The organism is Achromobacter sp. Marseille-Q4954, assembly GCF_943737025.1.
Classification (GTDB): domain Bacteria; phylum Pseudomonadota; class Gammaproteobacteria; order Burkholderiales; family Burkholderiaceae_B; genus Achromobacter; species Achromobacter bronchisepticus_A.
In genome coordinates, this window is the sequence record NZ_CALSFQ010000001.1 from 2,205,766 (window position 1) to 2,262,498 (window position 56,733).

54 protein-coding genes (2 of these 54 cut by a window edge) are annotated in these 56,733 nt (G+C 62.5%); 18 read left to right on the plus strand and 36 right to left on the minus strand.

The window, feature by feature from the left end; all coding sequences use genetic code 11:
- Both NGK62_RS10355 and NGK62_RS10360 read right to left on the minus strand, forming a co-directional pair.
- Positions 1-840, minus strand: partial view of a metal ABC transporter permease gene (locus tag NGK62_RS10355; protein ID WP_118933500.1) — the 5' portion only. 27 nt of this gene lie to the left of the window's left edge; only the first 840 of its 867 coding nucleotides appear in the window; it begins with the start codon at positions 838-840; its stop codon lies beyond the left edge, outside the window.
- Entirely contained in the window at positions 837-1,556 is a 720-nt protein-coding gene (locus tag NGK62_RS10360) for a metal ABC transporter ATP-binding protein (RefSeq protein ID WP_118933501.1), read from the minus strand. Before NGK62_RS10360 ends, NGK62_RS10355 begins: the two co-directional genes overlap by 4 nt.
- Positions 1,557-1,886: 330 nt before the next feature.
- On the opposite strand from NGK62_RS10360, the gene NGK62_RS10365 reads away from it, so the two are divergent.
- The 5 genes from NGK62_RS10365 to hslU all read left to right on the plus strand — a co-directional run bounded on the left by NGK62_RS10365 (position 1,887) and on the right by hslU (position 6,586).
- Positions 1,887-2,393: a Fur family transcriptional regulator gene (locus tag NGK62_RS10365; protein WP_118933502.1), complete on the plus strand. Its 507-nt coding sequence runs from the start codon at positions 1,887-1,889 to the stop codon at positions 2,391-2,393.
- Positions 2,394-2,780: 387 nt separating this feature from the next.
- On the plus strand, positions 2,781-3,899 hold the full coding sequence (locus tag NGK62_RS10370; protein ID WP_054457043.1) for a CobW family GTP-binding protein: 1,119 nt from the start codon (positions 2,781-2,783) through the stop codon (positions 3,897-3,899).
- Positions 3,900-4,025: 126 nt separating this feature from the next.
- Positions 4,026-4,490 (plus strand): RNA polymerase-binding protein DksA, encoded by a 465-nt coding sequence (gene dksA, locus NGK62_RS10375; RefSeq protein ID WP_006389752.1) that lies wholly within the window; start codon positions 4,026-4,028, stop codon positions 4,488-4,490.
- A 148-nt stretch (positions 4,491-4,638) separates the two neighbouring features.
- Positions 4,639-5,178: an ATP-dependent protease subunit HslV gene (hslV, locus tag NGK62_RS10380; RefSeq protein ID WP_013396837.1), complete on the plus strand. Its 540-nt coding sequence runs from the start codon at positions 4,639-4,641 to the stop codon at positions 5,176-5,178.
- Positions 5,179-5,251: 73 nt separating this feature from the next.
- A complete protein-coding gene (gene hslU / locus NGK62_RS10385; protein ID WP_059374110.1) occupies positions 5,252-6,586 on the plus strand; it encodes an ATP-dependent protease ATPase subunit HslU in 1,335 nt (444 codons plus the stop codon).
- Positions 6,587-6,705: 119 nt separating this feature from the next.
- Here the strand turns inward: hslU and NGK62_RS10390 are convergent, their stop codons facing one another.
- Entirely contained in the window at positions 6,706-7,011 is a 306-nt protein-coding gene (locus NGK62_RS10390; protein WP_059374168.1) for a copper-binding protein, read from the minus strand.
- A 201-nt stretch (positions 7,012-7,212) separates the two neighbouring features.
- Between NGK62_RS10390 and NGK62_RS10395 the strand changes: the two genes are divergently transcribed.
- Genes NGK62_RS10395 through rfbC form a run of 5 tightly spaced genes read left to right on the plus strand, consistent with a single transcriptional unit; the run spans position 7,213 to position 11,200 of the window.
- A complete protein-coding gene (locus NGK62_RS10395; protein ID WP_251878258.1) occupies positions 7,213-7,767 on the plus strand; it encodes a cob(I)yrinic acid a,c-diamide adenosyltransferase in 555 nt (184 codons plus the stop codon).
- Between the two features lie 44 nt (positions 7,768-7,811).
- Positions 7,812-8,873 (plus strand): dTDP-glucose 4,6-dehydratase, encoded by a 1,062-nt coding sequence (rfbB, locus tag NGK62_RS10400; RefSeq protein WP_251878259.1) that lies wholly within the window; start codon positions 7,812-7,814, stop codon positions 8,871-8,873.
- Positions 8,874-8,883: 10 nt separating this feature from the next.
- On the plus strand, positions 8,884-9,795 hold the full coding sequence (gene rfbD / locus NGK62_RS10405; protein ID WP_251878261.1) for a dTDP-4-dehydrorhamnose reductase: 912 nt from the start codon (positions 8,884-8,886) through the stop codon (positions 9,793-9,795).
- The gene (gene rfbA, locus NGK62_RS10410) at positions 9,777-10,658 is read left to right on the plus strand and encodes a glucose-1-phosphate thymidylyltransferase RfbA (RefSeq protein ID WP_251878263.1); all 882 of its coding nucleotides are present in this window, start codon (positions 9,777-9,779) and stop codon (positions 10,656-10,658) included. The genes rfbD and rfbA overlap by 19 nt, the downstream gene beginning before the upstream one ends.
- Positions 10,658-11,200: a dTDP-4-dehydrorhamnose 3,5-epimerase gene (gene rfbC / locus NGK62_RS10415; protein ID WP_251878266.1), complete on the plus strand. Its 543-nt coding sequence runs from the start codon at positions 10,658-10,660 to the stop codon at positions 11,198-11,200. The genes rfbA and rfbC overlap by 1 nt, the downstream gene beginning before the upstream one ends.
- Before the next feature lies 1 nt (position 11,201).
- On the opposite strand, the gene lipA is transcribed toward rfbC, so the two are convergent.
- On the minus strand, positions 11,202-12,206 hold the full coding sequence (lipA, locus tag NGK62_RS10420) for a lipoyl synthase (RefSeq protein WP_118933508.1): 1,005 nt from the start codon (positions 12,204-12,206) through the stop codon (positions 11,202-11,204).
- A gap of 171 nt (positions 12,207-12,377) precedes the next feature.
- Between lipA and NGK62_RS10425 the strand changes: the two genes are divergently transcribed.
- Positions 12,378-13,184 carry a LacI family DNA-binding transcriptional regulator gene (locus tag NGK62_RS10425; protein WP_118933509.1) on the plus strand — a complete coding sequence of 269 codons (807 nt, stop codon included), beginning with the start codon at positions 12,378-12,380 and terminating at the stop codon, positions 13,182-13,184.
- A gap of 61 nt (positions 13,185-13,245) precedes the next feature.
- Here NGK62_RS10425 and NGK62_RS10430 read toward each other — a convergent pair whose 3' ends face one another.
- The 10 genes from NGK62_RS10430 to NGK62_RS10475 form a co-directional block, all read right to left on the minus strand.
- On the minus strand, positions 13,246-13,965 hold the full coding sequence (locus NGK62_RS10430) for a tetratricopeptide repeat protein (RefSeq protein WP_251878268.1): 720 nt from the start codon (positions 13,963-13,965) through the stop codon (positions 13,246-13,248).
- Positions 13,962-14,600 (minus strand): lipoyl(octanoyl) transferase LipB, encoded by a 639-nt coding sequence (gene lipB / locus NGK62_RS10435; RefSeq protein WP_059374092.1) that lies wholly within the window; start codon positions 14,598-14,600, stop codon positions 13,962-13,964. Before lipB ends, NGK62_RS10430 begins: the two co-directional genes overlap by 4 nt.
- Before the next feature lie 18 nt (positions 14,601-14,618).
- The gene (locus NGK62_RS10440) at positions 14,619-14,894 is read right to left on the minus strand and encodes a YbeD family protein (protein WP_054457066.1); all 276 of its coding nucleotides are present in this window, start codon (positions 14,892-14,894) and stop codon (positions 14,619-14,621) included.
- Positions 14,895-15,056: 162 nt separating this feature from the next.
- Entirely contained in the window at positions 15,057-15,923 is an 867-nt protein-coding gene (locus NGK62_RS10445; protein ID WP_059374090.1) for a D-amino acid aminotransferase, read from the minus strand.
- A 129-nt stretch (positions 15,924-16,052) separates the two neighbouring features.
- Positions 16,053-17,318, minus strand: a complete 1,266-nt coding sequence (locus tag NGK62_RS10450; protein ID WP_118933510.1) for a D-alanyl-D-alanine carboxypeptidase family protein — start codon at positions 17,316-17,318, stop codon at positions 16,053-16,055.
- A gap of 164 nt (positions 17,319-17,482) precedes the next feature.
- Positions 17,483-18,136 carry an alpha/beta hydrolase gene (locus NGK62_RS10455; protein ID WP_251878271.1) on the minus strand — a complete coding sequence of 218 codons (654 nt, stop codon included), beginning with the start codon at positions 18,134-18,136 and terminating at the stop codon, positions 17,483-17,485.
- A 33-nt stretch (positions 18,137-18,169) separates the two neighbouring features.
- Positions 18,170-18,769 carry an ABC-type transport auxiliary lipoprotein family protein gene (locus tag NGK62_RS10460; RefSeq protein ID WP_251879558.1) on the minus strand — a complete coding sequence of 200 codons (600 nt, stop codon included), beginning with the start codon at positions 18,767-18,769 and terminating at the stop codon, positions 18,170-18,172.
- Positions 18,769-19,725 carry an MlaD family protein gene (locus tag NGK62_RS10465; RefSeq protein WP_059374086.1) on the minus strand — a complete coding sequence of 319 codons (957 nt, stop codon included), beginning with the start codon at positions 19,723-19,725 and terminating at the stop codon, positions 18,769-18,771. Before NGK62_RS10465 ends, NGK62_RS10460 begins: the two co-directional genes overlap by 1 nt.
- Positions 19,712-20,551 carry an ABC transporter ATP-binding protein gene (locus NGK62_RS10470; RefSeq protein ID WP_088154656.1) on the minus strand — a complete coding sequence of 280 codons (840 nt, stop codon included), beginning with the start codon at positions 20,549-20,551 and terminating at the stop codon, positions 19,712-19,714. The genes NGK62_RS10465 and NGK62_RS10470 overlap by 14 nt, the downstream gene beginning before the upstream one ends.
- On the minus strand, positions 20,551-21,684 hold the full coding sequence (locus NGK62_RS10475; protein ID WP_059374082.1) for an MlaE family ABC transporter permease: 1,134 nt from the start codon (positions 21,682-21,684) through the stop codon (positions 20,551-20,553). The genes NGK62_RS10470 and NGK62_RS10475 overlap by 1 nt, the downstream gene beginning before the upstream one ends.
- A 93-nt stretch (positions 21,685-21,777) precedes the next feature.
- Here NGK62_RS10475 and NGK62_RS10480 point away from each other — a divergent pair, with 93 nt between their 5' ends.
- From NGK62_RS10480 to NGK62_RS10490, 3 genes are read left to right on the plus strand one after another with little or no spacing between them, the layout of a single operon-like run.
- On the plus strand, positions 21,778-22,626 hold the full coding sequence (locus NGK62_RS10480; protein ID WP_118933513.1) for a biotin--[acetyl-CoA-carboxylase] ligase: 849 nt from the start codon (positions 21,778-21,780) through the stop codon (positions 22,624-22,626).
- The gene (locus NGK62_RS10485; protein WP_118933514.1) at positions 22,623-23,429 is read left to right on the plus strand and encodes a type III pantothenate kinase; all 807 of its coding nucleotides are present in this window, start codon (positions 22,623-22,625) and stop codon (positions 23,427-23,429) included. Before NGK62_RS10480 ends, NGK62_RS10485 begins: the two co-directional genes overlap by 4 nt.
- A gap of 16 nt (positions 23,430-23,445) precedes the next feature.
- A complete protein-coding gene (locus NGK62_RS10490; RefSeq protein WP_165867898.1) occupies positions 23,446-23,619 on the plus strand; it encodes a hypothetical protein in 174 nt (57 codons plus the stop codon).
- Positions 23,620-23,654: 35 nt separating this feature from the next.
- On the opposite strand, the gene NGK62_RS10495 is transcribed toward NGK62_RS10490, so the two are convergent.
- The 19 genes from NGK62_RS10495 to NGK62_RS10585 all read right to left on the minus strand — a co-directional run bounded on the left by NGK62_RS10495 (position 23,655) and on the right by NGK62_RS10585 (position 48,917).
- Entirely contained in the window at positions 23,655-24,944 is a 1,290-nt protein-coding gene (locus NGK62_RS10495) for a 3-deoxy-D-manno-octulosonic acid transferase (protein ID WP_251878273.1), read from the minus strand.
- Position 24,945: 1 nt separating this feature from the next.
- Positions 24,946-25,986, minus strand: coding sequence for a lipopolysaccharide heptosyltransferase I (waaC, locus tag NGK62_RS10500; RefSeq protein WP_118933516.1), 1,041 nt, complete (start codon positions 25,984-25,986; stop codon positions 24,946-24,948).
- A 45-nt stretch (positions 25,987-26,031) separates the two neighbouring features.
- On the minus strand, positions 26,032-27,069 hold the full coding sequence (galE, locus tag NGK62_RS10505; protein ID WP_118933517.1) for a UDP-glucose 4-epimerase GalE: 1,038 nt from the start codon (positions 27,067-27,069) through the stop codon (positions 26,032-26,034).
- Positions 27,070-27,085: 16 nt separating this feature from the next.
- Complete coding sequence (locus tag NGK62_RS10510) at positions 27,086-27,940, minus strand: glycosyltransferase (protein ID WP_118933518.1); 855 nt, start codon at positions 27,938-27,940, stop codon at positions 27,086-27,088.
- A complete protein-coding gene (locus NGK62_RS10515; RefSeq protein WP_251878275.1) occupies positions 27,940-30,660 on the minus strand; it encodes a glycosyltransferase in 2,721 nt (906 codons plus the stop codon). Before NGK62_RS10515 ends, NGK62_RS10510 begins: the two co-directional genes overlap by 1 nt.
- A gap of 54 nt (positions 30,661-30,714) precedes the next feature.
- The gene (locus NGK62_RS10520) at positions 30,715-32,754 is read right to left on the minus strand and encodes a glycosyltransferase (protein ID WP_124260379.1); all 2,040 of its coding nucleotides are present in this window, start codon (positions 32,752-32,754) and stop codon (positions 30,715-30,717) included.
- Positions 32,744-34,132 (minus strand): class I SAM-dependent methyltransferase, encoded by a 1,389-nt coding sequence (locus NGK62_RS10525; protein ID WP_251878277.1) that lies wholly within the window; start codon positions 34,130-34,132, stop codon positions 32,744-32,746. Before NGK62_RS10525 ends, NGK62_RS10520 begins: the two co-directional genes overlap by 11 nt.
- 31 nt (positions 34,133-34,163) lie before the next feature.
- The gene (locus tag NGK62_RS10530; RefSeq protein WP_251878279.1) at positions 34,164-35,585 is read right to left on the minus strand and encodes an ABC transporter ATP-binding protein; all 1,422 of its coding nucleotides are present in this window, start codon (positions 35,583-35,585) and stop codon (positions 34,164-34,166) included.
- Positions 35,575-36,393: an ABC transporter permease gene (locus NGK62_RS10535; RefSeq protein WP_118933523.1), complete on the minus strand. Its 819-nt coding sequence runs from the start codon at positions 36,391-36,393 to the stop codon at positions 35,575-35,577. The genes NGK62_RS10530 and NGK62_RS10535 overlap by 11 nt, the downstream gene beginning before the upstream one ends.
- Before the next feature lie 33 nt (positions 36,394-36,426).
- Positions 36,427-38,517 (minus strand): glycosyltransferase family 4 protein, encoded by a 2,091-nt coding sequence (locus NGK62_RS10540; RefSeq protein ID WP_251878281.1) that lies wholly within the window; start codon positions 38,515-38,517, stop codon positions 36,427-36,429.
- Positions 38,517-39,743, minus strand: a complete 1,227-nt coding sequence (locus NGK62_RS10545) for a glycosyltransferase family protein (RefSeq protein WP_251878283.1) — start codon at positions 39,741-39,743, stop codon at positions 38,517-38,519. Before NGK62_RS10545 ends, NGK62_RS10540 begins: the two co-directional genes overlap by 1 nt.
- Before the next feature lie 372 nt (positions 39,744-40,115).
- Complete coding sequence (locus NGK62_RS10550; RefSeq protein WP_251878285.1) at positions 40,116-40,493, minus strand: GtrA family protein; 378 nt, start codon at positions 40,491-40,493, stop codon at positions 40,116-40,118.
- Positions 40,472-43,354: a hypothetical protein gene (locus tag NGK62_RS10555; RefSeq protein WP_251878287.1), complete on the minus strand. Its 2,883-nt coding sequence runs from the start codon at positions 43,352-43,354 to the stop codon at positions 40,472-40,474. Before NGK62_RS10555 ends, NGK62_RS10550 begins: the two co-directional genes overlap by 22 nt.
- A gap of 22 nt (positions 43,355-43,376) precedes the next feature.
- Entirely contained in the window at positions 43,377-44,111 is a 735-nt protein-coding gene (locus NGK62_RS10560; protein WP_251878289.1) for a glycosyltransferase family 2 protein, read from the minus strand.
- Positions 44,108-44,506: an HAD family hydrolase gene (locus NGK62_RS10565; RefSeq protein WP_118933529.1), complete on the minus strand. Its 399-nt coding sequence runs from the start codon at positions 44,504-44,506 to the stop codon at positions 44,108-44,110. Before NGK62_RS10565 ends, NGK62_RS10560 begins: the two co-directional genes overlap by 4 nt.
- Positions 44,507-44,510: 4 nt before the next feature.
- Positions 44,511-45,992, minus strand: a complete 1,482-nt coding sequence (locus NGK62_RS10570; RefSeq protein WP_251878291.1) for a capsular biosynthesis protein — start codon at positions 45,990-45,992, stop codon at positions 44,511-44,513.
- Positions 45,967-46,776 carry a lysylphosphatidylglycerol synthase domain-containing protein gene (locus NGK62_RS10575; RefSeq protein ID WP_223124324.1) on the minus strand — a complete coding sequence of 270 codons (810 nt, stop codon included), beginning with the start codon at positions 46,774-46,776 and terminating at the stop codon, positions 45,967-45,969. The genes NGK62_RS10570 and NGK62_RS10575 overlap by 26 nt, the downstream gene beginning before the upstream one ends.
- Positions 46,777-46,882: 106 nt before the next feature.
- Positions 46,883-47,710: a glycosyltransferase family 2 protein gene (locus NGK62_RS10580; protein ID WP_251878293.1), complete on the minus strand. Its 828-nt coding sequence runs from the start codon at positions 47,708-47,710 to the stop codon at positions 46,883-46,885.
- Between the two features lie 61 nt (positions 47,711-47,771).
- Positions 47,772-48,917, minus strand: a complete 1,146-nt coding sequence (locus NGK62_RS10585) for an MraY family glycosyltransferase (RefSeq protein ID WP_118933533.1) — start codon at positions 48,915-48,917, stop codon at positions 47,772-47,774.
- An 804-nt stretch (positions 48,918-49,721) separates the two neighbouring features.
- On the opposite strand from NGK62_RS10585, the gene NGK62_RS10590 reads away from it, so the two are divergent.
- From NGK62_RS10590 to NGK62_RS10605, 4 genes are all read left to right on the plus strand, one after another.
- A complete protein-coding gene (locus NGK62_RS10590) occupies positions 49,722-51,053 on the plus strand; it encodes an O-antigen ligase family protein (protein WP_251878295.1) in 1,332 nt (443 codons plus the stop codon).
- A 57-nt stretch (positions 51,054-51,110) separates the two neighbouring features.
- Positions 51,111-51,680 carry an SRPBCC family protein gene (locus tag NGK62_RS10595; protein ID WP_059374061.1) on the plus strand — a complete coding sequence of 190 codons (570 nt, stop codon included), beginning with the start codon at positions 51,111-51,113 and terminating at the stop codon, positions 51,678-51,680.
- Between the two features lie 96 nt (positions 51,681-51,776).
- Entirely contained in the window at positions 51,777-53,129 is a 1,353-nt protein-coding gene (locus tag NGK62_RS10600) for an MFS transporter (protein WP_059374165.1), read from the plus strand.
- 19 nt (positions 53,130-53,148) lie between these two features.
- Positions 53,149-54,018, plus strand: coding sequence for a DMT family transporter (locus tag NGK62_RS10605; RefSeq protein ID WP_059374060.1), 870 nt, complete (start codon positions 53,149-53,151; stop codon positions 54,016-54,018).
- A gap of 10 nt (positions 54,019-54,028) precedes the next feature.
- On the opposite strand, the gene clsB is transcribed toward NGK62_RS10605, so the two are convergent.
- The 3 genes from clsB to aspS form a co-directional block, all read right to left on the minus strand.
- Entirely contained in the window at positions 54,029-55,240 is a 1,212-nt protein-coding gene (gene clsB / locus NGK62_RS10610; RefSeq protein ID WP_059374059.1) for a cardiolipin synthase ClsB, read from the minus strand.
- Positions 55,237-56,103: an endonuclease/exonuclease/phosphatase family protein gene (locus NGK62_RS10615; protein WP_059374058.1), complete on the minus strand. Its 867-nt coding sequence runs from the start codon at positions 56,101-56,103 to the stop codon at positions 55,237-55,239. The genes clsB and NGK62_RS10615 overlap by 4 nt, the downstream gene beginning before the upstream one ends.
- 280 nt (positions 56,104-56,383) lie before the next feature.
- A protein-coding gene (aspS, locus tag NGK62_RS10620) for an aspartate--tRNA ligase (protein WP_059374057.1) crosses the window boundary here: on the minus strand, positions 56,384-56,733 show its 3' end. The gene runs 1,438 nt beyond the window's last position; 350 of the gene's 1,788 nt are visible here — the last part of the coding sequence; its start codon lies beyond the right edge, outside the window; it ends in the stop codon at positions 56,384-56,386.

Consider the following 56,733-nt stretch of genomic DNA (forward strand, 5'->3'; position numbering starts at 1 on the left):
CGGCAGCAGCCCGCCTTGCGGGCCGCCTACGATGGAAAACAGATAGCAGGCGCCGGCCGCCAGGATGATGGCGGGCGAGGCCGGCACGTTGAAGTGGTACGAAATGAGCAGACCGGCCGTGGACGCCGCCACGCCCAGGCCCGCGGCCAGCGGAACCTGGCGGGCGGCGGAGCGGACCCAGAAGCGCGCGGCGGCGGCCGGCAACATCATGATGCCGACCACCATCAACGTGCCCAGCACCTGAAAGCCCGCCACCAGGTTCACCACCACCAGCACCAGGAAAGCCATGTGGACCCAGCCCCCACCGCCGCCGCTGGCGCGCAGGAAACCCGGATCCAGGCATTCGGCCACCAGCAGCCGGTAGATCGCCGCCAGCGCCAAGAGAGTCACGCTGGCCGTCGCCGTCACCAGCAGCAATGCCGCGTCGTCCAGCCCCAGCACCGTGCCGAACAGCACATGCAGCAGATCCATATTGGAGCCGCGCAGTGACACCAGCAGCACGCCCAGCCCCAGCGATATCAGATAGAAGGCGGCAAAACTGGCGTCCTCGCGCAGCGGCGTCATGCGTGCCACCAGTCCTGCCAGCAGCGCCACGGCCAGCCCGGTGACGATGCCGCCCAGCATCATCGCGCCCAGCGACAGACCGGCCAGCAGAAAGCCCGCCGCCACGCCGGGCAGGATGGCGTGCGACATGGCATCGCCCATCAGGCTCATGCGCCGCAGCACCAGGAACACACCCAGCGGCGCGGCGCCCAACGACAGGGCGCAGGCGCCGGCCAGCGCGCGCCGCATGAAGCCATAGTCCAGGAAGGGCGACACGACCCATTGCGCCAGGCTCATGCGCGGGCCTCCGCCAACCACTGCCGCGCCCGCTTCAGATGCGCGTCGTTCAGCGTGTGTTCGGTGTCCCCCCACGCCACCACCGAACCGGACAGGAGCAGGCATTCGGGGAAATGGTCGCGCACCAGATCCAGGTCATGCAGCACCGCGATCACGGTGCGGCCCTGGCCGTGCAGGCCGCAAAGCAGGGCCATCAGGTCGTCGGCCGTGTGGCTGTCCACGGCGGCAAAGGGTTCGTCCAGCAACAGTACGGGCGCATCCTGCACCAGCATCCGCGCGAACAGCGCGCGCTGCATCTGCCCGCCCGACAGCGCGTCCACGCCGCGTCCGGCCGCGTCGGCCATGCCCACGGTCTCCAGCGCGTCCATGCAGCGCTCGAGCTCCTGGTTCGCATACCGGCGCCATCCCCCCACTCGGCGCCAGGCGCCCATGGCCACCAGATCCAGCACCGACACCGGGAACGAACGGTCGAGTTCGGCGGCCTGGGGCAGCCAGGCCAACTCCGAACGGCCCGCGCCGCCGATGCGCACGCTGCCGGCCATGGGACGCAGCACGCCCATGATGCCCTTGATCAGGGTGGACTTGCCCGCGCCGTTGGGACCGACCACGGCGGTCATGCCGCCCGCGGCGAAACACCCCGATACCGACTTGAGCGCGGCGTGCCCATGCCAGCCAAAGGACGCGTCGGCCAGTTCGATGGTGACCGGCGCGTTCATCGCGCCCACCAATCCAGCGCCCACCCGGTCAAGGCCCACAAGGCGGCCGCGGCAGCTAGGGCGGCGGCCATGCGGCGCCAGGCGGAGACCAGGAAGGCGGAACGCGGCGGGGGAGCTTGCCGCGGCGCGGCTTCGGGCCGCCGGGGCAAAAGCGTGAAATGGGACATGGAAAGAATGCGGAGGCGAATAGCGGCTACAGTCAGTTTTATTATGTTATATCATAACCAAACGGCTTGATTCCACGGCGTTCGCCCGCATCTGGATGTTTTCTGCTACCTTCCAGGCATCTCGCGCGCATCGCGCGCGTTTTCCATAGAGATAAAGCCAGCCATGTCCGCACCGTCCCGCCCCCCTCGCAGCGATACCGTCGGCGCCCAGCTCAGCGTCGCCGAAGCGCTGTGCGAGCAGCGCGGGCGCCGCCTTACCCCCATCCGCCGCAAGGTGCTGGAACTGCTGCTGCGCCACGGCCGCAGCCTGAAGGCCTATGAATTGCTTGATGCGATGCGCGCCGTGCATCCGGGCGCCGCGCCCCCCACCGTGTACCGCGCCCTGGACTTCCTGATGGACGAGGGCCTGATCCACCGCCTGGACGCCGTCAATGCCTGGAGCGCCTGCCACGACGCGGGCGGCGCGCCCCACGACCTGCTGGTCGTCTGTACGGGCTGCGGCGCGGTCGCGGAAGTGTCCGACCCCGCCATGAGCCGCCAACTGGCCGAACGAGTCGCCCAGACCGGCTATGCCCTGGCCACGCACGAAACCGAAATCCGCGCGCTGTGCCCTCAGTGCCAGCAGAAGCAGCCCGCCGCGGACGCCGGCCACGGCCACCACCATCATTAAGAACTAGTGCCGGCAGGCAGCCCGCCCGCCGCTCTCCGCCATCGGATGCAAGCCCGCGCAGAACGTTTCATCCGGATGCGCGCATCGTGCTCTTGAAATCGGGCAAACCGCCCCCAAATAGTGGTATCGCCCGATACTTGACGGCGTACGGACGCCATCTGGATGGCTACGGCCCCAGGGTTGACCCTGGGTTTGCCCCCTGCCCCCGACTGTGCTGTAATCCTGCGTCCGGCCGCTGCAGGCGGCCCACGCAGCCTGCGGCAAACATCCTCCGGCAAAGACTGGGAAACCCCGTCCAAACGTCGCAAGACGGCGTTGCAAGACAGGGTTGCGATCCCCGCCGAGAGTTCCTGTTTAACGCCTTGACTTCACGCTAGCAGCTTCGCCATGAACACCCCGCGCAGTTTGGACAAAATGGTTCCCGTCACCATCCTCACCGGCTTTCTCGGTGCGGGCAAGACCACCCTGCTCAAACGCATCCTGACCGAATACCATGGCCGCCGCGTGGCGGTCATCGAAAACGAGTTCGGGCCGGAAAGCATCGACAACGACCTGCTGGTGCAGGACCGCGACGAAGAAATCATCGAGCTGTCCAACGGTTGCGTCTGCTGCACGGTGCGCGGCGACCTGATGCGCACGCTGGGCGAACTGCGCGCCAAGCGCGAAGCCGGCGAACTGTCTTTCGAACGCGTCATCATCGAAACGACCGGCATGGCCAACCCCGGCCCCGTGTGCCAGACGTTCTTCATGGATGACGACATTGCCGAGTACTACCGCCTGGACGCGGTGGTTACGGTGGTCGACGCCAAGCACGGCATGGCCACCCTCGACGCCCAACCCGAAGCCCAGAAGCAGGTCGGTTTCGCCGACCGCATCCTGATCTCCAAGCGCGACCTGGTCAACGAAGTCGACTACGAAGCGCTGCGCCACCGCCTGGTTCACATGAACCCGCGCGCGCCGATCACCCCGGTCAACTTCGGCGAAGTCGACCTGAAGTCCATCATCGACATCAGCGGCTTCAACCTGAATTCCATTCTGGACATCGACCCGGATTTCCTGGCCGATGAGCACCCCGACGCCGCCCATGACCACGGCCACGATCACGACCATGGACATGACCATGGCCACGATCATGACCATGATCACGAAGGCGACTGCGGGGCGCATTGCAATCATGCCCACCATCATCACCACCACCAGCACGACGACGAAATCGGCGCGTTCGTGTTCCGTTCCAACAAGCCGTTCGATCCCGCGCGCCTTGAGGAATTCCTGGGCGGCGTGGTGCAGGTCTATGGCCCCGACCTGATGCGCTACAAGGGCATCCTGTACATGAAGGGCATCAACCGCCGCATGTTGTTCCAGGGTGTGCACATGATGATGGGCGCCGAACCCGGCAAGCCGTGGACCGCAGCCGAAAAACCGTCCACCAAGATGGTTTTCATCGGCCGTAAGCTGCCCCAGGAGATTTTCACCCGGGGCTTGGAGCAGTGCCTGGCGGGGTAATCCCCCTTCCTGACGTGACGTGATGCGACGAAGGCAGTACTGTGAGGTACGAATAGCGTAGGCAACAAGTAATACGGACCGGGAATGAACGCCCGCGCCAGGATCGATTCATAGTGGAGTGTTTTCATGGCTACCAAGGCAGCAACCAAGAAATCAAGCAAGTCGACGAGCGATACGGCGATTGATCTGCCCAGCGAGAAGGAATTGCTGGCCATGCCCGAGTCCGACTATATGAACGAACGCCAGCTGGCGTTCTTCAAGGAACGGCTCAAACAACTCGAGCAGGACATCCTGGCCAACGCCGGCGAAACCACCGAGCACCTGCGCGAAACGCAGTTCGTGCCCGATCCCGCCGACCGCGCCACGATCGAGGAAGAACACGCCCTGGAGCTGCGCACCCGCGACCGCGAGCGCAAGCTGCTGAAGAAGGTGCAACAGTCCATCGCCCGCATCGACAGCGGCGAATACGGCTGGTGTGAGGAAACCGGCGAACCCATCGGCATCCCGCGCCTCTTGGCCCGCCCCACGGCCACCCTGTCGCTCGAAGCGCAGGAACGCCGCGAGATGCGCCAGAAGCTCTACGGCGACTGATCCGTCCCGTATTCAGGCCCTACGCTGAAAGGCTATGCTGGTTTCCAGCATGGCCTTTTTCTTTGGCCGGCACGCAAAGGGGACGCAAGCGTCCTGCCTTGATTTCCCCGCAACCGCCCCCAGCTAATCCCTTCATAGGAAGGAACGCATGGAACAATTTCACGCCACCACCATCGTGTGCGTGCGCCGCGGCAACCGCGTCGCACTGGGCGGCGATGGCCAGGTCACCCTGGGCAACATCGTCATCAAGGGCACCGCCCGCAAGATCCGCCGCCTGTACCACGACAAGATTCTGGCCGGCTTTGCCGGCGCCACCGCCGACGCGTTCACCCTGCAGGAACGCTTCGAGGCCAAGCTGGAAAAACACCAGGGCAACCTGATGCGCGCCGCGGTCGAACTGACCCGCGACTGGCGCACCGACCGCGTCCTGCGCCGCCTGGAAGCCATGCTGATCGTGGCCGACGCCGAGCACACGCTGGTGCTGACCGGCAACGGCGACGTGCTCGAACCGGAACACGGCCTGGCCGCCATCGGCTCCGGCGGCGCCTACGCCCAGTCGGCCGCCCTGGCGCTGCTGCGCAACACCGAGCTTTCGCCAGAAGCCGTCGTCAAGCAATCGCTGGAAATCGCCGGCGACCTCTGCATCTACACCAACCAGAACCACGTCATCGAAACGCTGGGCGACTGACGCCCGCCACGCGGCGCGCCCGTCGCGCCGCGGCCGCCACCCCAGCCTGCCCTAGCTTCAAGGATCCGCCCTCATGTCCGCATCCAACATGACGCCCGGAGAGATCGTCTCCGAACTCGACAAGTACATCGTCGGCCAGAACCGCGCCAAGCGCGCCGTGGCCGTGGCGCTGCGTAACCGCTGGCGCCGCCAGCAGGTCGCCGAACCCCTGCGCCACGAGATCCACCCCAAGAACATCCTCATGATCGGCCCCACCGGCGTGGGCAAGACCGAAATCGCGCGCCGCCTGGCCAAGCTGGCCAACGCGCCCTTCATCAAGATCGAAGCCACCAAGTTCACCGAAGTGGGCTACGTGGGCCGCGACGTCGACACCATCATCCGCGACCTGACCGAATACTCCATCAAGCAGACCCGCGAACTGGAAATGCGCCGCGTGCGCACGCAAGCGGAAGACGCCGCCGAAGACCGCATCCTGGACGCCCTGGTGCCGCCCCCGCGCGGCGCCTCCGGCGAACCGGAACGCGGCGAGGACAACAGTGCCCGCCAGACCTTCCGCAAGCGCCTGCGCGAAGGCAAGATCGACGACCTCGAAATCGAGATCGAAGTTGCCCAGGCCGTGCCGCAGATGGACGTCATGACGCCTCCCGGCATGGAAGAAATGGCCGAACAGCTGCGCGGCATGTTCGCCGGCATGGCGCGCGACAAGAAGAAGCCCAAGAAGATGAAGGTGCGCGAAGCCTTCAAGCTGATCGTCGACGAAGAAGCCGCCAAGCGCGTCAACGAAGAAGACCTGCGCACCGTGGCGATCAACAACGTCGAGCAGAACGGCATCGTCTTCCTGGACGAAATCGACAAGATCGCGGCCCGCCAGGAATCTGGCGGCGCGGACGTCTCGCGCCAGGGCGTGCAGCGCGACCTGCTGCCGCTGGTCGAAGGCACCACCGTCAACACGCGCTACGGCATGGTCCGCACCGACCACATCCTGTTCATCGCGTCCGGCGCCTTCCACCTGTCGCGCCCCTCGGACCTGATCCCTGAACTGCAGGGCCGTTTCCCGATCCGCGTCGAACTGGAATCGCTGACCGCCGAGGACTTCGTGCGCATCCTGTCCGACACGGATGCCTCGCTGACCAAGCAGTACACGGCGCTGATGGCGACCGAGGACCTGCAGCTGGAGTTCACCGAAGAAGGCGTGCGCCGCCTGGCGGAGCTGGCCTTCGAAGTCAACGAAACCACCGAGAACATCGGCGCGCGCCGCCTGTACACGGTGATGGAGAAACTGCTGGACGAGCTGTCCTTCGACGCCACCGCCAGCAGCGACAAGAACGTCAAGATCGACGCCGCCTACGTCAACGCGCAACTGGCAGAAGCCGCCAGCAGCCAGGACCTGGCGCGCTACGTGCTGTAGTCCCCGCGGCCGCGCCTTGCGCGCCGCCAGCAAAACGCCGTCCGCAGCCTGGCGCTGCGGACGGCGTTTTCTTTTGCCGGGCGGCAGGCCCGGCCTGGACGCGGCGCCTACCCGGAACGCTAGTTGCTGATCGCGGTCACGATGTACTTGCCGTCCTTGCGGACCGCCGTGAAGCGCACCTTGTCACCCGCCTTGATCTTGGCCAGCAGCGCCGGATCGGCTTCATAGACCAGCGTCATCGCGGGCAGGTCCAGCGCCTTGATGGCGTCATGCTTGATCGTGACCTTGCCGCCGGCCGGATCCACCCGCCGCACTTCCCCGCTGGCCTCGGCCTGCTGCGCGAACGCCAGCGGCGCGGCCAGCGTGACGACGGCCACCGCCGCCGCGGCGGCCATGGGCATTGCATACTTGCGGTCAAAAATCATGCAGATATCCTCCGATTGCAGGGAAAGCGCGGAACCGGCGTCCCCGCTTTCCATAGTGCTAGGATACCGCCCTCGTGCAACAGTTCCCCCGCCCTGACGCAACAATTCTGACAGTTGATTGCGGAATACGCGGGCCGCGCCACCCCGATACATGGCTGGACGCAAAACCCCTACCTTTCGTCACTCATTTCAGGAGCTCCCATGGCCAACCGCTTATCCGTCATCGCCACCCGCACGGGAGACGACGGCACCACGGGTCTGGGGGACGGATCCCGCACGCCCAAGGACGCCCCGCGCATCGCGGCCATCGGCGACGTCGACGAACTGAACAGCGTAATCGGCGTATTGCTGACCGAGGATCTGCCCGCCGAGATATCCGCGGATCTGCTGGCCATCCAGCATGACCTTTTCGACATGGGCGCGGAACTTTGCATCCCCGGTCACACCGCCCTGACGGACGAGCACATCGCCCGCCTGGACGCGCGCCTGGCCCACTACAACGCGGCCTTGCCGCCTCTGCGCGAATTCATCCTGCCCGGCGGTTCGCGCGGTTCGGCGCAGGCGCATGTGGCGCGCACGGTCTGCCGCCGGGCCGAAAGGGCCGTGGTGGCACTGGCGCGGGTCGACCAGGTGAACCCGCCCGTACGGCAATACCTGAACCGGCTGTCAGACCTGATGTTTGTGCTGGCGCGTTGTATAAACCAGCATGCGGGACAGAAAGACACGTTCTGGGCAGGCGCCCAGGCGCGCAAGTAGTCTCGCGGCCCTGTTGCGCTGCAGGGGCCTGAGGATTTGAAGAGATGAGTATCGTGGTCACCGGAGGAGCCGGTTTCATCGGCTCCAATTTCGTATTGGATTGGCTCGCCCGCAGCGACGAACCCGTCGTTACGCTGGACAAGCTCACCTACGCCGGCAACCCCGACAATCTGGCGCCGCTGCGCGGCGATCCCAGGCATACCTTGGTACAGGGTGATATCGGCAATCAGGAGGCAGTTGCGCGCCTGTTGCGCGCCCATAAACCGCGGGCCGTGATCAATTTCGCCGCCGAAACCCACGTCGACCGCTCCATCGCCGATCCCGAGCCCTTCATCCAGGCCAACATCGTGGGCACGTCGCGCCTGCTGACGGCGGTGCGCGACTACTGGACCGGCCTGCCGGCAGGCGAGCAGGCGCGCTTGCGCTTCGTGCACGTGTCCACCGACGAGGTCTACGGCACACTGGGAAAAACGGATCCCGCGTTCACGGAAACGACTCCCTACGCACCCAACAGCCCCTATTCCGCCAGCAAGGCGGCAAGCGACCACCTGGTGCGGGCCTTCCACACCACCTACGGCCTGCCCGTACTGACCTCGAACTGCGCCAACAACTACGGCCCCTACCAGTTCCCGGAAAAGCTGATTCCACTGGTCATCCACAACGCGCTGGCCGGCAAGTCCCTGCCGATCTATGGCGACGGCTTGCAGATCCGCGACTGGCTGTATGTGGCGGACCATTGCGATGCGATCCGCAAGATCCTGGAGGCCGGGCAACCGGGCGCAACCTACAACGTGGGCGGTTGGAACGAAAAGACCAACCTCGACGTGGTGCGCCACGTCTGCGCGCTGCTCGATGAGCTCAGCCCCAGGGCCGACGGGCTACCCTATTCCGCCCAGATCACGCATGTCACCGACCGGCCCGGCCATGACCGCCGCTATGCGGTCGATGCCGGCCGCCTGCGGCGCGAGCTGGGTTGGACGCCTGCCGAAACATTCGAAACCGGCATTCGAAAAACGGTACTCTGGTACCTGAACCACCCCCAATGGGTGGCGAACGTCGCCAGTGGCGCCTATCGCGACTGGGCCAAAAAACGCTACGAAACTTAGCAAGGGCCGCGTGAAGATCTTATTGCTGGGCAAGGACGGCCAGGTCGGCCGGGAACTGTGCCGCGCCCTGCTCCCCTTGGGAGAGGTCGTGGCGCTGGGACGCGGCCACGTCGACCTGCGCGACCAGGACGCGCTACTCGCGGCCCTGGCGCTCCACCGGCCTGACGTGATCGTGAATGCGGCAGCCTTCACCGCGGTGGACCAGGCTGAGAGCGATCCCGACACCGCTCGCCAGGTCAATGCGCTCGCGGTGGCCGCCCTGGCCCGCCATGCGCGCGCGGCCGGCGCGTTGCTGGTGCACTATTCGACCGACTACGTATTCGACGGCACGCAGGAGCGGCCCTATACGGAAACCGACGCTCCCAACCCCCTAAACGTGTACGGCCGCAGCAAGCTCGAAGGCGAACGCGCCATCCTGGCCAGCGGCTGCGATGCATTGATATTCCGGACCAGTTGGATCTACTCGGCGCATGGGGGCAATTTCCTGAAGACGGTGCTGCGCCTGGCGCGGGAACGGGACAGCCTGGACGTGGTTGCGGACCAGCATGGCGCGCCGACGTCGGCCGCACTGATCGCCGACCTGACGGCGCTGGCGATCCAGCGCCGCCGCGCGGACCAGCTGCCCGCGGGCACCTACCATCTGGCCGCCGCCGGCTCCACCAGCTGGCACGGCTACGCACAGTACATCGTCGCTGGCGCCGCCGCGCGCGGCGCTGCCCTGACGCTGACTCCCGAGCGGATTCGCGCCGTCGCCACGCGCGACTATCCCGCCGCCGCCCAGCGGCCGCTCAACGCCGTGCTGGACACTGCCGCGCTGTCGCGCGCGCTGCAATGGCAAATGCCGCCCTGGACCGAACAGGTCGACCGCGCCCTGGAGCAACTCGTCAACCCTGGAGACCCCGCATGGCGCGCAAAGGCATAGTTCTGGCGGGCGGCTCGGGCGCCCGGCTGCACCCGGCAACGCTGGCCATCAGCAAGCAGCTGCTGCCGGTCTTCGACAAGCCGATGATCTACTACCCGCTGACCACACTGATGCTGGCGGGCATCCGCGACATCCTGGTCATTTCCACGCCGCAGGACACGCCGCGCTTCCAGCAACTCCTGGGCGACGGCTCGCAGTGGGGGCTGAATCTCGAGTACGCGGTGCAGCCTGCGCCCGACGGTCTGGCCCAGGCTTTTCTCATCGGCGCGCCCTTCATCGGCCGCCATGCCTGCGCCTTGGTGCTGGGCGACAACATCTTCTACGGCCATGAACTGCCCCGACTGCTGCAACGGGCCGATGCGCGCACGGAAGGCACTACCGTGTTCGCCTACCATGTGCAGGACGCGGAACGCTACGGCGTGGCGGAATTCGACCAGCGCGGCAAGGTCCTGTCCATCGAGGAAAAGCCTGCGCGGCCGCGCTCCAGCTATGCCGTGACCGGGCTGTACTTCTACGACAACGACGTCATCGATATCGCCCGCGAAATCCGGCCGTCCGCGCGCGGCGAACTCGAGATCACCGACGTCAACCAGCGCTACCTGGAACAGGGCCGGCTGGCCGTGGAGATCATGGGGCGCGGCTATGCCTGGCTGGATACCGGCACCCATGAATCGTTGCTGGAAGCCAGCCAGTTCATCGCCACGCTGGAACATCGCCAGGGGCTGAAGGTAGCCTGCCCTGAGGAAATCGCCTTCCGCCAGGGCTGGATCAACGCCGACGCGCTGGCGAAGCTGGCCGCGCCCCTGGCCAAAAGCGGCTACGGCGAATACCTGATGCGCATCCTGGTGGACAAGGTGTTCTGATGAAAGTCATTCCTCAAGCCATCCCCGATGTGCTGATCCTGGAGCCCAGGGTGGTGGGCGACGAACGCGGCTTTTTCTTCGAGAGCTACAACCAGGCCGCGTTCGAAGCGGCGACGGGGCTGCGCCCCTGCTTCGTGCAGGACAATCATTCGCGCTCGGTTCAGGGCGTCTTGCGCGGGCTGCACTATCAGGTCGAACAGGCGCAGGGCAAGCTGGTGCGCGTGTGCGCGGGCGAGATTTTCGACGTGGCGGTGGATATGCGGCGCGGCTCGCCGACATACGGGAAATGGGTGGGCACCCTGCTCAGCGCGGAGAACAGGCGCCAGGCGTGGATTCCCGAAGGCTTTGCCCACGGCTTCCTGACGCTGTCCGAGTATGCCGAGGTGCTGTACAAGACCACGGATTATTACGCGCCGCAGCACGAGCGCTGCATACGCTGGGACGATCCGCAGCTGGCGATCGCCTGGCGATGCCTGCAGCCGCCCCTGCTGTCCGAGAAGGACCGCAACGGCGCGCCGTTCGCCGACGCGCCGGCCTGCTGAATCAGTTCACGCCGGCAGCGTGGGCCTGTTCGTCGGCGTGGTACGAAGACCGCACCATCGCCCCCACCGCCGCATGCGAGAAGCCCATCGCATAAGCCTCGCGCTCGAACATCGCGAAGGTATCCGGATGCACATAGCGCAGCACCGGCAGATGGTGCTCAGACGGCTGCAGATACTGGCCAATGGTCAGCATATCCACGTTGTGCTCGCGCATGTCGCGCATGACCTGCAGGATTTCCTCGTCGGTCTCGCCCAGGCCCAGCATCAGGCCGGACTTGGTGGGGACTTCGGGGTGCAGCTTCTTGAACTCGGCCAGCAGCTTCAGAGAATGCATGTAGTCCGAGCCCGGACGCGCCTGCTTGTACAAGCGCGGCACGGTTTCCAGGTTGTGGTTCATGACGTCCGGAGGACCGGCGTTCAGGATGGTCAGCGCGCGGTCCAGGCGGCCGCGGAAGTCGGGCACCAGCACCTCGATGCGGGTGGTGGGCGACAGTTCGCGGATGTGCGTGATGCAATCGACGAAGTGGCCGGCGCCGCCGTCGCGCAGGTCGTCGCGGTCCACCGAGGTGATCACGACATAGGACAGTTTCATTGCGGCGATGGTGCGCGCCAGGTTCAGGGGCTCGTTGGTGTCCAGCGGATCCGGACGGCCATGGCCCACATCACAGAAGGGGCAGCGGCGGGTGCACTTGTCGCCCATGATCATGAACGTCGCCGTGCCCTTGCCGAAGCATTCGCCGATGTTCGGGCAGGACGCTTCCTCGCACACCGTGTGCAGGTTGTGCTCGCGCAGGATGCGCTTGATGTCGTAGAAGCGCGAGCCGGGCGCGGCGGCCTTCACGCGGATCCATTCAGGCTTCTTCAGGCGCTCGGCCGGAACGATCTTGATGGGGATGCGCGCGGTCTTGGCCTGCGATTTCTGCTTTTGCGTCGGATCGTAGACCGCTTCCGCGGGCGCGGCGGCGGATTCGTTCGAGGGGACAGGAGACTCGGCGAGCGTGGACATGGAGCACCTTCACGACCGGCGCGTGGGCGCGCCGGGTCTGAGACAAAAACGGCATTTTACCCTTCGCCGACCAGATCCGCCGGGCGGGGTCCCGCCCCCCAGGCGGCGGGCCTCCTCGGCCGGAGCCAGGCTGGGTTATCGTCACGCCTGATGAATCCGCCGGTTTTACCCATGTCTTCCCTGCCCCCGCCCCGCCCCATCGCCCTGATCGCGCCCCGACTGGACTGGGCGCCCGCGGCCCGCGCCATCCAGGCCTGCGCCGAATTGCTGCTGTCCGCCGGCTACTACCTGGCAGCGGGCCCCTGGCGCGAGGCCCAGGCCCGGCTTGGCGAACTGCGCCCCGTCGCAGCGCTGGTCATCGGTCCGCTGGACGACCCGGCCCTGCGCGCCGCCGTGGCGGCGCTGGAGGTTCCCACGGTGGAAACCTGGATCGCATCCGCCCAGCCACTGGACAGCGCCGTGGTGGTCGACAACGCGGAAGCCGGCCGTATGGCGGCGCGGCACCTGGCCGCCAAGCGCCATGCGCGCGTCGCCTGCGTCAGCGCCGACACCCCCTGGGAACGCGCCCGGCGTGAAGGCTTCATCAGCAGCGCGGCCGCACTTGGGCTGGAGCTGGTGGCGGACATCGTGCAGCCCGAGGTGCAGCACATGAACGACGGCCGCATGGCCTTCCTGCGCCTGCTGACCACCAACACGATCTTCGACGCGGTGTTCTGCACGACCGACCTGCTGGCCGCAGCCTCGGTCTCGGAAGCCCACAACCGCGACCTGCAAGTGCCGCAGGACCTGGCGGTGCTGGGCTACTCGGACGACGGCAGCGCCGCGCAGTGGGCGCAGGGCTTGACCACCCTGGGCGCCGACGCCGCCATTCTGGGCCGGCGCGCCGGCCAGTTGCTGCTGGACCGCCTGGACGGCGAACGCGGCACGGGCGAAAGGATTACGGTGGAAGTGGCTTTTGAGGAAAGATTGAGTACGTAGGACGAGTTGCACGCGGTGGGAGCCAAGCGCGCTTGCCCTGCCCCTGCCGCGCTACACGAATCTACTCATATAGCGCCGGAAAACCGCTTTCCTGCAGCATGATGTTGGCTTCCCGCAGAAACGCAGGCGTGGCGGTTTCAGGCACGCGCACCAGCCATTGCGCGGCATCCTGCTTCCGTCCGCGCAGCAACAGCAGCCGGCCCAGGTGGAACATGCCGCGGAAGTCGCCGCCTTCGGCGCAGCGCTGGTAGCAGTCGAAGGCGCGCTCCATGTCCTGCTCGACCACCTCGCCGGCTTCGTAAAAGCGGCCGACGACGCCGATGGACTTCACGTGGCCGGCGTCTGCCGCCTTTTGATAGAGCGCCAGCGCCGCCGCGGGATTCTGCGCCACGCTGCCGCGGCCGCTGCGCAGCATGTGGGCGTAGTTGTACATGCCCCAGTCCAGCCCCTTGTCCGCGGCCAGGCGGAACCAGTAGGCGGCGACCGTGTCGTCCTGCGGCACGCCCCAGCCATTCTCGTAGCAACGGCCCACCATGTTGATGGCCATGGGGTGATCGGCATGGGCGGCGCGCTTGAACCACGTCAGCCCCTGTTCCGGATCGCGCTCCACGCCCGTGCCGTCGAGCAGCATCTGGCCGTAGATGGTCTGGGCTTCGATCAGCCCCAGTTCGGCCGCCGCGCGGATCCATGCCGCGTAGTCCTCGGCCGGCCCCTGTTCGCGCAGCCGGGCCAGTTCTTCTGGCGTGGTTGCGGCTACATCGGCCGCGGTATAGGTCTTCATGTCTTGTTCCTTGCGCGATCCCAGGCCTGCGCCAGGTTGCGCGCCAACGCCTCGCCGGTCTCGGTGGGCTCGCGGCGCACGCCACAGGCCGCCATGTCCACGGTGCGCAGGCCCGCATAGCCGCAGGGATTGATGCCCAGGAACGGCGCCAGGTCCATCTGCACGTTCAGCGACACGCCGTGATAGGCCCGGCCATTGCGGATCTTGATGCCCAGCGCGGCGATCTTGGCCAGTTCGCCCCCGTCCGGATCGGGCACGTAAACGCCCGGCGCGCCGGGCTTGCGGCAGGCGTCGGCCACGCCCATCTGGGCCAGCGTGTCGATGACCGCGCCTTCCAGCAAATTGACGTATTCCTTGACGTAGATGTCGGCGCGGCGCAGATCGAACAGCGCATAGGCCATGACTTGGCCAGGCCCGTGATACGTCACCTGCCCGCCGCGGTCGCAATGGACGATGGGGATGTTGCCGGGGTTGAGCACATGCTGGGGCAGGCCGGCCTGCCCCAAGGTGTAGACCGGCGCGTGTTCGCAGAGCCAGATCTCGTCAGGCGTATCGGCGCCGCGCAGATTGGTGTACGCCTGCATGTCGTGCCAGACCGACAGGTAGTCGGCCGGCCGCGCGAGCCACTTGATCACAGCTGTCCCGCTCTTGCGCTAGAGGACGATGGACACCATCGGATGGCCATGCAGGGCGCGGTAGAGCGCGTCCAGCTGCTCGCGCGAGGTCGCGCGCACCGTGAAGGTCAGGCCCATGTAGTTACCGCCCTTGCTGGGCCGCATTTCCACCGTGGCGGCGTCGAACTCGGGATCGAACTGCAACACGACTTCGGTCAGCGTCTGCGCGAATTCGGGATGCTGCTTGCCCATGACCTTGATGGGAAAGTCGCTGGGATATTCGATGAGGGAGTCTTCGGGCGGGATATGTTGCATGATGTGCCTATAAGGTATTGCCCCACAGGGCGCGGCCACGGCTCGATACTGCACCCGAGGATGCCTGCCACGAGGCGGCCAGATCCTGTCTATATGGGGGCAAACCGCCAGCCGGCAAGGCCGCCGGGGCGGCCCCGCAGGAGCCGCCCGGTGACGCCGGACTCAGAGCGCGGCGATGCGGGCATCATAACCCGCCCGCAATTGCGCAAAAACGGGGCCGGGCTTGCCCGAGCCCACCGGCTTGCCGTCCAGCGAGACGATGGCCAGCACTTCCTTGGTGGCCGAGGACAGCATCAGCTCGTCGGCCTCTTCCACCTCTTGGCGCGAGATCGGGCGCGACTCGAACGGGATGCCGGCCTCGGCGGCCAGCTCGCCCATCAGGCCGTAGCGGATGCCTTCCAGGATCAGGTTGTTCTTCGGCGGCGCCAGCAGCTTGCCGCCGGAAACCACCCAGATGTTGGTGGACGAGCCTTCGGTCAGGTAGCCGTCGCGGAACTGCACCACTTCGTCGACCTGCGCATCGACCGCCTGCTGCTTGGCCAGCACGTTGCCCAGCAACGACACCGATTTGATCTCGCAATGCAGCCAGCGTTCGTCGGGGATGCTGATGGCGGCGAGGCCGCGTTCGCGCTGCGCGGCAGGCGGCGGCGCCCAGGCCGAGATCATGCCGAAGACCGTCGGCGCGACGGGCGTCGAGGGGAACTGGTGGTCGCGCTTGGCCACGCCACGCGTCACCTGCAGATAGACGATGCAGGTTTCAAGGTTGGTGCGCGCCAGCAGCTGCTGGATCAGGTCGATCCAGCCTGCGCGGTCGAAGGGCTGCGCGATCCGCAAGGCAGCCAGGCTGCGGTCCAGGCGGTCGAGGTGTTCGGCCATGCGGAATGCATTGCCTTGGTACACGGGGACGACTTCGTAGATGCCGTCGCCGAAAATGAAGCCGCGGTCCAGGACGGAGACCTTGGCCTCGTCCACACGCAGAAACTCACCGTTGAGATACACCTGGCTTTCGCCCGGCACGCCCGGAATCATGAGGCACTCCTGAATATGAAATGGAGAGGGACGAACCGTCCGGTCCGTCCCGTGAATAGAGCACGGGCGTTTCATGCGAAACGCCCGTTGCTAGCTTACACCCGCGATAGCGCCCGCGGCGCGGCAGGATTACTCGAACCAGCGCTTGACGGTATCGACCATGCGGCCGAAGAAGCCGGCGCGTTCGACCGCGTCCTGCACCACCAGCGGTTCGGTGCGCAGCACCTTGCCGTCCAGCGTGAACTGCAGGGTGCCGACCTGCTGGCCCTTGGCCAGCGGGGCGATCAGCGGATCCGTGCGCTGCGCCACCGGCTTCAGATCGCCAGCCTTGCCGCGCGGCACTGCGATCGACACGGGGTTGGGCGGGCCCAGCTTGACGTTTTCAACCGTGCCTTCCCAGACGCGCGCATCGATGCCGGGCTGGCTCTTGTCGAACAGTTTCACGGTGTCGAAGTTCTGGAAGCTCCAGTTCAGGAGCTTCAAGCTTTCCTCGGCGCGCGTGGCTTCGCTGTCCGTGCCCACCACGACCACCAGGATGCGGCGGTCGCCGCGCACCGCGGTCGACACCAGGCAGTAACCGGCCGAATCGGTGTGGCCGGTCTTCATGCCGTCCACCGACGGGTCGGCCCACAGCAGGCGGTTGCGGTTAGGCTGGGTGATCTTGTTGTAGGTGTAGCTCTTCTGCTTGTAGTAGTGGAAGTGATCCGGGTGGTCGGTGATCAGGTGCGAAGACAGGATCGCCAGATCGCGCGTGGACGTCATGTGCTGCGGATCCGGCAGGCCCGTGGCGTTCATGAAGTGCGTGTTGCGCATGCCCAGGCGTTCGGCTTCCTGATTCATCAGCGAAGCGAACGAGGCCTCGCTGCCGCCCACGGCCTCGGCCAGGGCCACGGAGGCATCGTTGCCGGACTGCACGATCATGCCCTGATTCAGCTCGTCGACAGTGACCGGCTTGCGCGGTTCGATGAACATGCGCGAACCGCCCGTGCGCCAGGCGCGCTCGGACACCGGCACGGTCTGCTCCAGCGTCAGGCGCTTTTCGTCCAGCGCGTTGAACACGACGTAGGCCGTCATGATCTTGGTGAGCGAGGCCGGTTCCACCTTCATGTCCGGGTTGGAAGCGGCCAGGGTCTGGCCGCTGTTCACGTCCATCACGATCCAGGCCTTGGCTGCGATCGTGGGGGCCGGCACGGCCGAGACGTCGCCCACGGGCACCACCGCCGAAGCATTCGGCGCCGGGGCCGCGGCGCCGGCAGCTGCAGCGGGTGCCGCGGCGGGAGCCTGCTGCGCCCAGACCGGCATCGAAGCCGCCAGCATGGCTGACAGCACCGCGCCTGACAGCAGGCGGCGGGTAAAGACAACGGGGGAGTGAGCGGAGTAAGGCAAATTCTTCATCGGCAACGTGGGTCCAGTAATGACGCCCGCCGGCGCGGGGCAAGTGGCTGACAATTATAGGCAGTCGATCAGACCCGTCCGGCCCGCCCGGGGTTCCCGTGGGGCGAAAACATGCAACCTGATGCAACCTGCGGCCGCATTCAGGCGCGTTGCCTCAAATCGGATCAGTCCAGCGCGACCTTCAGCCGCGCCTGCACCAGCTGGCGCAGCACCAGCAGCTTGCCGTGGAAGAAGTGCGATGCGCCCGGCACCACCACCACGGGAATGGAACGCGGGCGCGCCCAGTCCATGGCTTCGGACAGCGGCACGACTTCGTCTTCCTCGCCGTGCACCAGCAGCGTGTCGTCCGGCACCTGCACTTCGTGCGACTGGAAGCGGTTCACGGCGGGTCCCATCAGCATCAGGGCGGAGGGCAGTACCGTATCGCCCTGTTCGGCGAGTGCGGCAAAGGTCTGCGCCGCGACGGCAGTGCCGAACGAAAAGCCGGCCAGCACCCACGGCGCCTGGGCCAATTCCGGATGCAGTTCGCGCATCTGCGCCACGACCGCCAGCATGTCCTGGGTTTCGCCGACGGATTTGTCGAAGGTGCCCTCGGACTGCCCGACGCCGCGGAAATTGGGCCGCACCGCCACCAGGCCATGCTGCACGCAGGCGCGCGACAGGGTCGTGACCACCTTGTTCTCGCGCGCGCCGCCCTGCAGCGGGTGCGGATGCAGGACCAGCGCCCAGCCTCGCGGCGTACCCGCGGGCCAGTCCACGGCGCAATCGATGCGGCCGGCGGCTCCGTTGAAGGCATGGGTTTCAGTACGTGCGGACATGGCGTGACTCAGGATGCGGGAAAAACAGCGATCTTAACCGCCCGGCCTGGAGGCGGGCTTCAGCGTCGTGGCAAGCCACTGCGCCAATTGATCCGCTGCATCGTCCGTCGCCTGGCGCAATGCCGCGACCCCGCCCTGCGCGTCCTGCGTGGGTGCGGGCGCGCGCGCCTCGATGCGCGTCTGGCCCACCACGCTGCGGCCGCTGAGCAAGACCGCCTGCAGCAGCACGCGGCCTTCGCTGGACTGGCCGTCGGCGGCGAATACCTGCTCGAACTGGGACAACGACACCTGCAGTTGCGGCGTCTGCAGGGTGACGCGCTCGTCCAGCACCGGCCCCTGGCGCGACAGGCGCTCCGTGAGGCGCTGACGCACCAGGTCCGCCGGCGGCGAGGCCCAGCGGTAGCTGGCATAGGCCTTGGGCGCGGCGCTGTCGCCCACGCGCCAGATCACCCCCGTGTCGGACAGGCTGGGCACGGCCTGGAAGACCAGCGCAAGCGGCGCCCGCGCGGGCAAGACCGGCGTGGGCCGGGAGTCCAGGCCCAGGTCGAACACCGAAGGCGGGGCAGCCACGCGGCCGATGCCGCAACCGGCCAGGGCCAGCGTCAGGATTAGAACGGCGCTACGCATCTTCATCATTTGGGCGATCTCCCGAAGCCTGCAAAGCCGGCCTCGCCGGGCCCGGGCTCGCGGGGCGCCGGGCCGAACAGGAACGATTGCGGCGTGTTGTCCACACGGCGCAGGGTAACGGTGGCGCCGCGCGCGGCCGCGCTGACGTTGGTGGCCATGCTGGTGATGGCGGGCAAGGTCTCGCCATCCAGCCGCGCGGCGGCCAGGGCGATGTCATTGAGGCTGCTGGTGGCGGCGGACAGGGGGCCGTCGGGCGCGTTCAGGCGCGCCAGCGACTGGCGGGCCTGCGCAGCCAGGTCGCCGACTTCCCGCGCGGCGCGGTCGGCCTGGCGCGAGGTCTTGTCCAGCGAATCAATGAGGGGACCGAGCTTGGCCAGCGTGGGCGCCAGATCCTGGCTGGCGCCCCTGAGCGACTGGGTGATGTCGGTGGCGTTCTGCAGCGTGGCGGTGAGCGCCTGCACGTTCTGCTCGCTGAGCACGCGCCGCAACTGCTCGGTGACCTCCTCCACGTTGGAGATCAGCTTGCCGCCACGCTGCTCGATGCGGTCCAGAAAGCCCGGACGCAGCGGAATCGCGGCCGGATTCGCCGCCGACGAGGCCAGCCGCTTCATCGAGGAACCGTCGTCGCGCAACTCCACATTGGAAATGCCGGTCACGCCCTGCACGCCCAGTTCGGCCCAGGTGGACTCGGTAATCGGCGTGTTCGGCGCCACGCCGATGCGGATGCGCACCTGCCCGGGCTTGTCCGGGTTCAGGGCCAGCGACTGCACCTTGCCCACCGGTACGCCCTGGTAGCGCACCGTGGACTGCGGATTCAGGCCGCTGACGGCGGTCGCGGAGATAATTTCGTATGGCTGAAGCTGAGTCCGGTCGCGTCCGATCCAGATGGCCACCAAGGCGGCTGCGGCCAGCAAGGCCAGCGTGAAGATGCCGGCCATGAGCGCATGACTACGGTTTTCCATGATGCAATCCCTTCGGCGCCAGATCCCCCAGCGCCCGCAAACCGCGCTCGCCCAGGAAGAATGTGTGAATGAACGGGTGATCGACCTTCAGTACTTCCGGCACCGTGTCGCACACGATCACCCGTTTGTCCGCCAGCACGGCGACGCGCGTGGCCAACGCCAGCAGCGTGTCCAGGTCGTGCGTCACCATGACGACGGTGAATCCCAATTGCCGGTGCAGGCTGCGCACCAGGTCCACGAACTCGTCGGAGCGCAGCGGGTCCAGGCCGGCCGTGGGTTCGTCCAGGAACAGCAGTTCCGGATCCAGCGACAACGCGCGCGCCAGCGCCACGCGCTTGACCATGCCGCCCGACAGGTCCGACGGCCGCTTGTCGGCGTCGCGCGCCGACAGGCCCACCATCGCCAGCCGGCACATGACCACGTCGCGCACCAGGTCTTCCGGCACCGTGCGCAATTCGCGCAGCGGCAGAGCCACATTGTCGAACACCGACAGCGCGGAGAACAACGCCCCCGCCTGGAACAGCATGCCCCAGCGATAGGACAGCCGCCGACGTTCAGCCGCCGTCAGTTCAAACAACGAATGGCCCAGCACCCGCACCGTGCCCGCGGCTGGCCGGTCCAGCCCGATGATCTGCCGCAGCAGCACCGTCTTGCCCGTGCCCGAACCTCCCACCAGTACCAGGATCTCGCCCGGGAAGACGGTCAGGTCCAGATTGTCGTGCACCACGTGATCGCCAAACGCCGTGCGCAGCCCGCGCACCGTGATGACGGGTTCTACCGTAACGCCGTCCTCGGCGAAGAGCTTGTGCTGGGCGGCGCTATTCATCAGATGCCCACCGAGCTGAAGATCACGGCATACAGCGCATCCAGCAGGATCACGCCGGTAATCGAGGTGACCACCGAGGTGGTCGTGCCGCGCCCCAGGCTTTCCGTGTTGGGCTGGATGCGCAGGCCGAAATGGCAGGCGATCAGCGCGATCAGCATGCCGAACGTCACGCCCTTGAGGATGCCGATCCAGTAGTTCGTCAGCGAAATCGCGTCCGGCAGCGACTGCAGGAACCATTGCGCCGACACGCCCAACTGCATTTGCGCGGCGAGCATGCCGCCCAACAGCGCCATGGCGTCCGTCCACAGCACCAGCAGCGGCATGGTGATGGCCAGCGCCACCACCCGCGGCAGGATAAGCCGCTGCCCGTGCGAAATGCCCATGACCAGCATCGCGTCCAACTCCTGCGTCACCCGCATCACGCCGATCTGCGCCGTGATGGCCGAGCCCGAACGGCCCGCCACCAGGATGGCGGCCAGCACCGGACCCAGCTCGCGCACGATGGACACGCCCAGCAGGCGCACGATGAAACGATCGGCGCCAAACATCTGCAGCTGCTGCGCCGACAGGTAGGACAGCACCACGCCGATCAGGAAGCCGACCAGCGCCGTGATACCCAGCGCCTGCGCGCCGGTACGGTACACCTGCGCCGAAATCTCGCGCCATGGCCCCAGCCGCGGCCGCAGCAGCATGCCGCCCAGGTCCAGGACCAGCTGCCCCAGCATGATGAGCAAGGCGCGGCCATTGTCGATAGCCTGGAATATCGCCTCGCCCACCGCTCTCAGCCAGCCCCACGGATCGCGCTTGGGCGCGGCGGCCGGGGTCTCGCCCTTGTTCATGGCCAGCGCGTTGAACACGTCCTGCTGGCCGGCGGACCAGCGCACGCGCTCGGGCAGCTTGTGGCCCCAGGCTTCCCAGATCAGCAGCGCGCCGATGGTGTCCAGCCGGCCGATGCCGTGCAGGTCCCAGCGCGCGCCGCCATCCGTGGCGCAGGCCAGCGCCTCGCGGCGACGTTGGACCTCGCCCGGCTCGGCCAGCGCCAGCACGCTCCAGTCGCCGGCCACATGGCACACGCCTCCTTCGAAACGGAAGGGCGCGGCGGCGGCAGGTGTGGACGAAGCGGAATGCGGCATGAAGACAGAATACCGATGCAAAATGTATCGCCAATCATAAACGCTGGCGCCGTCCGGCCGCGAGCGCAGGCCGCGTGCCCTACAATCGCCGCCATGTCCGCTCAAGCCAGCCCCATCGACCTGCCCGCGCCGGAAACCCTGGCCCGCATGCTCAGCACGCGCCTGCCCGCCTTCCAGGACATCTCCTGGACCGGCAGCACCGGATCGACCAATGCCGACCTCCTGGCCCGCGCTCGCGCAGGCGGCGGCGGCAAACCCTGGCTGCTGGGCACGCACCTGCAGGAAACCGGCCGCGGCCGCGCCGGCCGTCCGTGGCAGAACCGCACGGGCTCCACGCTGATGTTCTCCTGTGCCTTCGACGTGCACCTGCCGCCCGCGCAACTGCCCGCCCTGTCGCCGCTGGCCGGCATCGCCGCCTGCGAAGCTCTGCGCACCGTCGCCGGCCCGCAAGCCGCCGGGTTGTGCATGAAATGGCCCAACGACGTGCAGTGGCACGACGCCAAGCTGGCAGGCGTACTGGTCGAGACCACCCGCAACCCCGGCGGCAGCGAGGCCGGCCATACGGTCGTCATCGGCATGGGCGTGAACCTGACCGACGCCGCCCGGCTGTCGCTCGCGCTGGAACGCGAAGTCGCCGACTGGAGCCAGGTGCAGGCAGCCGCCGCCCGCCAGGCCTCCGCCGCCGACCTGGTCTGCGCCAGCGCCATGGCCTGGCTGGAAGCGGTGCGGACGCTGGAGCGCGAGGGCTTTGGCGCCTTCAAGCCACGTTTCGACCAAGTGGACGCTTTGGCCGGCCGCAAGGTCAACGTGCTGGACAAGGGCGCTATTCTTCTAGGCGGAACCGCCTGCGGCGTGGACGAACAAGGCCGCCTGCTGGTGCAAACCCCCGAGGGCACTCAGCCGATCCTGGTCGGTGAAATCTCGATTCGACGCCAAGCATGATTATTCTCATCGACTCCGGCAACAGCCGTCTCAAGGTGGGTTGGCTGGACGCCGGCAACTCCGACGCGCCGCGCGAACCCGCGGCGGTCGCCTTCGACGGCCTGGACCTGGACGCCCTGGACCGCTGGCTGGCCGCCCTGCCGCGCCGTCCCCTGCGCGCGCTGGGTGTGAACGTTGCCGGCGAGGCGCGCGGCGCGGCCATCGCCGCCATCCTGCAAAAACATGGCTGCGCGGTGACCTGGTCGCCGTCACAGGCAACCACGCTGGGGCTGATCAACAGCTACAAGACGCCCACGCAGCTGGGCGCCGACCGCTGGGCCTCGCTGCTGGGCGTGCTGTCGCGCCTGCCGGGGGCACACCCGCCCTTCGTGCTGGCCAGCTTTGGCACCGCCACCACCATCGACACCGTCGGCCCCGACAACGTCTTTGCCGGCGGCCTGATCCTGCCGGGTCCGGCCATGATGCGCAGCGCGCTGGCCCACGGCACCGCCAACCTACCCATCGCCAATGGCCAGGTCGTGGCCTATCCCACGGACACGCACGAGGCCATCGCCTCCGGCATCGCCGCCGCGCAGGCCGGCGCCGTCGTGCGCCAATGGCTGGCCGGACGCCAGCGTTACGGCCAGACGCCGCAGATCTACGCGGCGGGCGGCGGCTGGCCCGAAGTGCACCAGGAAATCGAACGCCTGCTGGCGGACGCGGGCGGCACCGAAGGTGCGGCCCCCGTACCCATCTATCTGGATCACCCCGTCCTGGACGGCCTGGCCGCGGTCGCCCGCGCCACCCTGGACGACCAAGCCTGAACGGGAGACCCCGGCCATGCGCGTGCTCTTCATCCTCATCCTGCTGGCGAATCTGGGGGTTTATGCGTTGGGCCAGGGCTGGCTGGGCGTGCGCCCCGAGGACGAAGGCCGCGATCCGCGCCGCTTCAACCAGGAACTGAATCCGGGCGCGGTGACCCTGGTTCCCAAGACCGCGCCTGCCGCCCCCTGAGCCCCATCCGGCGCACGCGCCGGTGAGCGCGGGCGCTAGCCCGCCTTTCCTGCCTCCAGCCAGGGTGCCAGCGCGTCCAGCGTGCGCCCCGTGGCTCCCGAATGCATGCGGAACCATGCCAGCGCCGCCTCAGCCGTGCGCTGGCGGCGCGGTTCGTCCGCCAGCAGCGCCATCGCCGCCTCCACCGCCTGGCCGGCGTCGGCCGCGCGCAGCACGGCGCCCGCCGCGATGGCGTCTTCCGCCGCCTGCTTGAAATTGAAGGTGTGCGGGCCGACGATGACCGGCACGCCCGCCGCGCAGGCCTCGATCAGATTTTGCCCGCCCAGCGGCGCAAAGCTGCCCGCCACGATCGCGACATCCGACGCGGCGTAGTGGAACGCCATCTCGCCCAACGTGTCGCCGAGCAGCACGGCCGTGCCCGGCCCCGGCGCCACGCCTTCGGAGCGCCGGACGTACGGCAACCCTGCATCCGACAATAGGCGCGCGGCCTCGTCAAAGCGCTGCGGATGGCGCGGAATCAACAAAAACAGGGGCGCACCAGGCGCAGCCGCATGGCGTTTGATGGCCTCGATGAAGCCGCTGTCCTCGCCCTCGCGCGTGCTGGCCACCGCCACCACATGCCGGCCCAGCTGTTCGCGCCAAGCCTGCCCCGCGGCAACCTGCGCCGCCGGCAGGACCAGATCGAATTTCAGATTGCCCGTCACGACGGGCTGCGGCGCCCCGGCCTGCACCAGCCGGCCCGCGTCCTCGGCGGTCTGCGCCAGCACCGAGTCCAGTCCGCCCAGCGCTTCGCGCATCACGCCGCCCATCCTGCCCGCCTGGCGCAGCGACGACGCCGAAAAGCGGGCGCTGACCAGCGCCATGGGCACGCCCGCAGCGCGCGCGGCCGCCAGCAGGTTCGGCCAGATCTCCCGTTCGATGAGCAGGCCGCAGCGCGGCCGATACGCCGCCATGAAACGGCGGGTCGCGCCGGGAAAATCATAAGGCAGCCAGGCCTGGCGCAACTGGCCACGGGCAATCGCTTCCGCGTACTGGCGCGCGCCCTCGGCGCGGCCGGTGGCTGTCATGTGCGTAAGCAGCACCGGCAAGCCGCGGTCCAGCAAGGCTTGCAGCAGAGGCTGCGCGGCGCGCGTCTCGCCCAGGCTGACGGCGTGCACCCAGACCGGAGCGGTCCAGGACGTGGCAGCGGCGGGCCCGACATGGCCGAAGCGTTCAGAAGAGAAGATTTCCCATTGCCCGCCCGCGCGCCGGGCGCGGTGGCCCATCCAGAGCCAGACCAGCGGTGACAGAGCCCTGAGCGCCAGCGAGTAGACGCCGCGGTTCATGTCACTGTGCGGCCAAAGCCTGCTCCACCGCCGCCATCACGGCTTCGCGCGACGGCGACGCCCCGCGGTCGCCCAGGCTGGCGGTGTAGCTGGAACCGACCAGCGGCGTGCGCACCGGGGTGGAAGCACGGTAAATGCCGATGGTGGGCCGGCCCAAGGCGGCCGACAGGTGGGTCAGGCCGCTGTCCAGCCCCACCATCAGGCGGGACCCAGCCAGCAAACGCGCCACCGCGGTCAGGTCCATGCGGGGCATCACCTCGGCGCCATCCATGCCGGCAATCAGCAACCGGGCCCGCTCGGCCTCCTGCTCATTTCCCGCCAGCAGTTTCAGGGTGCAGCCTGCGTCCCGCAGACGGCGGAACACGACGCGCCAGTCTTCTTCCGGCCAGAGCTTGTCGTCACGGCTGGCCGACGGCATGATCACGGCATAGCCGCGGTCCGTATCCAGGTGGTGCAAGCGCGGCAGTTCGCCGACGTTCAGACCCTCGCTGCCGACTTCCAGCACCGGGTCCGCCGCAGGCTGCGTCGCCTGGCGCGCAAAAGCCTGCAAGCCGAAATCGGGCGCGCCGGCGTATTGGTAGCCGAACGTCAAGGCGGCCAGCTTGCGCTGGCGGATCACCGCCGGCTGCCAGAACTCCACCCGATGCCGCACGTTGTAGAACAGCGAAGCCAGCGGCTCGCGCGCCGAACGCCAGTCCAGCCCATGCCGCACGCCGCGGGTCTGGCGCACCAGCCAGGCGGATTTCAGGAGCGCCTGCATGTCCAGGACAATGTCGTACTGCACCGAGCGCAGCCGCTCCTTCAGCGCCTTGCGCTCCGCCCGCACTTCCGCCGACCACCAGGCTTTGCGCCAACGGCGATGAGCAACCTTGATGACCTGATTGACCGCCGGATGCCAGGCAGGAATGTCGGCAAAGGCTTCTTCCGCGATCCAGTCGATCTGGGCATCGGGCACATGGCGGGCAATGTCGGATATTGCCGGCAACATGTGCACGAGATCACCTAGCGATGAGGTGCGGACGATGAGAATTCTTGTAGGCATCAAGTGTGGGGCAATACGGGTGAAGCTGCGAATTTACAACAAAGCTTAGCCCTCGTAGCCCTTGGGATTCTGCGATTGCCAGCGCCAGCCGTCCACGCACATCTGCTCGATCGTGCGCTCAGCACGCCACCCCAACAGCCGATGGGCAAGTTCGGGATTGGCCCAGGCCGAAGCGATGTCACCGGCTCGGCGCGGCATGACCTCGTAAGGAATGCTGCGTCCGCTGGCCTGTTCAAAGGCCGCGACGAGTTGTAACACACTAGTACCGCGGCCCGTACCTAGATTTACGGCAGTAAAGCCGGCGTGGCCCTTCAAGGCCACGTCGACCGCCTTGACGTGGCCTTCGGCCAAGTCATCGACGTGGAGATAATCGCGCACCCCCGTCCCGTCCACAGTTTCATAGTCATCGCCAAACACCGCGAGGCGCTCGCGCTTGCCCACCGCCACCTGGGTTATGTAGGGGAACAGGTTATTCGGTATGCCGCTGGGCGCCTCTCCTATCGTCCCACTCTCGTGCGCGCCAATGGGATTGAAATAGCGCAACGCAATGCCGCAGCGACCGCCGCCGATGTGGGCCCAATCCTTGAGGATCTGCTCGACGACCGCTTTGGACCAACCATATGGGTTGGTAGGCGCAATGCGGTGATCTTCCGTATACGGCAGACAGATTGGCTCGCCGTACACCGTGGCGGAAGAGCTGAAAACCATATTTCGGACCTCAGCCCTATCCATGGCAGCCAGCAGCGTGATCGTACCTCCAACGTTGTTGGCGTAGTAGTGCAAAGGCTGCTCCACAGACTCGCCAACCGCCTTTAGGGCTGCAAAATGGACCACCGTGGAAACAGGCGTGCCAAGATCGCGCTGCGTGGCGAAAATCCGGTCCAACAGCGCAGCATCGCAGATATCTCCAGACACGACTTCCAGCGCCACGCCTGCAAGCGCCTCTACACGCCGAAGCACCTCGGGCGAACTATTGGAGAAGTTGTCCAGCACGATCGGAGTAAAACCGCTCCGCAACAAGGCCAACAGCGTGTGCGACCCGATATAGCCGGCCCCGCCGGTGACTAGCAGTTTTTGATTCATTCTCGACTCGGCGCCATCAGCGGCGCAAAAAAAGCTCGTATACCAATTTGCGCATTCCATTGGGTGCCAATCGTACGGGCAGACGGAGCGCCAGATTGGCCAAAAAACGAAACGGACTGATAAAACGGCTGCGCAAGAAAGTCCGTTGCATGCCCCATTCGCTGGCCACGTACTTCAAGCCACCCCGCCGTTCGAACATGCCATGCCCTGTCCTGGCCAATACCAGAACTTCCGGGAGGTTAGCGGTACGCGCTCCCCGCTGCAACATACGCACCCATAGCGCGTAGTCCTCGTACATCGGCTCGTTGCCATACCCACCCGCAGCCAACGCGGCTTCGCGACGGAACATCACGGTCATGTGATTGAAAGGGTTGCGGCCGCGGGCATAGGCGGCAATCGCCTCATGCGTTTCGGGAACCCGTCGGATGCGGCCAGCCTCGGTCTGCGGATCCACATCGAATTCCCGTATCCATCCGCCACAGAGATCCAGGTCCGGATGCGCGCGAAGCCAGCCGATTTGGCGCTCGAATCTGTCCGGCACGAGCAGGTCGTCCGTGTCAAAGCGGGCTATCCAAGACGTCGAGCAGATCCGCAAACCGGCGGTCAACGCAGGTCCCAGACCCTGATTTTGGGGCAAGGCAAGCGACTTCAGCGGCAGCCTCGCGCGAAAGCTAGCTATCACGTCGTGCAAAGCGCTGGTCAACGGACCATCCTCCACCAGGACCACTTCCTGGATGGGAGTATGGCAATTGCACAGGCTTTCCAGCGCCTGTGCCAGATAAGCGGGCTGCTCCTTGGCATACACCGCCATCAACACGGAGAAGGCCCAAGGCTGGCGCGCAACCACCGTCGAAGACGTCGACAGCGGCATCAGATTAGTCTCCGCACCCTGCTGTAGAACCGGTACATGGCGATCATCATGCGCCGCAGCCGCGGACGCTGCACCATGCGTCGCACAAAATTGACCAGCTCGACCTCCTTCTCCGACAGACTGGGACCTGCCAGTTGCGTGCCACCCACGTCGGAGGAATTAACCAGGCTGTACAACACATTCGCATCCAGACGGGTCAGGCCCGAGGTATTGCGCACCAACCGACGGCGGCCGAAGTAGCGGTTGTAAGTCTTCGACATGCTGGAAGGCGTGTTGCGATAAAGATAGCCAGCACTCGGAATCAGCGAGAAGCGTTTTCCGCTCCAGGCAAGGCGCGAGTAGAAAGCCCAATCTTCCCAGACCGACCGATCCGACTCATCCCATCCGCCAAAGTCCCTCAACGGCTGCGTGCGCACCATCACATTGGAGGTGATGTACTGGTTTTCCAGCAACGCGAGCGCGCGCGCTTCAGGCACGCCCAGCGCCTTCCAAAACCAGCCTTCGCGCAAGGCTTGAGCGCCGTTCCGCAGGTCATCGATATCGGTGAAATGGATCGCAAAGCCGGTCGCAGCCAGCAGCGACGGATCCGCACGCATGGCCATAACAGCCCTTTCCAGCGTATTACGCAACAAGACGTCGTCACTGTCGATAAAGAAGGTGAGCTCGCTTCCCGACAGCGCGAGCCCCGCATTGCGCGCCCCTGCCAAGCCGCGATTCTGCTGACGATGCACACGCAGCGGCACGCGGTCTCCGAGAGCCCGCACCGCATGTGCCTGCAATTGCGCAGCGTAATCCTCGCGTGAACCGTCATCCACGATGATCACTTCTTTCGGCAACAGGCGAGACGCGCAGATGGACTGCAGCAGTTCTCCGAGCAACGCGAAATCCGTGTTGTAGACAGGCACGACGATACTCAGATCGCACGCGGCTTCCGTATCCAGTACTGGCCACGCGGGGACGGACGTCGGCCGGTCCTTGCGAGACCACCAAGCGTTGATGTCGCGCTGTCGCTGACGGATGCGCTGGCGCGAGTGGTTCAGAGCCGCTTCGTAGCCGGCAGGCTCGACAGTCAACACTTCGTCCATCTTGCGCTGCAGCGCAATCGCGTCGGGCGCGGAAAAAAAACGCGCGACGTGCTCCGGATCGTCGACGACCTCAATGGCCCCGCCGGTGTTGTACGCCACCAGCAAAGTACCCATCAACAACTGTTCAAGAATCACGAAGGGATAATTTTCGCCGCGCGACGGCACCACGAAGAGGCTGTCAGCCGCGTGCTCCTGCGTAAACTCGATGAGCTGCGCATGAGTCAGGTGCATGTCCTTGTAGCTTGCGTACTTCGCAAGACGGACCCTGTCTTCTTTCGACGGAGCCAGCGGCCCGAGCGATACAATCTCCTCGATATCTTTCAGCCGCCCGGTTTCGCCCAACGCTTCAATCGCCTTGACGAAATCCGGCCAACCCTTGAGCTGGTTATATTTGCCGACGAAAACAATACGTTTGACCTTTTTGTACGAAATCGTACCGGTGTCCCGCACCAGATCGAGGTCAAAGGGTAGCCGCGTAATGCTCAGATTGGCCGGTTCGTAGCCGAACTCCTGCTGCAACAACTGCTTTCCAAGATACGACGACGGTGCATAGCATTCGTCGGCGTGCTTGAACAGGTAGGCGTCTCGGATTGCCTGCGCCGCTTCATACGGCGTGTAATTCATGGCGCCCTCGTCCTGGGCGCCGTACTTCACATAGTCGATCGAACCGTGCATGAAAATGCGCACGTTCAACCACGCGGGTAGGCAGCCGGTCCGTTTGGCCTGCACAATGCGGAACCCGATGGACTTGTAGTCCTGGATCTCCACGACAACCAAATCCGGCAGCAGAAACAAAACGCAATATAGCGATTCGAGCAAGCCGAGCCCGTCAAAGAAGCACTCTTTGCTGCCTTGCTCGCCGAACATCCGCGGCAAAAATGTACGCCCGTCCTTGGCTGTCGCAACCGGCAGATCGATGTCGCAGAACAGCACGGAAACCTTAGGGTCGATCGCCTTGATGTTGCTCGTGTAGGTGCCGATTCCTCCCGTCGGACGGATCGACGCGTCCTCTGTCGTGACCAGCAGAAGATCCGAACAGGCAAGGCCCGCTGAAAAACCCAAACCAGTCAAATGATCCCGGTAGCCGGTCTCGGACAGCACGGCGACGCGCGCCGTTGTCGTCCCCTGCCTGTTTTCACTGCTGGCTGCAAAACCGCCAGCATCCAGAAACGCACCGAACTGAGCCGAAGTCCATTTGCGGAATCTGCCCTCGTCTGCGCCATGCAGGAACAACACCGGCCTACCTGTTTCGAGGCAGAACCGCTTAATCGCCAACAGGAACGGTCGAGGGTCGGCCAGATCGGCCAGAAAACCCGCGCTGATCGCCCAGGATCCTTGACCGGCATTAGCGCGCACGAAAGCCTCTGCCTGACCTTGCCATGAGTCGAGACCACCGGTAACCGACCATAGACCCGGCCCCGTCGCCTCGGCGTGGCAAAACACCCGCATGCGGGCATCCTCGGGCATTGCCGCAAATGCTCCGCACAACTGGATGCTCGCAAGCTTGTGCTCCTCCGCGAACTTCAGGACCGCATCCGGCCGTTCGCGAACGACAACGGGGCCTGCCCTGTCAACCAACAGGGAGGCCTCTCCCGCGCCGAAACCGGCAAACATCGATATGACCTTCAGGTCCATGCCCCTCCCGGACCGCACTCCAAATACGACACTGAAATCCTTTACGTTGAATACCTAGACGCGATGCCTCTGAAATCCGTCCAACGTATTCTGGAAGAACCGCGCAAATGCTTCGGCTCGAATTTTCCAGCTCCAAGGCTTGATGGATTCCAGATTCTCTGCAGCCAGCTTGGCGAACAATGAACGGTCTTCATGGAACTTGCGAATGGCGGCAGCGATGGCTTCGGGCGTCCGCTCCGAGACAATGAACGCCTTCTGTTCCGGCCCCATCACTTCCGGCACGATGCCGACGTCCGTCGAGACGACAGCTACGCCGCAAGCCATGGCCTCGAGCACAGGGTTGGGCGTTCCTTCTATTGCCGACGGACACACGTAAAGATCGATGGAATGGTAATACCCAGGCATGTCGGCATGGGCAATGAAACCCGTTTGCCGATCCGCGAACCGTGTTTCGATCGGCACACCCTGTTCGCGCAGCAACTCGATCGCCGGCAACAGGATAGAGTGAAACCCCTTCACATCGGGCAGCTCCGAAGCCCACTTGCTATTCCCCGCCCAACCTACAACGATCGGCCGGTCACCCATATTCTGGTAGTACGCGGGACTGCGCGGCTCAAAAAGCTCCAAATCGACGCCATCCTGCGCCACGCACGCCGGCGCCGGCATACCCGGTATCGTGCCGTATATGCCGGCGAGCCGCTCCGACGCCACCGTATAGCCCGTCGCTCGATCCCGGAAAAAGGGAATGCGTTCGACGATTTCACCGCTATCCAGATGCAAATGATCGTAGACCGAGGTGGTCACCGGCTTGTTCTTGATGAACCGCCGCTCGAAGTCTGCAAAACTGATGCCAGTCCGTTGAATGCAGCCATGCGTCCATTCATGATCGACGAGGCGCAGATACTCGCGCCAGAAGAAATGCACCAGATGACACTCCGCGGCGGCCATGAATATGTGCCCCACCTCCGGCAGATCCTGCGAGGAGATCACTTTGAAGTCGAATCGATCTCCCAGATGGCGCTGCAGTTGGCGCGCGATATTGGAAAACGCCCATCCCTCGACATCGATGACCAATGCAATCTTTGGCCGGACCGCCGACGATGGCGGCTCGGTCGCAACAACCGATTCCTGGGATGGCTCGCTTAGACCCAGAGTTTCGTGACGCAACGCCAGCCAATGCTCCAGCCCGTCGCCCCAGATATCGAAACCGTGCTTGCGTTCCATATAGCGCGCCGATTGGTAGATGACGTTGCGCGAGAAACGCTCCCGCTCATAGTCTCGGTCGCTGTCGGAAACTGGTGGGGGATGATCGTGAATCAGGCCCAGCACGGAAGTCGTACCGACCTTGTAGCCTTCCTGGAACAAGCGAATGGAGAAATCGATATCCTCGAATCCCACGAACATGTTCTCGTCGTAACCGCCCAAGCGTCCAAACGTCGACTTCTTGAGCACACAAGCGCCGCCCAACAGGAACGTCGACAGAAACGGTTCGAGTGCGTTCGCGTCCAGCACCGCCTGCCTGCAGGCGCTGCCTGCGCCCAGGTGCAAGCCCGCCGGCTCAGTGCATACATACAGGTGTCCGCCCGCGGCAAAAACCGTCTGACCGTCGGGATTAAGCAAGGGCACATTCAGGAAATGGCAACCCAGCGTGGCAATATCTTCCTGGATCCTGGGCAGGATATCCATCGTGAGAAAAATGTCATTATCCAGACACAATACCCATTCCGTGCACACCTCGGGCATGGTCCGATTGCGCCCCCCCGCCACGCCGTAGTTCTTGTCCAACCGCACGATGCGGGTACGGAACGGCATTTCCTCGCGGATCGCGTGTAATTGATCCACGGTTTCCTGGCCGGAACCGTTATCAATGATCAGGAATTCGCCAGCGAATTTCGGAATGTGCTGCGCGACTGAACGAAGAAGCTTCTCGGTCAGTGCGGCTCGGTTAAGCGAAAGGCAGCTGATGGTGAGGTTAACGCCATTTGGACCAATGTTTGCCAAGCTACCCGGCTGTTGATGCAGTACTCGATGTCTGTCGTCAGAAACATACGAATAGGACCTCAACCCGGGCACCAGCAGGTTCTCAATTGCCACGACCACTCTTCCAGAGATGACGGTATAAGAAAATCATTATTTTACGTAACCATGACGGAATTGCAGAACTGATTCTTGCGTATCGCGCAGCAGCCCATTCCAATTCACTGTTGCGTTGAGTCAGTATGGCATGTGATTGTTGAAGTATTTCGTGACTATGTTGAATTGTTGCGCTCGTCTGCTCAAGCGCAGAATAATTCTGTTCCGCCACTGTCAATCGGTGAACGCGATCGCCAAGTTGTTCGCGGGTTAGTTGCAGCTCCAAGCCCAACGCTTCCACACGCAGTGAAGCGGCACGCAATTTGTGCTCCCAGTCGATGCGTTCGCCATTGTGCTGTTCGAGTGCCGCGTGCTTCTGTACCAACTCAGAGTGGACCCGCTCAAGTTCGGAGTGGTTCTGCTCCAGCAATGTCAGGTGGTGGACACGCTCCCCGAGCTGCTCGCGCATGAACTGGAACTCGACGCCCATGGCTTCCACGCGCAGTTCCGCTGCCCGCAATCCACTGTCCAAATCGGCCTTTTCGATTCGATGCTTGGCCTCCTGCGCAGCCAGCGCCTCTTTCACTGAAGGCATATGGCCCTGGAAGATGCCGGTACGAAACGAATCCATGGATAGCGGCAGAATAGCCGCGCCAGCGCTGACGCCTCCTTCGGCAAGCTCCCCCTCCCCCCAAAGCCCCAGGAAATAACTGGCGTTGGCGGGTTGCGGACCCGCATTGCGGTCAGCCGGCACCATAAAGCCCGCCGTCATGGGAACCGTTTTGAGCATTTGCAGCTGCCCACCTTTCTCCTCGTCCGACGGATAACGCTCGTAGCCTATATTCAGGAAACCTGTCGCCGGCCCTCCCAGAAACCACCCCCGGGCCTCACCGAGCACGCCTTCGGTCTGCGACTTGAACTCGTCAAAATGATATTTCCGCAGGTGGTATGGATTTTTCTCTTCGTCAGTCGGAAAATACCACCAGTCATTGGGACAACTGATAGCAATGAATCCCTCGGGTTTCACCAGGCGTTTAAGGTTGCTCAGGAACTTAATGGGATCGCTAACATGCTCAATCGTCTCGAACGACACGATAAGATCGAAGCTCTCCGGTTCGAACTTATCCAGCAGGGTCTCGCCCTCGCTCTGCACGAAGCGGACATGCTCACCGCTGAAATGAGCATTTGCCGCTTGCAACGCTTCAGCCGAAACGTCTACCCCCACCACCTCGGCCGCGCCCCAACGCGCCAGCAAATGGGATCCGTACCCCTCGCCGCATGCAATGTCCAGCACGCGTTTGCTCAAGCAATAAGGGCGGGCAAAGGAGTACCTAGCGATATGAATGGCGGCTTCCAGCCCGTCATATCGTGAACTCTGATCAAAGCTCAATCGTTCCATTCTATTCTCTCAATATCGATGGCTAATTCGTTCATCGCGCTGCTTCGAGCTTGAATTCCCACTCGCGCGGCAACGACACTATGCCCACCGCCTCAAAATTGTCCACAACCTGAAACGCGCACACATTGGTCGCATCGGCGTGCACCACGAATCCGCCCTCGTCATTGATTGCCACCCGCCACTTGTAGCTTCCACCCAAAAGCGGAAAAGCGGGAAATTTCACAGAATAGGTTCCGCTTGCACACCCATCATGCGGGAGCATGCCTTCCATCAACGTCGTGGTGCCGCAGATATAAAGTCCATCGTGACGATAAAGATTGAACACAAAACTGATTTTTTTTGGCACATGGCTGCTCAGCGCATGAAATGCTACGTTCAGCCGTAAATCCTGCCCTGTTGCAATTTCCGCGATGCGCTCGTCGCTGCCTTCGCGCGTGAGCCAGACATCGTCGATCACGAAGAGCTTTTCGGGTTCGCGCGTCGGTGCAGGGTTGGGCGCAGCTTGCACGGCGGGCTCCTGCATCACGGCTTCTTGAACCTCAGCCGCGACAACCGCCTCGTCGTCCGCCCCCACGCCTGCGTCGGGCGCGTCCTCGGGAGAAGACGTATCCAGCACATCCAGCTCCTTCGGCATCGCGGCGGTGTGGCCATGACCTGCCGCAGTCTCGCGCTCTTCGAACTCGCGCAAAGCGGCCTGCATGTCGATGGTATAGCGGTCGATGACGCGGCCAGCTTGCCCAAATTCGATCTGGCGGCCCTGGTTCAGATAGAGGGCACGGTTGCAGATCGACTTCACCTGATATTGGTCATGCGATACGAATAGGATCGTGCAGCCGGCATCCCGGATGTCGTAGAACTTCTTCAGGCATCGGCGCTGAAATGCCGCATCTCCCACAGCCAGGATCTCATCGACGATCAGGATTTCCGGCTCCGTATGCACGGCCACCGAAAATGCCAGGCGCGCGAACATGCCGCTGGAATACTTCTTGACCGGGCTCTCTATGAACTCGCCGATATCCGCGAATGCAGCGATCTGATCGAAGCGGTCATTGATCTGCTCATGCGTCAGTCCAAGCAGGGAGGCATTGAGATAGACATTCTCCCGCCCGGTGAACTCCGGATTGAACCCGGCGCCCAGCTCCAGCAGCGCCGCCACTCGCCCATGGGTTCTTACGGATCCCGTGGTAGGCGTGACCGTGCCGCAGATCATCTGCAGCAAGGTCGACTTCCCCGATCCGTTACGACCGACAATACCTACGGTTTCGCCCTTCTTCACATCAAAGGACACGCCCGAAAGAGCCCAGAAGTCTTCGGAATAGCTCTTGGGTTCACGCCCGAACAGATTTGCGCCGCGCGCGAACAGCGCCTGCTTCAACCTGTCCTGAGGCTTCGCGTAGATTGAATAGCATTTGCCCAGGTTCTCTACATGAATCGAGGTGTTATCAGAGGACATCAGCAAACCCCCTACGGACCTTCTGGAACCAAGCCAGGCCTAGAAAAAATATGACGGTCCCCACCAGCGTGTAAATCCCCCAGGAGAGCCAATCCATCGTCTTGCCGAAGATCAGCACATTGCGGGTCTCTTCCACAACGAAGGTCATCGGATTGAGCTTGACGTACCCCTGCATCCGCTCGGGAATAGCGGACAAGGGATAGAAAATAGGCGAGACGAACGTCAGCACGATCGTCAGCAGCGACACCGCTTGCGCCGTATCGCGGATGTATACGCCGAGCCCTGCCAGGAACCACGAAATCCCGAGAGTGAACAAGGCCAGAGGGACGAGGACCATCGGGAAATACACTGCGGTCCAGGGAATGTGCCCTAGAAAAATGAGTTGGGCGATGACCAACACGACGAAACTCACCAAAAGGTGAAACACCGCGGAGCCGAAGCCGATGACAACCAAAGTCTCCAGCGGAAATACGACCTTTTTCACATAAGTGACGTTGGACAACACCATGGAAGGGGCTCGGTTCAGGCATTCGGCGAACAGGTTGTTCACGATCAGCCCGGCGAATAGAATCACCGCGAAGTCACCATGGGATTGTGTCATGGACGCTCCCGCCCCAGCCCACTTGGCCTTGAACACCACCGAAAAAACGAAGGTGTAGACCAGCAGCAACAGCAACGGGTTGAAGAAAGACCAGGCCAAGCCAAGCACTGACCCACGATAACGGCCCAGCACTTCGCGCTTTATCATCTGCAATATCAATTGCCGATGGCGGGTCAGCATGCCTCGCAGCAGCTGGAGCACTTCCATAATCAAGACAGACCTCTCATAATCGATAATTCTTCAGTTTGCTCGACTGCTCGACTGCGGCCGCAACGCTTTCAGCCGCCGCGCCGCTCGTCCCCGTATGGACCTGGCACGCCGATAGTTTCTGGTTACGAAACTCCCCAGGCGGGCCAGGGCGGTAATGACCGAGGCTGGCAAGCCGCCGATCTCATCAAGTGATTTTCTTACTTGCGCGTCCTGGCCGGTCGACGCATTCCACTTGGCCACCGCGTACTGCGCGATGCGCTCCTTGCGCACGAAATCGCGATTGCCATTCAGCAAATAGGAAAACTGTTTTGGACCTGGATAAGAGGGCGTTTCATCCTCCATGCGGATCCACGGCCGTGGGATTACCAAGCCCGGCGCCCCGTCGCTCGTCAAATCCCACAGGTACTTCAATTCTGCATACTCGCCGACGCCTGCATCAAATAGATCGAGTAGCAGCCGTCCAGCTTCCGTTCGCATCACACTACGCGTAAAGGGGCTGCGCCCCGAGGTGGGAGCAACATCAAGGAACAGGGGCAATGCATAAGCGTGAAGGCTGGCTCCTTGGTAACGCCAACAGCTTACATAGGGGAGGTCCAGCCGAGCCGCCAATACGCGCGCCGCGACCGTCAAAAACCGCGGATCCACGCGATCCGTTGCGCGCAATACGAGCAACGCATCCAAGGCCCTCACGGATTGCAGGTCCAGCGCACGTCCCGACGCATCGACACAATGCACATTGCTGCCAAAAAGCAGCGCCGACGCCTCATCCGAACTTGCGGCGACGCGCAGCAGCACAGCGACTTCACAACCCGCCTGCGACAGAGTTTCACGTGCATGCCGGGATGCCTCGAAACTGTCTGCCACGACCAGCGCCAGGGTCCGGACGGTCGTAGTCGATGCGGATACGTCTTCGATCGCGGCGGGCATGTCGTGGTAAACGCTAGCCACTTCGTCCGTTACGACGGGATAGGGATAGGCCAGCGTAGCCCTTAGCGCCTCGTCGTCCCACATCCGATCCATGCAAGACAACAACGCATCCGAAGAGCCGGCGTCGAACGAAAGGCAGTTGCGCTCATTCTTAAAAAAGTCCGCAAAGCCTGGAATATCGGAAACAACCAGCGGCACGCCAGCCGCATAAAGCTCATGCGCCGCGTAGCAGAATGACTCGTAGCGATTGGGAAAAACGGCGAACCGGACCTTCTTCAACAACTGCTCCACCTCCGCATGTTGCATATGGCCCAGAAAGTGAAATCGCGCGCGCAGGTCCGTCGGAATCCGACGGGTCAGATAATCGACATACGGATACGCACCATCCGGCGGTTGATTCGAGTCGCCGCCCAGAAAATAAAATTCTGCCGGTAGCTCCGGCCGTTTGCGCAGCCACGAGATGGCGGCATCCACCAACAGGTCCACACCCTTTATCGCGAACAAGCGCCCGTAAAACAGCACTCCTTCGGCCTGTGGCTCGACCTGCACAGGTGCAAGCGTCTTGCGCAACGGCGGCACTGCGACAGCTTGGCGACCCTGCGTACGCGGGTACAGAGGCTTGAGCGACCGCTCGTAAAAAGAGTTGGACGGCACGATAACCGTATCGGCCAAGGCCAGCGAAGCCCGCTCCAACGAATAAAGCGCGTACAAATCGGGATGCAGCGAATTCGTCAAATCGACGGTATCCATTGCCTCAATCGTGGCATGGAATCGCACCGCCATCCGCGTCCCTTTGTAAGCCTCTAAAGCAATTTTCTCGTTCAGAGCATAGAATGCGGTGCCGTAATAGTCGAAGAACTCAATCAGCTCGGGTGTTTCCAGCGCATGCACGCGCAGAGCTGCCTGATGCAACACATACGCCCGCCAGTCGTACCAGGAAGTAAATCCCACCGGGTCCATGGCCTCGCCGCCCACCAGCGACTGAGCACGATACGCCACGCAATTGTGCGGATTCGGGAGCTTGAGGCGTTCAACCTTTTCGAACCGTTCAAATATGTCTTCGGCAACATCAAGCAGGAACACCACACGGTCGCCCGCCGCGAGTAATTGCGTCGCCAGATTGTGCAATAGCGCACCGCAACCGCCGCGGGTCACGGGGTAAAGCTCGTAGGTAACGAAACAAATGGTATGCATCAGGCCAGGAACCGCGCGATCGTCTCAGCCGCCGCGGCGTTGTGCCGCAGCGCGTAGACGCGGTAAGCCTCCATGATCGCGTCCCGTTCTAGCAGCACTCCCTTGATCCGCTCGGCAATCTCCTTGGCATCGTCCGGCACCCGCACAACGAGCTTTTCATGCAAGTAGGGATCATCCTCGAAGTAGGGCGTATTCGGTCCGACGATGCAAGGCACCCCCGCAGCGAAACTCTCCAGCGGTAGCATCGGCGCGCACTCGTTCAAGGTGACATACAGATTCACATGGCAGGTCGCCAAGTGCTGCGGCATTTGGGCTTGCGGTACCATGCTGCCGACGAAGTCATAGGCAACGCCAAATTCCTGGCAGAACTCCCGCATGCGAGGCGACGCTACCGAGCCCACAACCATTGCGCCATCGATCATCGAAGCCGCAGCAAGCATCTCATAGGGGGGCTTGTGCTTGAGTTCGGATATGCTCCAGATACCCAGCCTGGCAGGTCCGGCAGCGAGCTGCGAAGCGCCCGACGGCACTTGGCGGTATCCATTCAGCAAATATCCCGCTTCCACGCCGTTATGGCGCAGCACTTCATCCTGTCCGCGCTTGACGCAACCGATGCGCCGGATCTTGCCCTGCCGCTGTAGCGCACAGACCAGACGGAAGCTGCGCCAGGCGTAGTCTTCGCTAGCCTGCATGAACGTGCCGTGCCACACCGCGTAGAGCGGCAGATGGTTGGCCTCGCGGCGCAGCGCCTCCACCAGATACTGGTATGTGTAGGGAAAACCCTGAAACACGATGGCCGAAGGCCCTCGTTCGGCCAGGCGCAACGCCAGAAGCTGTGCATAAGCCGGCGTCAGATCATCGCCCACGCACAGCAGCTGCTCGAACATTTGGGTTGCCGAACTGCGTATGCCCAGCCAGTCCGGGTGGGCCACGGCCACCGGCTCGCCTACTTGAATCGCTTCCAACGCCGCCAGCATGTCCGGCGGCAGCTGCACAGGGGGAACTCGCTGCGTTTGCATGGGGGACACTGTCGGTACGGCCGCAGGCGACTCGGCTGCTGTACCGGCAACCTCGGTCTTACTGCGGGCCAACATGCGATAGAGCGTTCCCAAAGGGCTGCGTGAGAGCATTGACCCAACGCGATACGCGGTGGACTGGCTGATCTCGTCATGCCGCTGGGCCAACTCGGCAAGCTGCAGTTGCGATTGAGCCAGTTGCGCCTCCAATCGCTCTATCGCCGCAACATCGGGAGAGGGGAGCGAACTAGAAGGCGCTGACGACTCAGCTCCTCCCGAAGAACGGGCGGCAGGCATCGGACGAATAGTCATGTAGTTGTACGTCAAGGATCGGAACGACCGGACCGACAGCGACGAAGCGGTATCACCTGAACAACGGCTTCCATCGAGCCACGGAGTGTCGGCGAGGTTCCGCACGCGATATGCCGCAGAAGAACGACTCACACAAGCGCCAGGATTTTAGTTCAAAAAGCTCAGTTAGCGATGATAAAACCAGCCCGTTGTCATTCTGCTGTCATTTTGTATAGATATTGCCAGATTTTTCTTTGCGTGACTTCCTGCCCCCAAAGCTCTGGGAGAGAGTCATACAGATGAACGAGGTACGACCACACCCGCCAGCCAGCGCATAAATAAGTAATTCGCCACAAAGGTAAATGGAGTGGCGATTATTTTCGCTATAACAGGGTGAACTTCTAGACTGGATATCAAATTTACTGCCAACGACGCCGCGGCAACAGCGACGACCTGATACGTCCAATAAGATAGTAGTTTTCGAAAAACATAACTTCCGCGGTATTTAAATATCGGACGCAGCGAAGAAAAATAAACAAATGTGACCGCAACTGTCGCAGCGATTCCATTCGCGTAGCCTGGAGTCATCCCAACATTGCACAAGAAGGTAAAAATAGAAAAATCGATCAACCAACCTATTCCGGATATCATGCCAAATTTAATGAGCACGATGCCCCCTCCGCAAGACGCAAACGCCATTCCGTCCATGCCAGCAAGGGCAGTAACGTTCCCAAAATCTGCAATTCCGCCAAGTACAGAAAAACCGATGCCGGTTGCATTAACCAGAAAACTGCCACACGCAGAAGCAACGCGGCCGCGAGTAGTGAGGATGCAGGAAAACGGCGGAATCCAAAAAGCAACACCAAAGCGAACAATACCTGCAGTGCTCCCAGCGCGATGCGCTCATACCAGCTAAGAACTTTTGTCGTCATCTCGGGAAACAGATGAATTGGAGGCCGATACCCAGCAAGAATCACCATACTTTGCCAATAAGCATCTTTTCCGACCATGTAATCAGAATAAGGTGGCAGCACAAACGGACGATCAATGTACTTTTGAGCCAGCCATGCAGATGCAGCATCCATGCCCAGAGCCTTAAGGGAAGTGATCGTACGGAGCGTGGCAAACTCAACGGGATGTTTTGCGGCATTCATGACAAAGGCCTTCTGCAACTCTGCCAGGATCTCCGGAGTTCCCTGTCCTTTCTCCGTTTCGTGCCAGTAGACCACGTCCGATGGCGTCCAATGTTCAATCGAGTGACCCACCTTGAGCACCTTGCTCAAGGTCTCCGACAACTCTGCACGCTCGGCGGACTTCAGCGCGTCTCCACGCAGCATTCCCACCAGTGGATTGACAAACGCCGATTGCTTGTACAGCCTCATCTCCCCTTGCCCCCGGTCGCCGCTGTCCATCACATATCGCACAACTGCAGGCGTCACCCCCAGCCAGAGCACCGCCATTGCCAGGCATGCCGGCAATGTTCGCCTCCACCCTCGTCCCAACGCGAAGCCCGCCAATAGCGCCCCTACGAAGACGACATTGTCCGTGCGCAGTAAGACCGCCATCGCTCCAAAAATGGCCAGGAGACAATAATGTAATGCAGGTAATGATGAGCCTATCGAGCGATACCGGATCAACAATGCGAATGCATATATCCCAAAAGCGCTGAGCGCCACCCCGTTGACCGCATCGCGCAATTCGGTTGCGGCGACCATCGTGGTTCCCGTAAGCAAGAGCATGCCGGCCAGATAGGCACATACAAGCCAACCTTTCGCACCTGCATGCAACGCACGCAGCGCCACCCACGACGTAGCCAAACCGACCAGCAGCACTTTCAACAGTAGAGATAACTCCGGCCCACCGAGATTGAGCATAGCAGAGATGTACAGGGGATATCCGACGCCATACCACAAGGCCATCCTACCAGTACCATGCTGAATAAATGGACTAATCGCATCCGAACGGATAATACTAGGCCAGGTTACGCCGATGGTAAACAATGCCCAGCCGCCGATAATTAACAAACAATAAACTGCGGCCGAACCTTGGACACGGTCTCTCAGCATGCGCAGCAGCTTGTATACCTCGCCCAGCGGAAGCAATAGCAACACACACAACCCGGCGATCAACGATGTGGCGAACCGTCGAGCCTGATCGGCATGAGACAAGGGCGATGAAATTCTCGGATAGGCAAATTCATCCGCCCCAAGGGAATGCAAGGACGCGAAAGTCAATAAGCTGGAGGACAATCGCAAAACCGCCGCAGGCGCACCAGGAACGTTTATCCGCACCCGTTCTATGGCCCCCACGGGCCCGGTCCAGGCACCGTACTTCAGGTATGCGCTCGACCAGGCTACCAACATGCCATCTTCATACGGCCAGCACACTAGGAAACGCCGACCAGCCGCAGAAGCGCCATCCTTTTCGGCGGGCAAATCAGGGGCCGCAACTACAAACTCCGTTCCTACACTCATGACGCCTTGGACGCTAGCTTGCCTATGTGCGGCAAACTCCGCGACCAGAGGCCGGTCCGGACTGCATGTAAGCGAGGTTGCCACCGCCCCGCCCCCACCTTCTTGCTTCCAAATTGCTAGCGGAGCGATGTTCGTTCTTAGAGTCAACGCAGCGGCATCGCGCGAAACCACAAATGCTTGGTTTGCATAGTTTGCAATCGGCAAGGGCAGTCGCTCCGCATAGCCGGCGCCCGTACCGAGGAATGCCGTCGCGTCACCGGTCCTCTCCGTTGCCCCGCCCACATCGACGAGCAGCAACTCTACATCGCCCGCAGCCGACATGTGTGCTGTACTTAGCCAGGCGAGAATACCAGTCAATATTGCGGCGTAAGCCACGCAATACCGGAAACTCAAGGGTTTCTTAGCCGTGCGGGCACATAGCAAGAAAAGAGCCCATGCAAACAGAAAAGTAGACAACGCCCTGAACGGCACAGAAATAGGGGCCGCAACGGGCTTCGGCAGCGCCACGTCCACGCTATCAGGCGTTGGAGAATAGAGGTCGATTCTGGAACGTTGACCGTCAGTTGCAACTTCAACCACGCCGGAATATGGACCTTTTCCGAACCGGATGACAGCCCCCTCAGACCAGCGGCCCGGAACTCGAATAGTCTTCTCCGTACTTTCGAAGCCAACCACGGCGTTGCCGCGAGACGCCCAGCCGTCAAAGCCCTTGACGCTCAACTCCTGCCAAGGCTGACCCAATCCAGCCATCCAAACCTCTGCTGCCAACGCTGCAGGATGCTTCTCCCCGGTGACTGTCAGCGTGACAGTCGGGTATGTAGAAACAGAAGGAGCTGCCTGCCAAAAGGCCAGCGCGGACAGAACGGCGACTATTGCGGGGAACGCCAGCATCCCCAAGGGCGGCCACTCGCGGTTCGGCAGGAAAATGGCTCCAAGGACGACCGATGCTAGCAGCACAAGCGGCCCCCGAGCGGACAGCGTGTCGCCCGATGCCAGCACATAAGCTCCGGCCAATACGACCAAGAGCCCCCCTGCAAACAGAATTTTCCGCATCATATGTCCGCGCATTTCCAGACCGTCACAGGACCGGAGGCTGTGCCTCCAAGAACTGCTTCAGTTCAGCAGGAGTCCCCAAAGGGATCACTGCCGACAGCGGCAAGGGCTGCACATATACCTGCTTATCCTGTTCCAGCATCCGGTTATACATAGGAGCGATGTAACGTTCGCCCTTGGCCAGACCTTGCCCATCACTAAAGAAATCGCCGTACAGCTCACGGTAAAGCGCGATTGAACTAAAGCCGTAAAGTCCAACCGTGGCCCAATTCGAAATGCGTTCCTTTTCGCGCATTTCCGTTACGCGCATGTTCTCGTCGACACGCGCGAAACTCCAACCATTTCCCGCGCCCTCGAAACACGGAATCCAACCGTCGCCTCGAACATTCTCAGGAGCAAGGCTGTCGGGATGTACGAATGTGTCAATGTTGTAGACAAATACCGGCACGTTATCGTTGTGAGCCGCATTCATCCCTAACATGGCGGTCGTTGCTTGTCCGTCCGTAAGGCCGTCGATCTCCACAATCTGCGGCTCGACAATGGTTAGCCGTGCGCACTCTGCCTTGATGAACTCGGACGCTTGATCCTGCCTTTGCACAATAAAAATGGGCTGCGCCTTCACTTTCCAAAACTGGCGCAGACTCAACATCGACCACGCGAACAAAGTGCGGCCATGCGCCTCGATCTGGTACTTTGGGACATCCCAGCCAGCGTCTCGAAACCTCTTTCCCAGACCGGCCATCGTGATGATTACGATCATTCCTTTCCCTTCTCGACGCCCAGCAAAGCGAGTATTTCTTCGTAGTTCAGACGGCAAAACTCGTCAGGCCTGATAGTGCGATCATCTACGTAGAATCCGTCAGTTCCAGGCCAAGGCTTTCCGAGATGCACTTCGTTGAAGGGAATATCGTGTTTCTTCAGCCAATCCACGAGTACTGGTAGGGTATTGGCATTGAGAAGGCCGGCATTTCCTTGATACGTCCTCATATTCCGTGACGAATTCAAAACAATATAGAAACCAGCACGGCTATATTCCTTGAGCTTATCGACTACGGACCAAATTGGTTCAACGTCCGCATATGACTGCTCGGGGCGTCTTATCTCGCAGAGTGTTCCATCGACATCAAAAACCAATACCTTCTCGCTGCGGATCATAAAATCAACTCCAATACGCCTTATCTTCAACCTGATCAAGTATGCGCTGCGCGTTCAGCAAAAACGCCAATACCTTCAAGGGCGATTCGCTATGCAACGGAGTCATACTAATGAATAGCGAGGCTTCGAACAGCCGCACGAAGCGAGGCACGAACCCGGCTTCCTCACAGTGCTTCCGAAACGTGCGGATATACGAAGTGTGGTCGCCGTCCTTGATAACCAGCTGCGGCCGGTTAACGTCGTCCAACTCGATTCTGAACAAACCTGCATTGATAAAGTCGTATGCCCCCTCAACGGAATGCGAAAGCTTCGCAATATCATAGTAGGCAGGCATGTACAGGTCTTCGAGACGTGAGCCACCACGCGCGTCGATGAATTTCATCGTACCTTCCGCGCGCCCGTACAGAATATTTGAAAAGCACAGGTCACCATGGCTCAGAACCGGGCGCGGAAACCTCACATCCTTTGTCAAGAGGGCATATAGGCGTTGGTATCGTTCGAACAGTGCGCGCACCCCGCCAAATGCGACCTTACATTGCGCCTCGAGCCCAGGGAAAATATCCGTACGCTCAAGCGGGCCCACCCTCTCGGCGACCTTCGACAGAAAAAGGCCTTCGTGTTCAGGACTGGCGCCAGAATCAGCACGCTCTACCCGAGCGCTCACAAAATGAAAAATCCGGCGTAGCATCTGCTCAAATTGCTGCACCGTAAACGCACGATGAGTCCATTGCACCGCCACATCCGGAACAAAGAGGCGCTCCATTTTGTAGCTGGCGGTCTCCAACTCTTCCTTGAAACCATAGGGCTGCACGAAGTACCGCTGCATCTCCGCCGGCAGCAGGGCAAAAAAATCGAACTCGCGCCGCAACTTCGCCTTGTCGCTAGAACGCTTGAGTACTGTGAACCGGTCGGTGGCCGCCACGGAATTGAAGTGTCGAACGTCGAACGTGGAAGTGGCTACCGACAGGAACTGCGCCGGGTCCCTCAGATCTGCCATCCCAATATCGTCAGGGACAGGCTCGAGATTCGCCACTAAATCTACCAAGATCGCGCGATGATCTCCTCGGCGCATCGCGTCCAAAAAATCGGCCGCATCCGTTCCCACCAGCACGACGACGGGTAATCCCTCGAAAACATCACCGGCCCCTGCAGCGACCACGACCCGAACCGAACACTCAGCCAAGCAAAGCTTCTCGAGATAGACGGCGAGCGTCGCCTCATCGTTCAGCATGGCAAGGTAGGATGGCACATACACAACCCTGGCTCCATCATGCAGGGCCTTGCGCACTTTATGGTCATCCAGAGAAGTGCCTCGATCCTCCACCAGCAACTGCACATTGGGGCGCAGCCGCTCCACTGCGGCACGGATACGATGACGAAGCGTGCGTCGTCTTACTCGCAAATCTGCGAATCTGGAGAGACTTAGGTGGTGGCTTACATCGCCAGGGACATCGAAAGTATTATCGTAAACAACCAGCGTTGTCATCGCGATTTCCAGTAAAGCCGCGACCATTCAGACGCTGGCGAATATAGGGAAATAGGGCAACCAAGCCAAACACCAGTACCAACAGCGTCTGGGACAATGCAGTCATCGTCCACAACTTCATACCCGCGCTAGATTCTACCTGCGACAAGCCAGGTACCAGCTTAGTGAGAAGCTCAGTAAAGCCCGTAATAGCGGGAAAATCTGGAGCCATGACACTGGCAATGGCAAACAGTTCAAAGGTCCATATCAGCAACGTGAGTATTGCGAAAGTCGCCATGCGTCCCCTGAGAATTCTTCGTGCATCCTCTGCGAATGTCTTCATGTAGGCGATACTCCGCATCAGGCGGACAGCGCGCCGCCCAGAATACAATCGCATGATATGCAGATTTATGCGAGGTAAATTCTCAGGCACGACCCATAAGAAAATTAGCGACAAGGCCACAAACAGCAGTAATACGCCGATGAGCGGCAACAGCAAAGGCCGGGCGTCCTGACTCGAGTACGCCAAGCCGATCGCCGCCAGCGATAGCAATGCGGCATCGAATGCTCGCTCCACCCAGACGACCACCAAGCCAAATCGCGGCCCTTTGGTACTCCACCCGATTTCCAGTATGCGAATGAGCTCCCCCGTCTTAAACGGCATGGCGAGCGAAACAGCGGTTGTATACCAATACAGTCGCAACAATTCCCTCAACCTGCCGCCGCCGATAAGAAGCCACAATCGAGCCATGCGCACCACGTGCGAGGCCAAATACAGAACCAAGCTGACTACCAGCATCTGCATGCCGGCCGGCCCATGCTCGAAGGCTCGCATCACCTGCGGTACAGTGACATAAAACGCCCAAACTACACTACCGACCCCGAGTACGAGTGTTGCAAACCTAAGCAACCTAGAGCATTGACGCATCTTGGGAACCCTGGTCCGCGCGATTCGAATAAACAATCGTGGAAGTGTACTTCCCGCTTTCCCTGCCTGAATGATTCTTCGCAAGGAATGATTTTTTCGCAAAAGCGAATTCAAGCAGCAGCGAGATAGTTCGCTTGGCTTGCCGGAAGAGCTTCACATTGGATAGCTGGTCGTCCTCACGCCATGATATGGGGAAGAACCGCAACGACCAACCCCAGGCAGCTGACGCAAGAATCATGTAATAATTGAAGGTGAGATCGTTGCCAAAATACCGCCACTGGGATTTTTTCAGGGAGTTTACCTTATACAAATTGAGGCCCGCGCCCAAATCGTAAAGCCGCTGCCCGGCGACCGCCGAAAAAAGGCGATTGAAAACACGATTGCCAAAAGTCCTGAAGGCCGAATAGCCCTGCAAACGCGAGCCTTTCATAAAACGCGCCCCTAGCAGGCAATCCACATCCCGATGCTTCCCCGCAGCAATCAACGGCAGCAAGTCGGCGACATTGCCCTGATCATCGCCATGCAATACGATCAAATAATCGAAATCGTGCTCGATCGCAAAATCGAACGCGGCCTTGTGCGAGCCGCCAAGTCCATAATTTTCATCATTCCGAGCAACCTTTACAGGCATCGCCAACTTGTCCGCCGTCTGAATGGCAACTTCCACCGTACCATCTGGACTACGATTATCCAGAACAAGAATTTCGCAATCCAGGCCTTCCACTCCGGATAACTGGGTCAAGGTGCGGGAAATCTGCTTTTCGCACCGGTAGCACGGGATAAAAATCAAGAAGCGCTCGTTCTGAGCCATTCAACCAACCTCAATAGTAAGCACCAAAACCTGGGGAGAGCCGACGTCGGCCGCTACAAACTCAGCGTCGCACTTTTCTCATCGATTTCTTTGCAGCAGCCCGTGCAGCGCGCTGTTTTTGGCTGATCACCATCCACTTCGGCATCCTGAACAGCACTAGCCTACGATAGAGACCAATATACAGAGCCGAAAAGAGCACCACAAATAGCATCAATAGAAGCTCATTCTGCCAAAATAGTACTGCGGGTAGAACCGCGAAGGACGAGAGCAGCCACAGGTATGGCGACGTCATGGCATTGCGTTGCGTCTTGCGCCGGATATCGCTCGAGCCGACCGCCCAGCGCACCAGTCTCTTGTAAATGAGCATGTGCAAATGCACGCCGTCTGGCAGACCAGGAGACTGTCCGCGGAGCAACTTCTTCCGATACATCGAAAACAGCGTCTCGAACACCGGATAGATGCACAACAGCAGGGGAAACCATGCCGACACATTGGGATGCCGCGCGATCATCAAGACGGAAACCACCCCAATCATGAAGCCTATGAAATAGGCCCCGCCGTCCCCAAGAAAAATTAGACCTCGTGGGTAATTCCAGACCAGAAAACCGACGATCGCACCCATCATCCCGACTGAAACAGTAAGAAGCAATCGATCGCCGATATAATAAGATACGTATGCAAAGCCCGCAAAAATCATTACAGAAACAACGGCCGCCAAGCCATTATATCCATCGATAATATTGATAGCATTGGCCGCACCTGCGATAGCTATTGCAGTAACAACAAATGAAATCGGACCAAACTGCAACAACCAGTCGACACCAACAATATTAAGCCGATCGAGCGTGGCGCCCAGAAAATAGTATGCCGCCATCCCCGAAATCATGGCAAACATCAATCTCGACAAAACCCTAACTTTCTTTGTGAAGTCTTCGGCCAAGCCACCCAAAAATGCGGGCATTGAAACCGCCAGCAATATTAGCGGCTCATAATCAAGGGTCGGCTCGCGCAAGGTTGCTAACACCATGACGAGAGCCATCGCACACACAAGGGAGATCCCCCCGACTCTGGGGACGGGTCGGTCGTGATATTTCTGTACGCCTTTCGTTTCATGATCGAGAAAAAAATGACCATGGAGCGCGTTAAAACGCACCAACAACATGGTAACGATCAATGAAACCAGAAAAGCGACAAGCAAGTAAAGCATATTTTATTGACATCCGCTGAACCAGGCATTTTATTAATTAGATTGCCTTGCACTTTCTATTCGATCAACAGATTAGCCAATTTACCCACTTGACCTGTTGCCCTTCACCTGACTGCTTACTACTATCGCAGCCCAAGCGTGGAGGTTATCGTGCCATACGCGTTATATAAATACCTTTTCTGCAACGTAAATAACGCGAAATTGCTTTTCTTTCGTTGCAAGAAGAAGCGGCGGGCGCGAATTTGAACCTGCCATGCGTATCGCATGACGGTCACACTACGATCCACGCGGCCCGTCACGACTTCCTAAGCACTACAAGAAAAGGCTCCGTACCAACGCGGCCAGATCGTAATGCGCAACGACTGCCGCGCGAAAGGGGTAACGACGACCGCTGTGTGGTGAACACCACACATCGTCACAATCCTATTGATGCGTCCCCCCAACACTGCAGTGTCGCCGCAGCGTGCTCGAACGCTGAAATTGTACCCGCCCGCGCGAGCCCGCGTCCAACCACGACGAAACCCCAAATGCATGATTTTGTACCTAGACCTGCCTGAATTGTGACCCCTAATAAACGATAGCTCAGGACGGCCAGTTTCCTTTTCCGCAGCGCCTCACTTGGAACAGAAGTAGTTTTCCGCCGCATTTCAGCGGATTGCGTGGCCTTTTCCGTATTGGTGCATGCGTGTCAGGCAGCGACGTGCGCTTTCGCAGTATCATCACCCGCTCACAGCCACCGGCTCAGCGCCCCGAGTCCTCTGCCTATCTGCACAAATGTGCGCCCAGCGCTGGGACGCAATGCTCATGTTCCGCGCCCTAGACCGGAACGCTGCCCCACCCGCGCGCTACGCGCCGGTAAATTTTCTCTTCTATTTGTTCCGCCGCATGACCCTTGCTCTGGTTCTACTGACAGCCCTGTTGCCCATCGTCAATCTGACGACCGGCGGCGGCAGCGGCCTTTTTTATGCCCTGCTGCTGGCCTGTATGCTGCGCTGCTTCACGCGCGAAGGAGGCATTCAAGCAACCATCAACTCACTCGGCAACAACAAAGCTGTCATCGCTGCGATGTCCCTGCCGTTGATTGCCATCGTGGTCAGCCAACTGGCACACGGAACGGTCCACGCACCGTCATTGGAGCGGGGCGCACGGTTTTCCATCGCCTTTCCCATCATGCTGGGCGCATTTCTCTCTGTCGACCGTCAAGCACTACGGCAGGCAATCTGGGGGTTCCTGGTCGCCGGCTGGGCTGCTACAGCTACCATACTTTGGCTGAGCCTGCCGAATTTCAATCGCCCCGACACCCCCGAGTACAACGCCGTTGGCTATGGCAATTTGCTGCTGCTGACGCTCGTTCTCGTCGCCTATAGCGTGCGTTGGAGCCTCACGCGTCATGCCCGCGCCGAGAAGACATTCAAGACGATCACGGCGATTGTCCTGTTCGGCGCGTTCGTCCTCACACAGACTCGCACCGGCTGGATGGCCGTTCCGTTTTTTTTCGCCATAGGCCTGCTGCTTTTCGGCAATTTCCGCCATCCGCTCAAATTGGTCGGCGTCATTGCGGTCGGCCTTGCCCTGCTCGTCGCTCTGGGCGCCAGCAGTCAGGCTCTGCGGGAGCGGGTTTCGCAAGGCTTCCATGAGGTCCAAGAATGTCAGTCCGCCAACACCATTGCTGACACGTCCGTCTGCATACGCTTCCAGTTGTGGCGCGCCTCGGTACAGATGGTGGAAGCTTCTCCATGGACAGGCCTCGGGTCTACCGACAAATTCCAGAACGAATTGCAGGCCCGCGTGGCCACCGGCGTCGTGTCCCCGTTCGTGGCGTCAGATTTCGGAGAACCCCACAACGACATGCTGCACATGCTGACGAGTTTCGGCCTGCTTGGCGGCATTGCACTGCTGATGGTCTATGGTGTTCCCGCTATCGTTTTTCTTCGCGGATTTGGCGCACGCCATCCGCAAGCATTGCGTACCGCCGCAGCGATGGGGTTGGCGCTGACGGTCGGTTTCGCGATCTTCGGATTGACTGAATTGATGTTCCGAGGCATGCGCACGATCAGCCTGTACGTCGCGCTGGTGGCATGGCTCATTGCGCTGAACACTCCAGACGAAAAGGCGTCGCATCTCGCCAGGCAGTAGCCAAACGCGACAAGCAGTATCACAATGGGCATGTAAGGCTCTTCCAAGGAGACAATCATGCGCATTGCAGATGCCCAGTGGATTCCTTCAACCCAGCACCAGACTTGGGACGCTCTGACGGATCCGGCCGTTTTACAGCGATGTATCCCCGGATGCATCGCTGTCGACAAGCGCAGCGACACGGAATATGCGGTCACGCTCCGGGCCAAGATTGCCGGCCTGGACACGGACTATGACGGCGAGATCCTGCTCTCGGACGTCAATGCGCCTGACAGTTGCACCCTGGTGTTCGAAGGCAAGGGCCGCGCGGCCTGTCTGGCCATCGGCACCGCCCAGATCAACCTCAGCACCAAGGACCAGGGCACACGGGTGGCCTACACGGTCGCCGGGATGACGGGGGGCAAGCTGGCCGAATACGGCGAAGGGGTGGTGCTGAAGGCTGGCGAGAAGATCATCGAAAAGTTCTTCGCCGCCTTCATCGACTACATGGCCGTCCAGCCTCGCCTGGCACCGCCGCCCCCTCCCCCCGAACCGGAGCCGCGCGGGCTGTCCAATTCGCGTTGGTCGTGGATCATGGTGGTGCTGGTCATCGCGGTCTTCTGGGGTTATCACGCCTTCTATAAGTGAAATCCCTGACGCGCGGGTGATATGCTCTGCGGCATGACGCCGCCGCCCGAATCACCGCCCCCCACCACCCCCGCCCATACACGACGCGACCTGCTGATGGGCATGGCGGGGGTTTCGGCGACGGTAGTGCTGGCCGCGCTGGATTCCACCATCATCAGCACCACGCTGCCGCGCGTGGCCGAGGCGCTGAACGGCATGGCGCTGTACGCCTGGGTGGGAACGGGCTATTTGCTGGCCACCGCGGCGTCCATCCTGATTTTCGGGCGGCTGGGCGACATGTTCGGCCGCAAGCCCCTGATGTTGCTTTCGGTGCTGATCGTGGCGCTGGGTTCCATCGCCTGTGGCCTGTCGCAAACCATGACCCAACTGATCATTTTCCGGTCGCTGCAGGGCATAGGCGGCGGGATGATGATCGCGACCGCGTTCGCCGCGCCGGCTGACCTGTTCCCCGATGCCAAGCAGCGGGTGCGCTGGATGGCGCTGGTGTCAGCGGCGTTCGCCATGGCCAGCGGCATCGGCCCGGTCCTGGGAGGGGCGGCGACGCAGGCGCTGGGCTGGCGCGCGGCCTTCTTCATCGCGCCGATCGCGGCCGCGGGCGCGTTCTTCCTGCTGGCCCGCTATTTCCCCCGCATCCGACCGATCCACGACGGCAGCCGCAAGATCGACTGGCTGGGCGCCATCCTGCTGGTGCTGGCGGTGGGCGCGCCGCTGGCCGCACTGGAATTGGCGTTTGCCAGCGGCGACCACGCCCACCCCATGCTGGGACTGGCCCTGGCCGTGGTGGGCGTGGCGGCCATTGCCATCCTGATCCCGACGGAACGGCGCGTGAGTTCCCCCATTTTCCCGCTGCGCGTGCTGGGCGGAGCCGAATCACGCCTGCTGAACCTGGCGGCGATGATGGTGGGCGCGGTCATGTTCGTGCTGATCTTCTACAGCCCGTTGCTGTTGCAGCAGGTGCTGAACTACACGCCCAGCGAAGCCGGGCTGCTGCTGACGCCGCTGGTTGCCGCGATTTCGGTGGGCAGCATCATCAACGGCCGCCTGTTTCCCAAGCAGACCGAACCGCAGCGCCTGATGGTGTTCGGCGGCTGTCTGTTGGCGGCGGGTTCGCTGATGGTGCTGTTGATCTCGCCCGGAACCTCGGCCTGGTGGATCCTGGCCGCCTTCTTCGTCAACGGCTGCGCGCTGGGCTTTCTGCTGCCGAATCTGACCCTGTTCATGCAGATGCTGAGCGAACGGCGCGACGTGGGCGTGGCATCGGCCCTGGTGCAGACCACGCGCGCGATAGGCAGCGCGCTGGGGACGGCTGTCGTCGGCATCATCATTTCCCACAGCACGGTACTAAACGGAGTGCGCGCGGGCCTGGTGCTGTGTATTGTCCTGTCGCTGACCTGCGCCTTGCTGGCCTACCGGGTCAAGATGAAGAACCTGGCTACAAACCGCAAATGAGCCCCTCGCGGGACTGAAAATGCGTCAACGCAACTTGCTGGATCTGCTGCTCCTGGCCGCAGTCTGGGGCGGCTCCTTTCTGTTCATGCGCCTGGCGGTCCCGGAATTCGGGCCGATCGCGCTGATCGAGCTGCGCGTGGGCCTGGCCGCGCTAGTCCTGCTGCCCGCCGCGCTGTGGCGCGGCAAGCTGCCCGTCATCGCCCGGCACTGGAAAGCCTTGCTGATGGTGGGCGTGCTGAACGCGGCCGTGCCTTTCCTGTTGTTTGCCTATGCCGCCCAATCGCTGGGCGCCGGCTTCCTGTCGGTGGCCAATGCCGTGACGCCAGTGTGGGGCGCGGTCATCGGCTGGCTGTGGCTCAAGGACAAGCTGCCCTGGACCCGCTGCCTGGGGCTGATGATAGGCGTGGTCGGCATCGTGGTGCTGGTGTGGGACAAGCTGAATTTCAGCGACGGCGGCACGGGGCCGGCGGTCCTGGCGGCAGTGTCCGCGCCGGTGTTCTACGGCATCGCCGCCAACTGGACCAAGCGCTTCCTGACCGGCGTGGATGCCCTGGCCAACGCCACCGGCAGCATGATAGGCGCGACGCTGGTGCTGCTGCCCCTGGCGCTTACCCACTGGCCCGAATCGCCCGCGTCCATGCAGGCCTGGATCGCCACCATCCTGCTGGCGGTGGTGTGCACGGGCGCGGCGTACATCATCTTCTTCCGCCTGATCGCCAATGTCGGCCCCACCGGCGCCGTGAGCGTCACGTTCCTGGTGCCGATCTTCGGCGTGCTGTGGGGGTCGTGGCTCCTGGACGAGAGCATCACGCCGTCGATCGCCGCAGGCGCGGCCATCATCCTGGTCGGCACCGCGCTGGCGCTGGGACTGCTGAAGCGGCGCGCCTGAGCGCCCGCGCTCAGTACTTGTCCGAGGTTCCCGTCAGCGCCACCCCGATACGCAGCAACGTATAGGACACCGCGTCGACCCAGCGCCGCAACCATCCGCGGCGCTGGTACTCGAGCGGCCGGATGAAGCGCCCGCCTTCCCGGATGGCCGTCTCTAGCCGTTCCTGCAGGTCCCAGGAGAAGGGCTGGTCGTCCACCACCACGTTGGCTTCGCGCGCCAGCAACAGGCTGAAGGGATCCAGGTTGGACGAGCCCACCGTCGCCACGTTGTCGATGACCGCTACCTTGGCGTGCAGGTAGCTCGGCATGTATTCGTAGATCTCGATGCCATCGCGCAGCAGCTGGTCGTACAGCGAGCGCGTGGCGTGGTACTGCATGCGGTACTCGACCTTGCCCTGCAGCAAGAGGCGCACGCGCACCCCGCGCGCGGCGGCCTTGGCCAGCGCGCGCCGGAACTGGCGGCCGGGAAAGAAATAGGCGTTGGCGATCAGGATGTCGCGGCGCGCATGCGCGATGCCGTACAGGTAGGCGCGCTCGAAGGTCTGGCGAAAGCGCAGGTTGTCGCGCAGCACCAGCGCCGCGCGCAGGTTGCCACAGGGTGCGACGGAGGCGTGGCGCGGCTTGAGCAGCCGCATGCGGTTCCAGTCGCGCGGATGGCGGCGCAGGCGCGCCCAGTTCAGCCGCACCCATAGCAGTTCCTGGGCATAGGCGGCTTCGGTTACCAGCGGCCCCTGCACCTGCACCGCAAAATCGAAGCGGGGGCCGGTGAGCCCGTCTGTCGGATCCCGGTCGTCGTAGTCATCCAGGATGTTGATACCGCCGATGAAGGCGACACGTCCATCCACCACAGTGACCTTGCGATGCAGGCGCCGCAGGCGGCTGCGCGACGGGATATAGCGCGCGAACCAGCGCGGCTCGGGGCGGAAGATGCGGCATTGCGCGCCGGCATTGGTCAGCCGCGTGCGCACGGGGTCGACGAACTCGGCGCTGCCGAAGCCGTCGAGCACGACGCGCACCTTGACCCCGCGCCGGACAGCCGCCTCCAGGCAGTCCAGCACCTGGGAGCCGGTGCGGTCCGGCGTGAAGATGTAGGTTTCCAGGTGCACGCTGACCTGGGCGGCGTCGATGGCCGCGCACAGCGCGGGAAAGAAGTCGGAACCGTTCTGGAGCAACTGGATGTCGTTGCCCAGCGTCCAGTCCAGCTTGGACTGCTCTGCCCTCACGGCAGTTCCAGCTCGGCCAGCAAGGGAGAATGATCGGAAAGCCTGGCCCATTCGCGGCCGCGCAGCACGCGGGCGCTGCGCACGGCAAAGCCGCGCTGGTAGATGCGATCCAGGCGGAACCAGGGAAACACCGCGGGGAAGGTGCGCGGCGGCGGCAGCAGCAGGCGTGAATTGCCATCCATGCCGAGCTGATTGGTGCGTTCCATGACGGATACGCCGCTATTGGGCAGCCCGCGCAGCGCATTGCTCAGGCGCTTCACGGAGTCGCGCAGGCGCGGCAATTCGCCGCCATGGCTGCGCGGGGCATGCGAGAACACTTCGTACAGGCCCAGCTGCTGCACGAACAGGGGCGCCAGGCGATCGCCCCAGTCATTGAAATCGCCCGCGATCAGGATGGGTTCGCCATCCGGCACCATGCGGCGGATGCGCTCGGTCAGCGCCAGGATCTGGCGGCTGCGGCTGCCTGCGAACAGGCCGAGATGCACCACGAAACAATGCACCGCGCGCCCGTCGAGCTCGATGCGCGCATGCAACAGCCCGCGCTGCTCCAGCCGATGGTCGGAGATGTCCTGGTTTTCGTGCTCGAGGATGGGGAAACGCGACAACAGCGCGTTGCCATGGTCCGTCTCGCTGCGGATGGCATTGCGGCCGTAGGCCACATCCAGCCGCAAGGCGGCGGCAAGCGATTCGTGCTGGGCGTCGAGCAGGGATTTCTGCTCATTGCGGCCCTGGACTTCCTGCAGGAAGACCAGATCCGGACGCAGGCCATAAAGGCCCAGACGCAATTCATTCAGGGAGTCGCGACGGCCCAATGCCGAGCGGCCCTTGTGTATGTTGTAGCTGACGACGCGGATGAGCGACATGGAGAATGGCGCCTTTCAAAACTGGGAAACCGCCGGCCGCAAAAAAAGCCCGGCCAGCACCGCCAGATCAGGCGGCGTTTGCCAGATTACTCCAATTCAGAAGACCGTTCCCACCGTCGCGGCGAGCACCCGGTCCATGCAAGCAACGGCTCCTGCTCATTCGAGGCAGGAGCGCCGCTAGCAAACAGCGCCCCACAATCGGGGCCGCACGGATCCGGGCTCCGCCGGTCCGTAGCGGCGCCCCCCTGGGGGGGAAGCGCCTACGGCGCTTCGGGGGGGGTCACTTCCCTTCTACGTTGCGCAGACGGATGTGCAGTTCGCGCAGCTGCTTCTCGTCGACCTCGGACGGCGCTTGCGTCAGCAGACACTGGGCGCGCTGGGTCTTCGGGAAAGCGATCACGTCGCGGATCGATTCGGCGCCGGTCATCATCGTGACGATGCGGTCCAGGCCGAAGGCGATGCCGCCGTGCGGAGGCGCGCCGTATTGCAGCGCGTCCAGCAGGAAGCCGAACTTCTCGCGGGCTTCCTCGGCGCCGATCTTGAGTGCGCGGAACACCTTGCTCTGCACTTCCTCGCGGTGGATACGGACCGAGCCGCCGCCGATTTCCCAACCGTTCAGCACCATGTCGT

What these genes read in the sequence shown, in the direction of transcription:
- NGK62_RS10360 (WP_118933501.1), bottom strand. Translation starts at nt 1,556, where the DNA reads ATGAACGCGCCGGTCACCATCGAACTGGCCGACGCGTCCTTTGGCTGG.
- NGK62_RS10365 (WP_118933502.1), top strand. Translation starts at nt 1,887, where the DNA reads ATGTCCGCACCGTCCCGCCCCCCTCGCAGCGATACCGTCGGCGCCCAG.
- NGK62_RS10370 (WP_054457043.1), top strand. Translation starts at nt 2,781, where the DNA reads ATGAACACCCCGCGCAGTTTGGACAAAATGGTTCCCGTCACCATCCTC.
- dksA (WP_006389752.1), top strand. Translation starts at nt 4,026, where the DNA reads ATGGCTACCAAGGCAGCAACCAAGAAATCAAGCAAGTCGACGAGCGAT.
- hslV (WP_013396837.1), top strand. Translation starts at nt 4,639, where the DNA reads ATGGAACAATTTCACGCCACCACCATCGTGTGCGTGCGCCGCGGCAAC.
- hslU (WP_059374110.1), top strand. Translation starts at nt 5,252, where the DNA reads ATGTCCGCATCCAACATGACGCCCGGAGAGATCGTCTCCGAACTCGAC.
- NGK62_RS10390 (WP_059374168.1), bottom strand. Translation starts at nt 7,011, where the DNA reads ATGATTTTTGACCGCAAGTATGCAATGCCCATGGCCGCCGCGGCGGCG.
- NGK62_RS10395 (WP_251878258.1), top strand. Translation starts at nt 7,213, where the DNA reads ATGGCCAACCGCTTATCCGTCATCGCCACCCGCACGGGAGACGACGGC.
- rfbB (WP_251878259.1), top strand. Translation starts at nt 7,812, where the DNA reads ATGAGTATCGTGGTCACCGGAGGAGCCGGTTTCATCGGCTCCAATTTC.
- rfbA (WP_251878263.1), top strand. Translation starts at nt 9,777, where the DNA reads ATGGCGCGCAAAGGCATAGTTCTGGCGGGCGGCTCGGGCGCCCGGCTG.
- rfbC (WP_251878266.1), top strand. Translation starts at nt 10,658, where the DNA reads ATGAAAGTCATTCCTCAAGCCATCCCCGATGTGCTGATCCTGGAGCCC.
- lipA (WP_118933508.1), bottom strand. Translation starts at nt 12,206, where the DNA reads ATGTCCACGCTCGCCGAGTCTCCTGTCCCCTCGAACGAATCCGCCGCC.
- NGK62_RS10425 (WP_118933509.1), top strand. Translation starts at nt 12,378, where the DNA reads ATGTCTTCCCTGCCCCCGCCCCGCCCCATCGCCCTGATCGCGCCCCGA.
- NGK62_RS10430 (WP_251878268.1), bottom strand. Translation starts at nt 13,965, where the DNA reads ATGAAGACCTATACCGCGGCCGATGTAGCCGCAACCACGCCAGAAGAA.
- NGK62_RS10440 (WP_054457066.1), bottom strand. Translation starts at nt 14,894, where the DNA reads ATGCAACATATCCCGCCCGAAGACTCCCTCATCGAATATCCCAGCGAC.
- NGK62_RS10445 (WP_059374090.1), bottom strand. Translation starts at nt 15,923, where the DNA reads ATGATTCCGGGCGTGCCGGGCGAAAGCCAGGTGTATCTCAACGGTGAG.
- NGK62_RS10450 (WP_118933510.1), bottom strand. Translation starts at nt 17,318, where the DNA reads ATGAAGAATTTGCCTTACTCCGCTCACTCCCCCGTTGTCTTTACCCGC.
- NGK62_RS10455 (WP_251878271.1), bottom strand. Translation starts at nt 18,136, where the DNA reads ATGTCCGCACGTACTGAAACCCATGCCTTCAACGGAGCCGCCGGCCGC.
- NGK62_RS10460 (WP_251879558.1), bottom strand. Translation starts at nt 18,769, where the DNA reads ATGAAGATGCGTAGCGCCGTTCTAATCCTGACGCTGGCCCTGGCCGGT.
- NGK62_RS10465 (WP_059374086.1), bottom strand. Translation starts at nt 19,725, where the DNA reads ATGGAAAACCGTAGTCATGCGCTCATGGCCGGCATCTTCACGCTGGCC.
- NGK62_RS10470 (WP_088154656.1), bottom strand. Translation starts at nt 20,551, where the DNA reads ATGAATAGCGCCGCCCAGCACAAGCTCTTCGCCGAGGACGGCGTTACG.
- NGK62_RS10475 (WP_059374082.1), bottom strand. Translation starts at nt 21,684, where the DNA reads ATGCCGCATTCCGCTTCGTCCACACCTGCCGCCGCCGCGCCCTTCCGT.
- NGK62_RS10480 (WP_118933513.1), top strand. Translation starts at nt 21,778, where the DNA reads ATGTCCGCTCAAGCCAGCCCCATCGACCTGCCCGCGCCGGAAACCCTG.
- NGK62_RS10485 (WP_118933514.1), top strand. Translation starts at nt 22,623, where the DNA reads ATGATTATTCTCATCGACTCCGGCAACAGCCGTCTCAAGGTGGGTTGG.
- NGK62_RS10490 (WP_165867898.1), top strand. Translation starts at nt 23,446, where the DNA reads ATGCGCGTGCTCTTCATCCTCATCCTGCTGGCGAATCTGGGGGTTTAT.
- NGK62_RS10495 (WP_251878273.1), bottom strand. Translation starts at nt 24,944, where the DNA reads ATGAACCGCGGCGTCTACTCGCTGGCGCTCAGGGCTCTGTCACCGCTG.
- waaC (WP_118933516.1), bottom strand. Translation starts at nt 25,986, where the DNA reads ATGCCTACAAGAATTCTCATCGTCCGCACCTCATCGCTAGGTGATCTC.
- galE (WP_118933517.1), bottom strand. Translation starts at nt 27,069, where the DNA reads ATGAATCAAAAACTGCTAGTCACCGGCGGGGCCGGCTATATCGGGTCG.
- NGK62_RS10510 (WP_118933518.1), bottom strand. Translation starts at nt 27,940, where the DNA reads ATGCCGCTGTCGACGTCTTCGACGGTGGTTGCGCGCCAGCCTTGGGCC.
- NGK62_RS10515 (WP_251878275.1), bottom strand. Translation starts at nt 30,660, where the DNA reads ATGGACCTGAAGGTCATATCGATGTTTGCCGGTTTCGGCGCGGGAGAG.
- NGK62_RS10525 (WP_251878277.1), bottom strand. Translation starts at nt 34,132, where the DNA reads ATGGAACGATTGAGCTTTGATCAGAGTTCACGATATGACGGGCTGGAA.
- NGK62_RS10530 (WP_251878279.1), bottom strand. Translation starts at nt 35,585, where the DNA reads ATGTCCTCTGATAACACCTCGATTCATGTAGAGAACCTGGGCAAATGC.
- NGK62_RS10535 (WP_118933523.1), bottom strand. Translation starts at nt 36,393, where the DNA reads ATGGAAGTGCTCCAGCTGCTGCGAGGCATGCTGACCCGCCATCGGCAA.
- NGK62_RS10540 (WP_251878281.1), bottom strand. Translation starts at nt 38,517, where the DNA reads ATGCATACCATTTGTTTCGTTACCTACGAGCTTTACCCCGTGACCCGC.
- NGK62_RS10555 (WP_251878287.1), bottom strand. Translation starts at nt 43,354, where the DNA reads ATGATGCGGAAAATTCTGTTTGCAGGGGGGCTCTTGGTCGTATTGGCC.
- NGK62_RS10560 (WP_251878289.1), bottom strand. Translation starts at nt 44,111, where the DNA reads ATGATCGTAATCATCACGATGGCCGGTCTGGGAAAGAGGTTTCGAGAC.
- NGK62_RS10565 (WP_118933529.1), bottom strand. Translation starts at nt 44,506, where the DNA reads ATGATCCGCAGCGAGAAGGTATTGGTTTTTGATGTCGATGGAACACTC.
- NGK62_RS10570 (WP_251878291.1), bottom strand. Translation starts at nt 45,992, where the DNA reads ATGACAACGCTGGTTGTTTACGATAATACTTTCGATGTCCCTGGCGAT.
- NGK62_RS10575 (WP_223124324.1), bottom strand. Translation starts at nt 46,776, where the DNA reads ATGCAGATGCTGGTAGTCAGCTTGGTTCTGTATTTGGCCTCGCACGTG.
- NGK62_RS10580 (WP_251878293.1), bottom strand. Translation starts at nt 47,710, where the DNA reads ATGGCTCAGAACGAGCGCTTCTTGATTTTTATCCCGTGCTACCGGTGC.
- NGK62_RS10585 (WP_118933533.1), bottom strand. Translation starts at nt 48,917, where the DNA reads ATGCTTTACTTGCTTGTCGCTTTTCTGGTTTCATTGATCGTTACCATG.
- NGK62_RS10590 (WP_251878295.1), top strand. Translation starts at nt 49,722, where the DNA reads ATGTTCCGCGCCCTAGACCGGAACGCTGCCCCACCCGCGCGCTACGCG.
- NGK62_RS10595 (WP_059374061.1), top strand. Translation starts at nt 51,111, where the DNA reads ATGCGCATTGCAGATGCCCAGTGGATTCCTTCAACCCAGCACCAGACT.
- NGK62_RS10600 (WP_059374165.1), top strand. Translation starts at nt 51,777, where the DNA reads ATGGGCATGGCGGGGGTTTCGGCGACGGTAGTGCTGGCCGCGCTGGAT.
- NGK62_RS10605 (WP_059374060.1), top strand. Translation starts at nt 53,149, where the DNA reads ATGCGTCAACGCAACTTGCTGGATCTGCTGCTCCTGGCCGCAGTCTGG.
- NGK62_RS10615 (WP_059374058.1), bottom strand. Translation starts at nt 56,103, where the DNA reads ATGTCGCTCATCCGCGTCGTCAGCTACAACATACACAAGGGCCGCTCG.